48 protein-coding genes, 2 tRNA genes and 1 pseudogene (2 of these 51 cut by a window edge) are annotated in these 56,056 nt (G+C 71.1%); 21 read left to right on the forward strand and 30 right to left on the reverse strand.

What is annotated here, in order from left to right; genetic code table 11:
* The 7 genes in view from N1F89_RS01840 to glyA are tightly spaced (at most 60 nt apart) and all read right to left on the reverse strand, a layout consistent with a single transcriptional unit that may run on beyond the window.
* A protein-coding gene (locus N1F89_RS01840) for an MFS transporter (RefSeq protein WP_290081059.1) crosses the window boundary here: on the reverse strand, positions 1-1,069 show its 5' portion. It extends 155 nt beyond the left edge of the window; only the first 1,069 of its 1,224 coding nucleotides appear in the window; its start codon is at positions 1,067-1,069; its stop codon lies off the left edge, out of view.
* 26 nt (positions 1,070-1,095) lie between these two features.
* Positions 1,096-1,599: a transcription antitermination factor NusB gene (nusB, locus tag N1F89_RS01845; protein WP_290080920.1), complete on the reverse strand. Its 504-nt coding sequence runs from the start codon at positions 1,597-1,599 to the stop codon at positions 1,096-1,098.
* Between the two features lie 2 nt (positions 1,600-1,601).
* Entirely contained in the window at positions 1,602-2,057 is a 456-nt protein-coding gene (locus tag N1F89_RS01850) for a 6,7-dimethyl-8-ribityllumazine synthase (protein ID WP_290080922.1), read from the reverse strand.
* A gap of 44 nt (positions 2,058-2,101) precedes the next feature.
* A complete protein-coding gene (locus tag N1F89_RS01855; RefSeq protein ID WP_290080925.1) occupies positions 2,102-2,716 on the reverse strand; it encodes a riboflavin synthase in 615 nt (204 codons plus the stop codon).
* On the reverse strand, positions 2,716-3,792 hold the full coding sequence (gene ribD / locus N1F89_RS01860) for a bifunctional diaminohydroxyphosphoribosylaminopyrimidine deaminase/5-amino-6-(5-phosphoribosylamino)uracil reductase RibD (protein ID WP_290080926.1): 1,077 nt from the start codon (positions 3,790-3,792) through the stop codon (positions 2,716-2,718). The genes N1F89_RS01855 and ribD overlap by 1 nt, the downstream gene beginning before the upstream one ends.
* Before the next feature lie 60 nt (positions 3,793-3,852).
* Entirely contained in the window at positions 3,853-4,317 is a 465-nt protein-coding gene (nrdR, locus tag N1F89_RS01865) for a transcriptional regulator NrdR (RefSeq protein ID WP_290080928.1), read from the reverse strand.
* A 38-nt stretch (positions 4,318-4,355) separates the two neighbouring features.
* Positions 4,356-5,669 carry a serine hydroxymethyltransferase gene (glyA, locus tag N1F89_RS01870; RefSeq protein WP_290080929.1) on the reverse strand — a complete coding sequence of 438 codons (1,314 nt, stop codon included), beginning with the start codon at positions 5,667-5,669 and terminating at the stop codon, positions 4,356-4,358.
* A gap of 211 nt (positions 5,670-5,880) precedes the next feature.
* On the opposite strand from glyA, the gene asnB reads away from it, so the two are divergent.
* The gene (asnB, locus tag N1F89_RS01875) at positions 5,881-7,401 is read left to right on the forward strand and encodes an asparagine synthase (glutamine-hydrolyzing) (RefSeq protein WP_290080932.1); all 1,521 of its coding nucleotides are present in this window, start codon (positions 5,881-5,883) and stop codon (positions 7,399-7,401) included.
* 173 nt (positions 7,402-7,574) lie between these two features.
* Here the strand turns inward: asnB and N1F89_RS01880 are convergent, their stop codons facing one another.
* The 5 genes from N1F89_RS01880 to N1F89_RS01900 all read right to left on the reverse strand — a co-directional run bounded on the left by N1F89_RS01880 (position 7,575) and on the right by N1F89_RS01900 (position 12,100).
* Complete coding sequence (locus N1F89_RS01880) at positions 7,575-8,828, reverse strand: L,D-transpeptidase family protein (protein WP_290080933.1); 1,254 nt, start codon at positions 8,826-8,828, stop codon at positions 7,575-7,577.
* A gap of 131 nt (positions 8,829-8,959) precedes the next feature.
* Complete coding sequence (locus N1F89_RS01885; protein WP_290080935.1) at positions 8,960-9,757, reverse strand: DUF2189 domain-containing protein; 798 nt, start codon at positions 9,755-9,757, stop codon at positions 8,960-8,962.
* Positions 9,758-9,915: 158 nt separating this feature from the next.
* Positions 9,916-10,431: a MarR family winged helix-turn-helix transcriptional regulator gene (locus N1F89_RS01890; protein ID WP_290080936.1), complete on the reverse strand. Its 516-nt coding sequence runs from the start codon at positions 10,429-10,431 to the stop codon at positions 9,916-9,918.
* A gap of 197 nt (positions 10,432-10,628) precedes the next feature.
* The gene (locus tag N1F89_RS01895; RefSeq protein WP_290080938.1) at positions 10,629-11,051 is read right to left on the reverse strand and encodes a DUF6163 family protein; all 423 of its coding nucleotides are present in this window, start codon (positions 11,049-11,051) and stop codon (positions 10,629-10,631) included.
* On the reverse strand, positions 11,048-12,100 hold the full coding sequence (locus tag N1F89_RS01900) for an enoyl-CoA hydratase/isomerase family protein (RefSeq protein ID WP_290080940.1): 1,053 nt from the start codon (positions 12,098-12,100) through the stop codon (positions 11,048-11,050). The genes N1F89_RS01895 and N1F89_RS01900 overlap by 4 nt, the downstream gene beginning before the upstream one ends.
* A gap of 139 nt (positions 12,101-12,239) precedes the next feature.
* Here N1F89_RS01900 and hemB point away from each other — a divergent pair, with 139 nt between their 5' ends.
* The 5 genes from hemB (at position 12,240) to N1F89_RS01925 (ending at position 17,833) form a co-directional block, all read left to right on the forward strand.
* On the forward strand, positions 12,240-13,271 hold the full coding sequence (hemB, locus tag N1F89_RS01905; RefSeq protein ID WP_290080941.1) for a porphobilinogen synthase: 1,032 nt from the start codon (positions 12,240-12,242) through the stop codon (positions 13,269-13,271).
* Between the two features lie 104 nt (positions 13,272-13,375).
* A complete protein-coding gene (locus tag N1F89_RS01910) occupies positions 13,376-13,846 on the forward strand; it encodes an RDD family protein (protein WP_290081060.1) in 471 nt (156 codons plus the stop codon).
* A gap of 413 nt (positions 13,847-14,259) precedes the next feature.
* Positions 14,260-16,101 carry an SLC13 family permease gene (locus tag N1F89_RS01915; RefSeq protein ID WP_290080943.1) on the forward strand — a complete coding sequence of 614 codons (1,842 nt, stop codon included), beginning with the start codon at positions 14,260-14,262 and terminating at the stop codon, positions 16,099-16,101.
* A 21-nt stretch (positions 16,102-16,122) separates the two neighbouring features.
* Positions 16,123-16,869, forward strand: coding sequence for an arginyltransferase (locus N1F89_RS01920; protein WP_290080944.1), 747 nt, complete (start codon positions 16,123-16,125; stop codon positions 16,867-16,869).
* Positions 16,870-16,933: 64 nt separating this feature from the next.
* Positions 16,934-17,833 (forward strand): DMT family transporter, encoded by a 900-nt coding sequence (locus tag N1F89_RS01925; RefSeq protein WP_290080947.1) that lies wholly within the window; start codon positions 16,934-16,936, stop codon positions 17,831-17,833.
* 4 nt (positions 17,834-17,837) lie between these two features.
* On the opposite strand, the gene N1F89_RS01930 is transcribed toward N1F89_RS01925, so the two are convergent.
* Positions 17,838-18,779, reverse strand: coding sequence for a CHAD domain-containing protein (locus N1F89_RS01930; protein ID WP_290080949.1), 942 nt, complete (start codon positions 18,777-18,779; stop codon positions 17,838-17,840).
* Between the two features lie 204 nt (positions 18,780-18,983).
* Here N1F89_RS01930 and N1F89_RS01935 point away from each other — a divergent pair, with 204 nt between their 5' ends.
* Positions 18,984-20,000 carry a sodium:calcium antiporter gene (locus N1F89_RS01935; RefSeq protein ID WP_290080952.1) on the forward strand — a complete coding sequence of 339 codons (1,017 nt, stop codon included), beginning with the start codon at positions 18,984-18,986 and terminating at the stop codon, positions 19,998-20,000.
* 16 nt (positions 20,001-20,016) lie between these two features.
* Here the strand turns inward: N1F89_RS01935 and parC are convergent, their stop codons facing one another.
* Both parC and N1F89_RS01945 read right to left on the reverse strand, forming a co-directional pair.
* Positions 20,017-22,275 carry a DNA topoisomerase IV subunit A gene (gene parC / locus N1F89_RS01940; RefSeq protein WP_290080955.1) on the reverse strand — a complete coding sequence of 753 codons (2,259 nt, stop codon included), beginning with the start codon at positions 22,273-22,275 and terminating at the stop codon, positions 20,017-20,019.
* A 103-nt stretch (positions 22,276-22,378) separates the two neighbouring features.
* Positions 22,379-23,263, reverse strand: coding sequence for an alpha/beta hydrolase (locus N1F89_RS01945; RefSeq protein ID WP_290080957.1), 885 nt, complete (start codon positions 23,261-23,263; stop codon positions 22,379-22,381).
* 140 nt (positions 23,264-23,403) lie between these two features.
* On the opposite strand from N1F89_RS01945, the gene N1F89_RS01950 reads away from it, so the two are divergent.
* The gene (locus tag N1F89_RS01950; RefSeq protein ID WP_290080960.1) at positions 23,404-24,591 is read left to right on the forward strand and encodes a hypothetical protein; all 1,188 of its coding nucleotides are present in this window, start codon (positions 23,404-23,406) and stop codon (positions 24,589-24,591) included.
* 18 nt (positions 24,592-24,609) lie between these two features.
* Here the strand turns inward: N1F89_RS01950 and N1F89_RS01955 are convergent, their stop codons facing one another.
* Both N1F89_RS01955 and aspS read right to left on the reverse strand, forming a co-directional pair.
* On the reverse strand, positions 24,610-25,248 hold the full coding sequence (locus tag N1F89_RS01955) for a pyroglutamyl-peptidase I (RefSeq protein ID WP_290080962.1): 639 nt from the start codon (positions 25,246-25,248) through the stop codon (positions 24,610-24,612).
* Positions 25,249-25,256: 8 nt separating this feature from the next.
* Positions 25,257-27,041 carry an aspartate--tRNA ligase gene (gene aspS / locus N1F89_RS01960; protein WP_290080965.1) on the reverse strand — a complete coding sequence of 595 codons (1,785 nt, stop codon included), beginning with the start codon at positions 27,039-27,041 and terminating at the stop codon, positions 25,257-25,259.
* A 248-nt stretch (positions 27,042-27,289) separates the two neighbouring features.
* On the opposite strand from aspS, the pseudogene blh reads away from it, so the two are divergent.
* The 4 genes and pseudogenes from blh to rnd all read left to right on the forward strand — a co-directional run bounded on the left by blh (position 27,290) and on the right by rnd (position 31,505).
* A pseudogene (gene blh, locus N1F89_RS01965) lies at positions 27,290-28,614 on the forward strand (bifunctional sulfur transferase/dioxygenase Blh).
* Between the two features lie 10 nt (positions 28,615-28,624).
* Entirely contained in the window at positions 28,625-28,936 is a 312-nt protein-coding gene (locus N1F89_RS01970) for a metalloregulator ArsR/SmtB family transcription factor (protein ID WP_290080969.1), read from the forward strand.
* A gap of 108 nt (positions 28,937-29,044) precedes the next feature.
* Positions 29,045-30,277 carry an MFS transporter gene (locus N1F89_RS01975; protein ID WP_290080971.1) on the forward strand — a complete coding sequence of 411 codons (1,233 nt, stop codon included), beginning with the start codon at positions 29,045-29,047 and terminating at the stop codon, positions 30,275-30,277.
* 55 nt (positions 30,278-30,332) lie between these two features.
* Entirely contained in the window at positions 30,333-31,505 is a 1,173-nt protein-coding gene (gene rnd / locus N1F89_RS01980; protein WP_290080973.1) for a ribonuclease D, read from the forward strand.
* Between the two features lie 10 nt (positions 31,506-31,515).
* Here rnd and ppx read toward each other — a convergent pair whose 3' ends face one another.
* Together ppx and N1F89_RS01990 are read right to left on the reverse strand one after the other, a co-directional pair.
* Complete coding sequence (ppx, locus tag N1F89_RS01985; protein ID WP_290080975.1) at positions 31,516-33,030, reverse strand: exopolyphosphatase; 1,515 nt, start codon at positions 33,028-33,030, stop codon at positions 31,516-31,518.
* A 9-nt stretch (positions 33,031-33,039) separates the two neighbouring features.
* Positions 33,040-35,250, reverse strand: a complete 2,211-nt coding sequence (locus tag N1F89_RS01990; RefSeq protein WP_290080977.1) for an RNA degradosome polyphosphate kinase — start codon at positions 35,248-35,250, stop codon at positions 33,040-33,042.
* Between the two features lie 161 nt (positions 35,251-35,411).
* On the opposite strand from N1F89_RS01990, the gene N1F89_RS01995 reads away from it, so the two are divergent.
* Together N1F89_RS01995 and N1F89_RS02000 are read left to right on the forward strand one after the other, a co-directional pair.
* On the forward strand, positions 35,412-35,657 hold the full coding sequence (locus N1F89_RS01995; RefSeq protein ID WP_290080978.1) for a zinc-finger domain-containing protein: 246 nt from the start codon (positions 35,412-35,414) through the stop codon (positions 35,655-35,657).
* Between the two features lie 7 nt (positions 35,658-35,664).
* Entirely contained in the window at positions 35,665-36,909 is a 1,245-nt protein-coding gene (locus N1F89_RS02000) for an FAD-dependent monooxygenase (protein WP_290080979.1), read from the forward strand.
* A 28-nt stretch (positions 36,910-36,937) separates the two neighbouring features.
* Here N1F89_RS02000 and N1F89_RS02005 read toward each other — a convergent pair whose 3' ends face one another.
* The 4 genes from N1F89_RS02005 to N1F89_RS02020 form a co-directional block, all read right to left on the reverse strand.
* Positions 36,938-37,738 (reverse strand): amino acid ABC transporter ATP-binding protein, encoded by an 801-nt coding sequence (locus tag N1F89_RS02005; RefSeq protein ID WP_290080981.1) that lies wholly within the window; start codon positions 37,736-37,738, stop codon positions 36,938-36,940.
* 27 nt (positions 37,739-37,765) lie between these two features.
* Positions 37,766-39,277 (reverse strand): amino acid ABC transporter permease, encoded by a 1,512-nt coding sequence (locus tag N1F89_RS02010; protein ID WP_290080984.1) that lies wholly within the window; start codon positions 39,275-39,277, stop codon positions 37,766-37,768.
* Position 39,278: 1 nt separating this feature from the next.
* The gene (locus tag N1F89_RS02015; protein ID WP_290080986.1) at positions 39,279-40,475 is read right to left on the reverse strand and encodes an amino acid ABC transporter permease; all 1,197 of its coding nucleotides are present in this window, start codon (positions 40,473-40,475) and stop codon (positions 39,279-39,281) included.
* Positions 40,476-40,606: 131 nt separating this feature from the next.
* Positions 40,607-41,623, reverse strand: coding sequence for an amino acid ABC transporter substrate-binding protein (locus N1F89_RS02020; protein WP_290080988.1), 1,017 nt, complete (start codon positions 41,621-41,623; stop codon positions 40,607-40,609).
* 330 nt (positions 41,624-41,953) lie between these two features.
* Between N1F89_RS02020 and N1F89_RS02025 the strand changes: the two genes are divergently transcribed.
* The 4 genes from N1F89_RS02025 to N1F89_RS02040 all read left to right on the forward strand — a co-directional run bounded on the left by N1F89_RS02025 (position 41,954) and on the right by N1F89_RS02040 (position 47,038).
* A complete protein-coding gene (locus N1F89_RS02025) occupies positions 41,954-43,132 on the forward strand; it encodes a cystathionine beta-lyase (RefSeq protein ID WP_290080990.1) in 1,179 nt (392 codons plus the stop codon).
* Between the two features lie 97 nt (positions 43,133-43,229).
* Entirely contained in the window at positions 43,230-44,759 is a 1,530-nt protein-coding gene (locus N1F89_RS02030) for a cryptochrome/photolyase family protein (protein WP_290080992.1), read from the forward strand.
* Between the two features lie 183 nt (positions 44,760-44,942).
* Positions 44,943-45,713, forward strand: coding sequence for a GGDEF domain-containing protein (locus tag N1F89_RS02035; RefSeq protein ID WP_290080993.1), 771 nt, complete (start codon positions 44,943-44,945; stop codon positions 45,711-45,713).
* 269 nt (positions 45,714-45,982) lie between these two features.
* The gene (locus N1F89_RS02040; RefSeq protein ID WP_290080995.1) at positions 45,983-47,038 is read left to right on the forward strand and encodes an HWE histidine kinase domain-containing protein; all 1,056 of its coding nucleotides are present in this window, start codon (positions 45,983-45,985) and stop codon (positions 47,036-47,038) included.
* Positions 47,039-47,148: 110 nt separating this feature from the next.
* On the opposite strand, the gene N1F89_RS02045 is transcribed toward N1F89_RS02040, so the two are convergent.
* From N1F89_RS02045 to N1F89_RS02070, 6 genes are all read right to left on the reverse strand, one after another.
* Positions 47,149-47,225 (reverse strand) — tRNA-Arg (locus N1F89_RS02045).
* A gap of 609 nt (positions 47,226-47,834) precedes the next feature.
* Positions 47,835-48,140, reverse strand: coding sequence for an ETC complex I subunit (locus tag N1F89_RS02050; RefSeq protein WP_290080997.1), 306 nt, complete (start codon positions 48,138-48,140; stop codon positions 47,835-47,837).
* A 60-nt stretch (positions 48,141-48,200) separates the two neighbouring features.
* Positions 48,201-48,277: transfer RNA gene (locus N1F89_RS02055), tRNA-Pro, on the reverse strand.
* A 91-nt stretch (positions 48,278-48,368) separates the two neighbouring features.
* Entirely contained in the window at positions 48,369-49,064 is a 696-nt protein-coding gene (hdaA, locus tag N1F89_RS02060; protein WP_290080999.1) for a DnaA regulatory inactivator HdaA, read from the reverse strand.
* A 3-nt stretch (positions 49,065-49,067) separates the two neighbouring features.
* On the reverse strand, positions 49,068-50,204 hold the full coding sequence (locus N1F89_RS02065) for an AI-2E family transporter (RefSeq protein WP_290081001.1): 1,137 nt from the start codon (positions 50,202-50,204) through the stop codon (positions 49,068-49,070).
* Entirely contained in the window at positions 50,176-50,733 is a 558-nt protein-coding gene (locus N1F89_RS02070) for a CDP-alcohol phosphatidyltransferase family protein (RefSeq protein ID WP_290081003.1), read from the reverse strand. Before N1F89_RS02070 ends, N1F89_RS02065 begins: the two co-directional genes overlap by 29 nt.
* Before the next feature lie 201 nt (positions 50,734-50,934).
* Between N1F89_RS02070 and purM the strand changes: the two genes are divergently transcribed.
* Both purM and purN read left to right on the forward strand, forming a co-directional pair.
* On the forward strand, positions 50,935-51,999 hold the full coding sequence (purM, locus tag N1F89_RS02075; protein WP_290081005.1) for a phosphoribosylformylglycinamidine cyclo-ligase: 1,065 nt from the start codon (positions 50,935-50,937) through the stop codon (positions 51,997-51,999).
* Positions 51,996-52,664, forward strand: a complete 669-nt coding sequence (purN, locus tag N1F89_RS02080) for a phosphoribosylglycinamide formyltransferase (protein WP_290081009.1) — start codon at positions 51,996-51,998, stop codon at positions 52,662-52,664. The genes purM and purN overlap by 4 nt, the downstream gene beginning before the upstream one ends.
* A gap of 462 nt (positions 52,665-53,126) precedes the next feature.
* On the opposite strand, the gene N1F89_RS02085 is transcribed toward purN, so the two are convergent.
* Positions 53,127-55,232 (reverse strand): molybdopterin oxidoreductase family protein, encoded by a 2,106-nt coding sequence (locus N1F89_RS02085; protein WP_290081010.1) that lies wholly within the window; start codon positions 55,230-55,232, stop codon positions 53,127-53,129.
* A 92-nt stretch (positions 55,233-55,324) separates the two neighbouring features.
* Here N1F89_RS02085 and N1F89_RS02090 point away from each other — a divergent pair, with 92 nt between their 5' ends.
* On the forward strand, positions 55,325-56,056 hold the 5' portion of the coding sequence (locus N1F89_RS02090; protein WP_290081011.1) for a 23S rRNA (adenine(2030)-N(6))-methyltransferase RlmJ. It continues 129 nt past the right edge of the window; the window shows 732 of its 861 coding nt (coding positions 1-732); it begins with the start codon at positions 55,325-55,327; its stop codon lies off the right edge, out of view.

A 56,056-nucleotide genomic window follows, 5' to 3' on the forward strand; every position in this document is an offset into this window, starting at 1 on the left:
TCAGGTCGTGCACGCCCTGCACCTTGTTCTTCTCCGAGGCGCGGTAGCATTCGGCGACCATCGCCGTGGCGCCGATGAAGCCGAAGTTCCAGCCGACGCCGAGCAGGATCAGCGCCAGCCAGAACTGCCACAGCGCAACCCCCGACAGCGCGACCAGCGCGCAGCCGATCAGAAGCGCCAGGCCGAAGGCGACGATGCGCTCCTTGCCGAAGCGGGCGATCAGCGAGCCGGTGACGAAGCTCGGCGCATACATCGCCATCACGTGCCAGGAGATGCCGAGCGTCGCCTCGTCGGGCGTGAAGCCGCAGCCGACCATGGCGAGCGGCGCGCCGGTCATCACGAAGCTCATCAGCGCGAAGGCGCCGACGCCGCAGAAAAGCGCCACCAGAAAGCGCGGCTGCAGCAGGATCTCGCGCATCGGCCGGGCCGGCGCGTCGTCGTCGAGGACGGCCGACGGCGCGTCCTGGGGCAGGCGCAGGAAGGACAGGATGAGGGCGCCGATCGCCGACAGGCCGATGATGGCGGCAAACGAGCCCGCGAACATCACCGGCGCGAACAGCTCGCGGGTGTAGATGACGGTCTGCGGCCCGATGATCGCGGCGAAGACGCCGCCGCCGAGCACCCAGGAGATGGCGCGCGGCTTGAACGAGGCGGGCGCGTTGTCGACCGCGGCGAAACGGTACTGCTGGGTGAAGGCATGGCCGCAGCCGATCAGCAGCGCGCCGACGGCGAACAGCCAGAAGCCCATCTGGAACAGCGCCAGGGCGGCGATCAGGCCGCCCAGCGCCATGACGCCGGTGCCGGCGACGAAGCCGTGCCGCCGGCCGACATGGCGCATCAGAACGGCGGCCGGCAGGGCGCCGAGCGCCACGCCGATGTTGAAACCGGTGACCGGGGCCGTGGCGAGCGACTTGTCGGCGCCCAGCAGGTAGAAGCCGGCGAGCCCGCCCATCGAGATGGTGATCGGCGCCGAGGCGCCGACGACGGCCTGCGCGGCGGCGAGGATCAGCGCGGTGCGGCGCGCCTCGCGATGCAGGCCGGCGGTGTCGGACGCGCCGCCGGACGCCATGGGGCGCGACGGGGCGTCGAGCCGGCTCACGAGGCGTCCGTGCCGCGCCCCTCGCCGCGCAGGCGGCGGGCGGCGCGGTCGAGAACGGCGTTGACGAGCTTCGGCTCCTCGCCCTCGTAGAACGCCTTGGCGATGTCGACATACTCCGACACGATGACGGCGACCGGCACCTCGGCACGCTTGGCCAGCTCGTAGACGCCGGCGCGCAGGATGGCGCGCAGCGTGGAATCGAGCCGCGACAGCGGCCAGTCCTCGGTGAGCGAGCGGCGAATCAGCGGATCGAGCGTCTTCTGGTTCTCCACCACCCCGGCCAGGATGGCGCGGAACCACTGCGGGTCGGCCTCGCGGTAGACGGCGCCGTCGATCTCCTTGCCGAGCCGGAAGGCCTCGTATTCGGCGGTGATCTCCAAAAGGCCGCTGCCGGCGACGTCCATCTGGTAGAGCGCCTGCACCGCCGCCAGGCGGGCGGCGCCGCGCTTGTTGGCCGGGCGCGGCGCGCGCGGCGCGTCGCTCGATGCGGGAGCAGCCATCGTCAGGCTCCGAGCCGCTCGCGCAGGGCGATCATGGTCAACGCGGTGCGCGCGGCGAAGCCGCCCTTGTCGCCCTCGCTGCGGCGCGCCCGCGCCCAGGCCTGCTCGGCGTTCTCGACCGTCAGGATGCCGTTGCCGATGGCGAGCGATTCCTCGACCGCCAGGTCCATCAGCGCGCGCGCGGATTCATTGGCCACGATCTCGAAATGGTGCGTCTCGCCGCGAATCACGCAGCCGAGCGCGATGAAACCGTCATAGGCCTCGTCGTCGGAGACGTCGCTGTCGAGCGCATAGGCGATGGCGGCCGGGATCTCCAGCGCGCCCGGCACGGTGACCACGTCGGCGCTCGCGCCGGCCGCCTCGAGGGCGGCTTTCGCGCCCTCCAAAAGCGCGTCGGACAGCTCGTCGTAGTAGCGCGCTTCGACGATCAAAAGCTTCGGGGCTTCGGACTTTGCCATGACGGTCTCCGGGAGGCGGCGGCGCGCGAAGCGCCCGCGGTCACTTAGGCCGGTTTGCCGGCCTCCGCAAGCCGCGCCGCGTAGCGCGCCATCGTGTCGATTTCGAGATTGACGCGGTCGCCCGGCCGGCGTTCGCCCCAGGTGGTGACGGCGAGCGAATGGTCGATCAGCAAGACGTCGAAGCGGTCGCCGTCGACGCCGTTGACCGTCAGCGACGTACCGTCGAGCGCCACCGAGCCCTTGGGCGCGATGAAGCGGGCGAGCTCGGCCGGCGCGGCGAGCGTGAAGCGCACCGCCTCGCCCTCCGGCGCGCGCGCCAGGATCGTCGCCGTGCCGTCGACATGGCCGGACACGATGTGGCCGCCGAGCTCGTCGCCGACCCTGAGGGCGCGCTCCAGGTTGAGCCGCGTGCCCGGCCGCCAGTCGGCCGCCGTCGTCAGGCGCAGCGCCTCCTCCCAGGCCTCGGCCTCGAACCAGCGGCGGTTGTCGCCCGGCTCGGGCAGCGCGACGACGGTCAGGCACACCCCGGCGCAGGCGATCGAGGCGCCGATGGCGATGCCGGCGGGATCGTAGCCGGTCTCGATGCGCAGCCGCACGCCGCCGGCGCGCGGGGTGCGCTCGAGCACCGTGCCGACGTCGGTGACGATGCCTGTGAACATCAGTCCGCCCTCACCCATTCCCGGTAGCTGTCGTCGCCGAAGCGCGCCGCGCGCAGCGCGCGGAAGCCGGCCGGCGGCGCATCGAGCGACAGCGGCGCGGCGACGCCGTCCGCGCCGATGGCGCGCGGGCCGGCAAACAGCGCCAGCCGGTCGACCAGCCCCTCCTCGAGGAAGGCGCGCGCGGTGACCGCGCCGCCCTCGACCAGCAGGCTCGACACGCCGCGCGCGGCGAGATCCTCCATCAGCTCGGGCAGCGCGATGCGGCCGTCCTCGGTGTCGACGGCGAGAAACTCCGCCCCCGCGCCGGCCAGCGCGGCGCGCCGCCCGGCATCGGCGTCGACGGCGGCGGCGAGCCACAGCGGCACCGTGCCGGCCGAGCGCGCCAGCTTGCCGTCGGGCGGCAGGCGCAGCGTGCGGTCGAGCACGATGCGCGCCGGCGAGCGCGCCTCGAGGCCCGGCAGCCGGCATGTCAGCTCGGGGTCGTCGGCGATCGCGGTGCCGACGCCGATCAGGATGGCGTCGGCCTCCGCGCGCATGAGATGCACCTGGCGGCGCGCCACCTCGCCGGTCACCGCGACCTGGCCGCAGCCCGGCAGGCCGATCTTGCCGTCGGCCGAAACCGCAAGCTTGAGAGTCACTTCCGGGCGGCGCTTCACGGAGCGAGTCAGGTAGCCGGCCATCAGGTCGGCCGCCATGCCGGCGAGCACGCCCTCGACCACGGCGACGCCGGCGGCGCGCAGCATGGCGTAGCCGCGGCCCGACACGCGCGCATCGGGATCGCTGGCGCCGCCGACCACGCGGGCGACGCCGGCGGTCACCAGCGCCTCGGCGCAGGGCGGCGTGCGGCCGTGATGGGCGCAGGGCTCGAGCGTGACATAGGCGGTGGCGCCGTGCGCCAGCGGCCCCGCCTCGGCGAGCGCCGCGGCCTCGGCGTGCGGCCGGCCGCCGACGGCGGTGACGCCGCGGCCGACGACGCGCGGCCCGTCGCCGTCGTCACGCACGATCAGGGTGGCGACCGAGGGGTTGGTGCCGGTCAGGCCGAGATGGCGGCGCGAGAAGCGGATCGCCGCGGCCATGAAGCGACGGTCGAGGGCCTCCGCCCCGGCGGGGTCGGCAGCGGCGCCGGGCGGCACGGCTCAGCCCACCTCTTCCTGGCCGCGCAGCTCGCCGAGCACGTCGTGGAAGTCCTTGGCCTCGCGGAAGTTGCGGTAGACCGAGGCGTAGCGGACATAGGCGACGTCGTCGAGCGCCTTCAGCGCCTCCATGACGAGCCGGCCGACGTCGTCGGAGGCGATCTCCGCCTCGCCGGAGCTCTCGAGCTGGCGCACGATGCCGGTGACCGCACGCTCGACCCGCTCGGGCTCGACGTTGCGCTTCCGCAGCGCGATGTCGAAGGAGCGCATCAGCTTGTCGCGGTCGAACGGCACCTTGCGGCCGGACCGCTTGACCACGACCAGGTCGCGCAGCTGCACCCGCTCGAAGGTGGTGAAGCGGCCGCCGCAATCCGGGCACACGCGCCGGCGACGGATCGCCACGCCGTCCTCGGCGGGGCGCGAATCCTTCACCTGCGTGTCCTGCGACTGGCAGTAGGGACAGCGCATCGGCCGCTTACCTCGCGATTCGGAACGCCGCCTTCCGCCTACCCCAGATGGGGATAGATCGGGAAGCGGTCGGTGAGCGCGACGACGCGCTGCTTCACCGCTTCCTCGACGGCGCGGTTGTCATCGTCCCCGGCAGCATCGCGCAAGCCGTCGAGCACCTCGGCGATCATGCCGCCGATGTCGCGGAACTCGGCGACGCCGAAGCCGCGCGTGGTGCCGGCCGGGGTGCCGAGCCGGATGCCCGAGGTGACGAACGGCTTTTCCGGGTCGAAGGGGATGCCGTTCTTGTTGCAGGTGATGTTGGCGCGGCCGAGCGCGGCCTCGGCGCGCTTGCCGGTGGCCTGCTTGGGCCGCAGGTCGACCAGCATCAGGTGGTTGTCGGTGCCGCCCGACACGATGTCGAGGCCGGTCTCCTTGAGGCTTTCGGCGAGCGCCTTGGCGTTGGCCACCACGTCGGCGGCATAGCTGCGGAAGGACGGCTCGAGCGCCTCGCCGAGCGCCACCGCCTTGGCGGCGATGACGTGCATCAGCGGGCCGCCCTGCAGGCCGGGGAAGACGGCCGAGTTGACCTTCTTGGCGATCTGCTCGTCATTGGTCAGGATCAGGCCGCCGCGCGGGCCGCGCAGCGACTTGTGCGTGGTGGTCGTCACCACATGGGCGTGCGGCACCGGCGAGGGATGCGCGCCGCCGGCGACCAGGCCGGCGATGTGCGCCATGTCGACCATCAGCCAGGCGCCGACGGCGTCGGCGATGGCGCGGAAGCGCTCGAAGTCCCACAGCCGCGAATAGGCGGTGCCGCCGGCGATGATCAGCTTCGGCTTGTGCTCGTGCGCCAGCCGCTCGACCTCGTCCATGTCGAGCAGATGGTCGTCGCGGCGCACGCCGTAGGAGACCACGTTGAACCACTTGCCCGACATGTTGACCGGCGAGCCGTGCGTGAGATGGCCGCCGGAGTTCAGGTCGAGGCCCATGAAGGTGTCGCCGGGCTGCAGCAGCGCCAGGAACACCGCCTGGTTCATCTGGCTGCCGGAGTTGGGCTGCACGTTGGCGTAGTTGCAGCCGAACAGCGTCTTGGCGCGCGCGATCGCCAGCTCCTCGACGACGTCGACATACTGGCAGCCGCCATAGTAGCGCTTGCCCGGATAGCCCTCGGCATATTTGTTGGTGAGCACCGTGCCCTGCGCCTCCATGACGGCGCGCGAGACGATGTTCTCCGACGCGATCAGCTCGATCTCGTGGCGCTGCCGACCGAGCTCCGATCCGATCGCGCGGAACACCTCCGGATCGCGCTCGGCAAGCGGCGTGGAGAAAAAGCGATCGGACTGCGCCGGGGCGGCGGAAGCTGTCGCCATGGTGTCTTCCTTCTCGGTCTCGGGAAACGAACGCCCGCGCGCTTACCATGTTTCGCGGCACGGCACCACGCACCCGGCGGCAAATTTCGTTGCGGCGGGGTGACGCGACCGGCAATCGCCGTCGCATTCGTGGCAGCCGGCGCGCCGTCCGCGCGCTATCGACGGCGAGGCGCCGCAGCGGCGGCGGATGGAAGCGGGAGACGACGGAACGATGTGCGGATTCGTGTGCCTGTGGAACGTCGGCGACGAAGCGCTCGCCGAGCGCATGATCGGCAAGATCGCCCATCGCGGGCCGGACGCGGTGGCGGTGGCGCGGCTGGCCGGCCAGCCGATCGTCATGGCGCACTGCCGGCTGTCGATCATCGGTCCCGACAACGGCGCCCAGCCGATCTACCAGGGCGACGACATCCTGGTCGCCAACGGCGAAATCTACAACCACGCCGACCTGCGCGCCATCCTCGGGCCGAGCGCCTTCGCCACGGCGAGCGACAGCGAGACCATCCTGCACCTGTTCCGCTCCGGCGCGCTGCGCTGGATCGACCGGCTCGACGGCATGTTCGCCTTCGTGCTGGCGACGCGCGAACGGGTGATCGCCGCGCGCGACCCGCTCGGCATCAAGCCGCTCTACATGGCGCGCATCGGCGCGGGCTGCGGCTTCGCCTCCGAGCTCAAGGCGTTCGACGGCCTGGGCCTGAGCGACATCCGGACGGTGCCGCCGGGCACGCTCTACGACAGCCGCGACGGCTGGCGGCGCTGGTACCGCACACCGCAGGGCGCCGGCGCCTGCGAGCCGGGGCTCGACATCGACCAGACGGCGCGCGAGCTGCGCCTGGTGCTCGAAGAGGCGGTCGCCAAGTGGCTGACCGCCGATGTCGAGGTCGGCGCCTTCCTGTCGGGCGGGCTCGACAGCTCGATCATCGCCGCGATCGCCCAGAAGGTGCTGGCGGCGGCCGGCAAGGGTCCGCTCAAGACCTTCTCGGTCGGCACGGCCGGCTCGCCGGATCTCGACGCCGCGCGCCGCGTCGCCGCGCATATCGGCTCCGACCATCGCGAGCACGTCTTCACCGCCGCCGAGGTGGCGCAGGCCCTGCCGCACGTCGTCTATCACCTGGAGAGCGCCGACGTGGACCTGGTGCGCAGCGCGGTGCCGACGCTGTTCGCCGCGCGGCTGGCGCGGCGCTCGGTCAAGGCGGTGCTGACGGGCGAAGGCGCCGACGAGCTGTTCGCCGGCTATGCCTATCACCACGCCTATGTCGACAGCCCGCGCGCGCTGGCCGACGAGCTGACACGCAGTCTCGGCACGATGCACAACATCAACCTGCAGCGCGTCGACCGCATCACCATGTCGGAGAGCCTGGAGGCGCGCACGCCGTTCCTCGACCGCGACCTGATCGATTTCGCCCAGTCGGTGCCGGCCGCCCTCAAGCTGCGGCGCACCGACCCGGCGGACGCCGAGGCGACCGGCGCGACGACCGAGAAGTGGATCCTGCGCAAGGCCTGCGCCGACCTGCTGCCGGCGGCGCTGGTGTGGCGCAAGAAGGCGCAGTTCGACGAGGGATCGGGCACGGTGGCGGCGTTGCGCGAGGCGCTGGCGCTGACGTCCGGCGAGAGCGAGGTCGGCCGGGCGCGCGAGCGCGCGCTCTACGAGCGGCTCTTGCGCGCGCGCTTCGTCGATGCCGATCTGGTGCTCGCCAATGCCGGCACCTGGGAGGCCGGCCGGGTGGCGGTGTAGCGGGCGGCGCTGCGGCGCCGGAGCCGCTCCGCTTGTCGCGGAACCGCAGATCGGCGCCAGCTTATCGTCTTGACGCGTTTGCGAACGGCGAACCGGTTTCCACCTCGCCTGGAAACGCTATAGGCCGCGCCACCTTCCGTCGGGGCCGGCGGCCGGCCTGCGCCGGACGCGCCTCACAGCGCGGTCGAGATCTGCAGCTCGTCGACCCCGTCGCGGCCGTAGATGTCGTCGCGGAAATGCACCACGCCGTCCTCGTTCGACCAGGCCGAGATGTAGGTGAAGTAGACCGGGACCGGGTTGCCGAGCGGCACGGAGATGTCCTCCTCGGTCTGGATGGTGCGCTCGAAGCGCTGGCGGTCCCAGCCCTCGGTGTCGCGCAACAGCCAGGTGACGAGGTCGCGCACGTTCTGCACGCGCACGCAGCCCGAAGAGTGGAAGCGGGCCTGGTCGCGGAACAGGCTCTGCTGCGGCGTGTCGTGCATGTAGACGGCGTGCGGGTTCGGGAAGTTGATCTTCACCGAGGCCATGGCGTTGATCTTGCCGGGGTCCTGCCGGAAGCGCAGGTTCGCCGCCTCGTCCGTCGACCAGTCGATGGTCATCGGATCGATCTCGTCGCCGTTCGGTGCCAGGATGCGGATGTTGTTGTCGCGCAGATAGTCGGGGTTCTCGCGCATCAGCGGGATGATGTCCTTGCGGACGATCGACTGCGGCGCGTTCCAGTACGGATTGATGATGACTTCGTTGATCTTGGAATTGAGGATCGGCGTCTGGCGGTCGACCTTGCCGACGATGGCGGTGTGGCGCAGCGCGACGCGGCCGTTCTCCACCGCCTCGATCTGGGCGGCCGGAATGTTGACCATCACGTAGCGGTCGCCGAGGAAGCCCGACATCGAGCGCAGCCGCACCAGGTTGGTCTCGAGCTGGCCGAGGCGGATCGGCGCCGAGACGTTGAGCGCGGCGAAGGTGTGCGCCCCCGACACGCCGTCGGCCGGCAAACCGTGACGCACCTGGAAGCGCTTCAGCGCGGAATCGACATAGGTGTCGAAGGCCGGCGACATGCCGGCGCGCTGCGACAGGTCGCCCGAGATCATCAGCCGGCGGCGCAGCACCTCGACGTCCGGGTCGATGACGCCGAGCTCGAGCCGCTTGCGCGCCGGCACCACCGGCCAGCCGCCGCGTGCCACGATGTCGGCGTACTGCATGATCGAGCGCTCGACATGCGAGGCCGTCGCGGCGCTCAGCGTCGGCATGGTCGACAGCACCTGGCTGGTGCGGCCGGCGCCGGCGTCGAACTGGTCGTTCCATGCGCCGCGGCGCGGCGAGTTGATGATCTCGTCGATCACGCTCTGCGCCAGCGCGGGAGCTGCGGCCGCCGTCGCGGCCATCGCCGCCGAGCCGCGGAGAAACAGGCGTCGGGTCGTCTTCATCGTGCTGCCGGAACCCCCTTGCAAGCGCGCAGCCGCCCGGACGGCGGCCCGCGCGGGACGCAGTGTCTGACGTGTCAGTTGAATATGGCCTTAACGTGGCCGGCGCCAAGGGCGGCGCCGCGTTAAGGCGCTCAGGCCGGCGCGACGGCGCGCCGGTAGAGGTGCCAGGTGGCGTGGCCGAGCACCGGCAGGACGATGAACAGGCCGACGAAGAACGGCACGCAGGCCGCCAGCACCGCGAGCGTGACGACGACGCCCCAGCCGAGCATGACGACGGGGCTGGCGAAGACCGCGCGCACGCTGGTGATCATGGCGGTGACGAAGTCGGTCTCGCGCTCGAGCAGCAGCGGCATCGAGATCACGGTCAGCGAGAACAGCGCCAGCGCCAGCGCCGCGCCGACCACGTGGCCGACCGCCAGGAAGGTCCAGCCCTGCGTGGTCGTCAGCACCACCTCGGCGAAACGGTCGAGCGTGGAAAACGACATGCGGCCCAGAAACAGCGCGATCAGCAGCCGCACCTGATACATCCACACCCAGAACACGAACAGCATGACGAAGGCCATCCACGACAGCTCGCGGGCGCGCTGCGCCCACACCACGGTCAGCACCTCGCCCCAGCGCGGCGTGCGGCCGCGTTCGAGCTGGCGGCTGACCTCGTAGAGGCCGACGGCGGCGAACGGACCGACGAGCGGAAAGCCGATGGCGAAGGGGTAGATCATCCACGGCATGTCCCACACCGTCAGCGCCAGCGCGATGACGACGCCGACGACCGCGAAGACGCCGCCGAAGAACAGGCCGAACAAGGGCTGGCGCACGAAGTCGGCGATGCCGGCGGAGAGGCTGGCGGCGACGTCGTCGATGCCGATCGCCCGCACCTCGGGCATGCCGGCCGGCTGCCGGCTGCCGCGCTCGGCTCCCGCGTTATGCATGATCTCCTCCCTGCCCTGGCGGGCACCGGCCTCCTCCGGCACCCGGGCGCATCCTGCCCGACTTCCTGCCCAAGGCCTTGACGGAGATCAAGAGGCGCGCGCGGAGCGGCCGCCGGCCCTGCCGGCGGCCCGCCCTGGCGCCGCGCGAGAGACGCGGCCTACATGCGGTAGGCGATGGTGTCGTTCCAGAAGCGGTCGAGCCGCTGCAGCGCCCGGTTCATCTGCTGGAACTCGTCGGCATTGATGCCGCCGACCTGCTCGATCGAGCCGATGTGGCGCTCGTACAGCCCCTCGACGATGCGCGCGACCTCCTGGCCCTTGGGCGTCAGGCTGACGCGCACCGAGCGCCGATCGACCCGCGAGCGCTGGTGGTTGATGAAACCGAGATCGACCAGCTTCTTGAGGTTGTAGGAGACGTTCGAGCCGAGATAGTAGCCGCGCGAGCGCAGCTCGCCCGCCGTCAGCTCGGCGCTGCCGATGTTGAACAGCAGCAGCGCCTGGATGGCGTTGATGTCGCTGCGTCCGTTGCGCTCGAACTCGTCCTTGATGACGTCGAGCAGCCGGCGGTGCAGCCGCTCGACGAGCTGCAGGGACTCCAGATAGAGCGAGCGGATCGCTTCCTTGCGATCGCCCTGATACGGGGCGGAACTATCCGCGGGTCGCGAATTCATCATGGCTCTTGCCTCTCGTTTGACGCCCGGTGATTTTTTTCTTGCTCACCTTGGCCCGACCCTATCGAATGCCCCTAAAATTCGACTTAAACGTCAGGCTTAACAAGAGCTTATTGGCGAAAGGCTGATGCCAGCACTAATGAAAGGTTAGACGGACCGGGCAAATGCCGACGATCGCGCCGGCGCGGCCGGGCGCCGTCTCAGGCCTCGCGGGCGCGGCGCTCGCGGTAGAGAAGGACCTGCAGCACCGCATAGGCGAGCGCGATGGCGCCGTGCAGCGCGAGACGCAGCGGCTCGGCGCCGTAGAGATCGGCAAAGCCGGCATACATCGTCGTCTCGGCCGCCGCGCAGACCGCCCAGATCACCACGCCCCAGGACGACAGCGACCACAGGCCGACGGCGGCGAAGGGCAGCATCACCGCCAGCGAGACCGCGGCCACCTGCCAGTGCAGCGGCATCAGGTCGAAGCGCCACAGCGCCCCGTCGTAGAGGCCGACCAGGCGCACCCAGTAGAGCACGCCCAGCACGAGGCAGTAGGCGGCGGCGAGCCGGTGCAGGAGCGCGAACAGGTTCTCCGCGGGCGAGCCGTGCGCGGGCACGCCGTCGACCGGCTCCACCGTCACAGCTCCAGGTCCCCGCCCGGCAGCGGCGCGAAATAGGCCTCGATGTCGGCCGCATCGACGGCCTCGAGCGTGGCCGGGCGCCACGCGGGCTGCGAGCCCTTGTCGATGATGGCGGCGCGGATGCCCTCGTAGAAGTCGTGCCCGGCGAGCATGCGGTTGAGGATGCGGAACTCCATGCGCATGCACTCGTCCATGCTCAGCATGGCGCCGGCGCCGATCTGCCGGAAGGCGACGTTGAGGCTGGTCGGCGAGCGCGCGGCGAGCGTGTCGAGCGTGGCGCGGGCGAAATCGTCGCCGTCGTCGGCGAGCAGCCGCAGGCTGGCCACCACATCCTCCAGACGGTCGCGCGAGAAGCAGTGGGCGATGGCGTGCAGCGCCGCCTCGTCGATGCCGCGCGGCTCGTCGACGCAGAAGTCGCGCAGCGGGGCGGCCGGATCGCCGCTCTCGCAGAGCGCAGCGAGCAGCGCCGGCAGGTTGCCGGCGTCGACCGCGTGCGTGGCCAGCCCCGCCCACAGCGCGTCGCCGCGGCGGATGCGCTGGCCGGTGAGGCCGAGATACATGCCGAAGCTGCGCGGCAGTTCCGCCAGCAGCCGGCTGCCGCCGACGTCGGGAAAGAAGCCGATGCCGACCTCGGGCATGGCGAACACCGCGTTCTCCGTCATCACCCGGTGCGAGCCGTGGAACGAGACGCCGACGCCGCCGCCCATGACGATGCCGTCGACGAGCGCCACATAGGGCTTGGGGAAGCGGGCGATCGCGGCGTTGAGCCGGTACTCGTCGGCGAAGAAGCCGACCGGCGGATTGCCGGCCCGGCCGGCCTCGTAGATGTCGAGGATGTCGCCGCCGGCGGAAAAGGCACGGCCCTCGGCGCGGATGACGACCAGCGCCACCTCGGCATCCGCGGCCCAGGCGTCGAGCGCGCGATGCAGCGCAAGCACCATGCGGTGGTTGACGGCGTTGAGCGCCTTCGGCCGGGTCAGGGTGACGATGCCCGCCCTGCCCGCGATCTCGAAGCGAATGTCGTCGCCGCCGCCGAAGTCGCGCTCCAACGCTACCTCCCTGCCCCTTCCCCCACCGGTGCTTATTGGCGCGCCGCGCCGGCGTCAATGGCGCCCGCGCCGCGGCACGGCGGGCTTGGTGCGCGGGTCCGGCGCGTGATAAAAGCGCCGTGACAAGCGAGGGTGTGCGATGAACGAGATGAGGCAGACGCGGGCCGCCCAGCGGCGCGGCGTCGACGAGATCACCGGCAGCCGGCGGCTGAGGCGCATGCGCAAGGCCGACTGGTCGCGCAGGATGGTGCGCGAATCGACGCTGACGGCCGACGATCTGATCCTGCCGATCTTCCTGATCGAGGGCGAGGACGCGGAAGAGCCGATCGGCGCCATGCCGGGCGTCGTGCGCCACACGGTGGACCGCGCGGTGCGCGTCGCCGAACGGGCGGCGCGGCTCGGCATTCCCGCCATCGCCACCTTTCCCAACGTGCCGGTCGCGCGGCGCGACGAGACCGGCTCGGCGATCCTCGACCCCGACAACCTGATCAACCGGGCCACGCGCGCCATCAAGGCGGCGGTGCCGGAGATCGGCGTCGTCACCGACGTGGCGCTCGACCCCTTCACCAGCCACGGCCATGACGGCATCCTGCGCGACGGGATCATCGTCAACGACGAGACGGTGGCGCACATCGCCCAGGCGGCCGTGCTGCAGGCGGCGGCCGGCACCGACATCGTCGCCCCGTCGGACATGATGGACGGGCGCATCGGCGCCATCCGCGACGCGCTCGACGCGGCCGGCTTCGCCGACGTGGCGATCATGTCCTACGCCACCAAGTTCGCCTCCGCCTTCTACGGCCCGTACCGCGAGGCGATCGGCACCAGCGGGCTCCTGAAGGGCGACAAGAAGACCTACTACATCGATCCGGCCAACACCGACGAGGCGCTGCGCGAGACCGAGCAGGACCTCGCCGAGGGCGCCGACATGGTGATGGTGAAGCCGGGCCTGCCCTATCTCGACATCGTGTGGCGGCTGAAGGAGAGCTTCGCCGTGCCGACCTTCGCCTACCAGGTGTCGGGCGAGTACGCGATGATCAAGGCGGCGGCGGCGAACGGCTGGATCGACGGCGAACGGGCGATGATGGAAAGCCTGCTGGCCTTCAAGCGGGCCGGCTGCGACGGGATCCTGAGCTATTTCGCGCTCGAGGTGGCCGAGCGGCTGGCCGAGTGAGGCGGCCCGGCAAGCGGCCGGCGGCCCGGAGCCGCGCCTTGAATCGCGCCGCCGCGTCCCCATCTGCACGGTAACGCAAGATGACCGACGAGGACCGCGCGCAGATGACGGCACGCACCGCCGAAGGCGAGGTGATCGCCACCCGACACGACGACCGCAGGCTCTACGAGGGCGTGCGCACGCGGCGCGTCCTGGCGTTCCTCATCGACTACGTGACGATCGGCATCCTGTTCATCCCGTTCGCCATCCTGGTCTTCCTGCTCGGCCTTCTCACGCTCGGCCTCGGCTGGTTCCTGTACGGCGTGCTCGGTCCGGCGGTGGCGCTGATCTACGTCGCCATGACGCTCGGCAGCCCGCGCCAGGCCACGCTCGGCATGCGCATGACCGGCGTGCGGCTGGAGCGGCTCGACGGCGGCCGCGTCGATTCCCTGCTCGCCGTCGTGCACACGGTGCTGTTCTGGGCCGGCAACGTCATCCTGACGCCGCTCATCCTGCTCGCCGCGCTGGTGCTCGACCGCAAGCGCACCGTGCACGACCTGCTGCTCGGCACCGTTGTCACCCGCGCCGACCGCTAGCGCCGCTCTGCGTTTCACGGAATCGCAGATCGGCTCTAACGCGTTGTTTTCACGCGTTTTCCGAACGGCGAAACGGTTTCCACTTCGCCTGGAAACGCTATAGCGCCGCTCTGCCTATCGCGGAAGCGCAGACCGGCACCAAGCTATTGTCTTGACGCGTTTGCGGACGGCGAGCCGGCGTCCACTTCGCCCGGAAACGCCATAGACGGCAGCGGCGCGACGCCGTTTGCCGTCTCGCGGCCCCGCGCCGCCCATGCTGCGCCTCGGCGCGCCGGCGGAACGGTTTTCCGCCGCCGCCGCGCCAGGCGCAAGCGCCCTGCCCCGCACGCCCCATCCTCGGCCAAGAACGGTCTTGCGGCCGCTCCGCCCGGCAGTATGCTCGCGGCCAATCGAGGGGCGGCGGCAGCACCGGCATGGCGGACATCCACCTGTGGGCGACCTATCTGATCATCGTCGGCACGATGGTCGGCTATGCCAGCGAGCGCCTGTCGCTCGAGATGGTGGCGCTCGGCGGGCTGGTCGCTTTCCTCGCCCTGTTCACCCTGGTGCCCTATGACGGGGCGGCCTACGGCCCGCTCGGACCGGCGGAGCTGCTCGCCGGTTTCGCCAACCCGGCGCTGGCCACCGTTCTGGCGCTGCTGATCGTCGGCCAGGGGCTGTTCGCCACCGACGCGATGGACGGCCCGGCGCGCATGATCGCGCGGCTGGCCGGCGGCTCGACGGCGCGCACCATGGTGATCACGCTCCTGGCGGCGGCGGCGCTGAGCGCGGTGCTCAACAACACGCCCGTGGTGGTGATCTTCATCCCCGTCCTGACCGTGCTCGCCGCGCAGCGCAACTTCGCCCTGTCGAAGGCGCTGATGCCGCTGTCCTTCCTGTCGATCCTCGGCGGCATGACGACGCTGATCGGCTCGTCGACCAACCTGCTGGTCGCCGGCGTGGCGGCGGGCGCGGGCATCGAGATCGGCTTCTTCGACATCACCGTGCCGGGGCTCATCCTGGCGGCGGCCGGCGCGGCCTACGTCATCGGCCTGATGCCGCGCATCCTGCGCGACCGCGGCAGCACGCAGGCCTTCCGCCGGCTGCAGTCGGGCACCCAGTTCATCGGCGAGATCCGGCTCGGGCCGCGCCATCCCTTCCTCAACATCGAATCGCGCGCCGGCCTGTTTCCCGGCCTCGGCGAGATGACGCCGCGGCTCATCGTGCGGCGCGGCATCCGCTTCTATCCGCCGTTCGAGAACCTCGTCCTGTCGGAGGGCGACCGGCTGGTGTTCAGCGCCACGCGGCAGGCGGTGATGCAGGCGCTGTCGCGCGGGGCGGCGCGCGCCGGCGGCAGCGAGGCGGCCGAGCCGGAGCAAGCGGTGGAGGCGCAGGCCGCCGCCGCGGGTCCGCCGGGAGCCGACTACAACGTGGCCGAGGCGGTCATCCCGCCCGGCTCGCGCCACGCCGGCCGCACCATCCGCAACGCCGGCGTCGAGACGCTGCACGGCGTCGACATGCTGGGCGTGCAGCGCAAGAGCCGCATGGGCCGCCAGCCGCTGTCGGAAATCCGCCTCGAGCCGGGCGACACCATCCTGATCGGCGGCACGGACAAGGCCTTCCAGGACCTGCGCGAAAGCCACGACCTGCTGGTGCTGGAGTGGTCGGCCGAGCCGGTGCGGCAGTGGCGCAAGGCATGGATCGCGTCGGCCATCTTCGTGGCCATCGTGGCGCTGGCCGCCTTCGAGGTGGTGCCGATCGCGGCGGCGGCGATCGCCGGCGCCTTCGCCATGATCGCGACCGGTTGCCTGACGCTGCCGCAGGCCAGCCGCGCCTTCGACCAGCAGATCTTCCTGCTGGTCGGCTCGGCGATCGCCATGGCGACGGCGCTCGAGCACACCGGCGGCGCGGCGCTGATCGCCGACACCGCCGTGCGGCTGCTCGACGGCCAGAGCGCGGCGGTGATGCTGTCGGGCTACTTCCTCGTCGTCGCGGTGCTGACCAACATCCTGTCGAACAACGCGACCGCCGTCCTGTTCACGCCGATCGGGCTCGGCATCGCGGCGGCGGCCGGCGCGCCGGGCGAGGCCTTCGTCGCGGCGACGATCTTCGCCGCCAACGCCTCCTTCGCCACGCCGATCGGCTACCAGACCAACCTCCTGGTGATGGGGCCCGGTCACTACGCGTTCGGCGATTTCGTCAAGGCGGGGGTGCCGCTGGTGGCGATAATGTGGTTGACGTTTTCGCTCGTCGGGCCATGGTATTATGGGCTTTGACGCAAGACGCAGCCGCCGCCGATGACCCAGCATCCGACCCAGTCGCCACAGTTCTTCCTCACCGCGCCCTCGCCCTGCCCCTATCTGGAGGGGCAGTACGAGCGCAAGGTGTTCACGCATCTGGTGGGCGACAAGGCGCCGGAGCTCAACGACCTGCTGACCCAGGGCGGCTTCCGCCGGTCGCAGAACATCGCCTACCGGCCGGCCTGCGAGACCTGCCGGGCCTGCGTGTCGGTGCGCATCCTGGCCGACCGGTTCGAGCCGACGCGCAACATGAAGCGGGTGATGAGCCGCAACGCCGACCTGATCGGCACGGTCTACGACGCAGAGCCGTCCACCGAGCAGTATTCGCTGTTCCGCAGCTATCTCGACAACCGCCACCGGCGCGGCGGCATGTCGGACATGACCGTGCTCGACTACGCGATGATGGTCGAGGACACGCATGTCGAGACGAAGGTCATCGAGTACCGGCGCCGCGGGCCCGACTCCTTCGTCACCGGCAAGGGCAGCGGCGAGCTCGTCGCCGTGGCGCTCACCGACATGATGGCCGACGGCCTGTCGATGGTCTATTCCTTCTTCGATCCGGAGGCCGAGGACCGCTCGCTCGGCACCTACATGATCCTCGACCACATCGAGCGGGCGCGCCAGGCCGGGCTGCCCCATGTCTATCTCGGCTACTGGGTCAACGGCTCGCGCAAGATGGCCTATAAGGTCCGCTTCAAGCCGCAGGAGCATCTCGGCCCGCGCGGCTGGGAACGCGTCGACTGACCGCCCGGCGACACCCTCCACACCCCGCCGCCCGTGCCGGCGCCGCGCGCGGAGCCCGATCGCCGTGTCCAGCCTCGACAGAAACCATGCCAAGGGCCTGGCGCTGACCGCCATCGGCGGCCTGACGCTGACCATCGACATCCCGCTGATCCGGCTGGCCGACGGCGACAAGTGGTCGATCCTGATGGTGCGCAGCGGCCTGACGGTGACGGTGGCGCTGATGGCGTGGTTCGTCATGCGCCGGCTCGCCGGCCGCGCGCCGCCGCTGGTGCCGGGCCGCGCGGGCCTGGCGGTGGCGGCGCTCTACGCGCTGTCGGCGCTGACCTTCATCACCGCCGTCTACAACACCTCGACGGCCAACCTCGTCTTCATGCTCGCCTTCAACTCGATGTTCGCCGCGCTGCTGTCGTGGATCTTCCTGAAGGAGCAGCCGCGGCCGGCCACGCTGATGGCGATGGCGGCGATGCTCGTCGGCGTCACCATCATCGTCGGCGACAGCATCGGCACCGGCAACCTGTTCGGCGACGTGATGGCGCTGGCCGCCGCCTTCATGCTGGCGGCCGCGATCACCATCACGCGCGGCAGCGGCAAGGAGATGGGCTTCGCCTCGCTGGTGGCGGTGGCGCTGCCCTTTCTGGTCGCGGCGGTCATGGTCGGCCAGAGCGGCTTCCGCATCGACGCGCCGCTGTGGATCGTGCTCAACGGCGCCGTCATCATACCGGTGTCCTTCTTCTGCCTGGCGACGGGGCCGCGCTACATCTCCGCCCCCGAGGTGGCGATGTTCTACCTGCTGGAGACAGTGCTGGCGCCGGTCTGGGTGTGGCTGATCTTCCGCGAGATGCCGAGCACGCAGAGCCTGATCGGCGGCACCATCCTGGTGTCGGCGCTGGTCAGCCATTCGTTGTGGCAGCTTAACGCCGGGCGCCGGCGGCGCGCCGCCGGCGCGCCGCGCCATCCGCCGTGACGGCTCAGGCGGCAAGGCCGTGCACGGCGCGCCCGTGGTGGCGGCGCCAGGCGGCCCAGTAGCCGGCCCAGCGGGCGACCAGCGCGTCGGTCTCCTCGGCCAGCAGCATGTCGCCGAGGGCGAAGGCATCGGCAGCGAGACCCGCCTGGCGGCGCGCCAGAAGCCCGGCGAACGCCTCGCGCCGGGCGCGGTCGTCGAGGCCCGTCTCGGGCGGCGGCGAAGCGGCGAGGCCGAGCGTCTCGGCGAGCACGGCGAGGTCGTGATGGTCGCCGAGACGGTCCGACAACGCATGCGCGGCGCGGGCATGCGCCTTCATCGCCTTCGGCCAGCAGCCGTTGAGCAGGCGGGCGTGGTACCAGTGATACTTCACGCGCTTGCGCCACGCATGCATGCGCGCCGCGTCGCCGTCCTTGCGGGCCCGCTTCATCGCCTTGACGGCGCGGCGGTGCGTCTTGGCCAGGCCGCCGGCCGCCGCGTCGAAGCCGCCGGTGTCGAGCGCCCAGCCACCGGCGCGCTCGCGCACGGCCGCAAGCCGCGCGCGCGTGTCGGCCAGCGCGCCGGCCGCATCGATCTCCGCCCGGCCGAGCCGATGGCGCTCGACAAGCCATGCGCGCAACTCGGCAAACGCCGCCTCGTCGACCTCGTCGGCGAAATGCGCCATCAGCCCGTCGAAGGTCTCGATCGCGGCGGCCGCATCGCGCACCGGCGCCAGCAGCCGGGCCGCATCGCGCAGCGCGGCGTTCTCGCGCCGGTAGCCGGCGAAGGCGGGCCGCACGAGGCGCACGAGACCACGCAGCTTCTTGCATCGCTTGCGCACGGCATGCACGGTCTCGTCGAAGCTGGACGCGTCGTCCGCCTCGGCCAGCGCCCGGTCGAGCTGGTCGCACGCCACGCGGCGCAGCCCCGCCTCGAGCGAGGCGTCTTCACGGGTGAAGCGATAGCTCATGGGTTCTCACTCCTGCCTGGCCTCTGGAACGGAACGCCGCCCCGCGAGTTCCCGCCCCATGGATGATGATGCTGAAACGCCGCCGGCGGCGGCCGGCGCGAGGGGGGCGGCCGGGCCGTGCGGCCGGGCCGGACCGGGACGTGCCGTCTCCACCCCTCCCCGCGCGCCGAAAGGAACCGCCGCGGCGCGGGCCGGGAGCGGCGGGTGAACGACCTGTCGCTCGGGCTTTCCATCGGTCTGTTCGCGCTCGCCGCCCTGGTGATCGCGATCGCCGGCGTGCGCATGACGGGCATCGCCGACCGGATCGCCGACCAGACGCGGCTCGGCGAGGCGGTGGTGGGCGGCATGCTGCTGGGCGCCAGCACATCGCTGTCGGGCATCGTCACCTCCGTGTCGGCGGCGCGCGACGGGCTGGCCTCGCTGGCGATGTCGAACGCGGTGGGCGGCATCGCCGCCCAGACGGCCTTCCTGGTGGTCGCCGATCTCACCTACCGGCGGGTCAATCTCGAGCACGCCGCCGCCGATTCCAAGAACATGCTGCAGGCCTCGCTTCTGATCCTGCTGCTCGGCGCCGCGCTCAGCGCCTATCTCACGCCGGACGTGCACGTGTGGTCGATCCATCCGGCCACGCCGGTGCTGTTCGCCATCTACCTGTTCGGCGCCTATTCGACGGTGGAGCTGAAGCGACGGCCGATGTGGCGGCCGGAAAAGACGGCGGACACGCGCACCGACGAGCCGGAAGAGGAGCCGCAGAAGGGCGCGCTGGGGCCGCTCGCCATGCAGTTCACGCTGCTCGCGCTGGTGCTCGGCGCCTCGGGCTACGTCGTGGCCAAGACCGGCGCGCGCATCTCCGCCGAGCTCGGCGTGTCGGAGACGGTGGTCGGAACGCTGCTGACCTCGACGGCCACGTCGCTGCCCGAGCTCGTCACCACGCTGGCGGCGGTGCGCCAGGGGGCGCTGCAGCTCGCCGTCGGCGGCATCATCGGCGGCAACACCTTCGACGTGCTGTTCCTCAGCGTCGCCGACATCGCCTATCGCGACGGCTCGCTGTTCCACGCCGTCGCGCAGCGCGACGCGCTGATGCTGGTGGCGGCGATCGTCATGACGGCGATCCTGCTGATGGGACTGATCCTGCGCGACCGGCGCGGCATCGGCTTCGAGGGCTTCGCCATTCTCGGCGTCTATGCCGGCGTGCTCGGGCTGCAGGTGGCGCTCGGCTGAGCCGCGGCGCCGGCGGTCAGCCGAACTTGCCGGTGCGCGGGAAGCCCTTGGGCGCCATGCGCCCGGCGGTGGCGCGCGTGGCGCGCCACTCGGCGAGCTCGGCGGCGCTGCGCGAATGGGTGCGCTCGGCCGAATCCTGCCAGGTGAGGCCCTCCTCGAGGGCGAAGGTCTTGACGTCCGACACGCCGCCGTCGCGGTAGCGCTGCAGCCGCACCCCCTTGCCGCGCGTCATCTCCGGCACCTCGGAGAGCGGGAAGACCAGCAGCTTGCGGTTCTGGCCGACGATCGCCACGTGGTCGCCCGACACCGGCACGCAGAACGCCGCCTCGTCGGGCGCGCGCACGTTCATCACCTGCTTGCCCTTGCGGGTGTTGGCGACGACGTCCTTCTCGGCCACCACGAAGCCGTTGCCGGCATGCGAGACGACCAGCCGGCGGCGCTCCGGATCATGCGCGAAGGCGGTGACGATCGCCTGGTCGTTGTCCATGTCGACCATCAGGCGCACCGGCTCGCCGTGGCCGCGGCCGCCCGGCAGCCGGTCGGCGCCCAGCGTGTAGACCTTGCCGCCGGTGGTGAACAGCAGCACCTTGTCGGTGGTCTGGGCGTGGAAAGCGCATTTCAGCGCGTCGCCCTCCTTGAAGGCGAGCGTGGAAAAGTCGCCGAGATGGCCCTTGAGGGCGCGCAGCCAGCCCTTCTGCGACACGACCACGGTGATCGGCTCGCGCTCGACCAGCGCCTGCTGCACGTCCTCGATGTCGTGCGCGGGGGCGGCGCCGAAGGTGGTGCGGCGCGGCCCGAGCAGCGGGTCGCCCTCGGCCGAGAAGCGATCGCCGACCTTGGCGATCTCCCAGCGCACCGTCTTCCACTGCCGCGCCTCGGAGCCGAGCAGGCCCTCGATCTGCGTCTTCTCCTCGCTGAGCGCGTCGAACTCCTTGCGGATCTCGAACTCCTCGAGCTTGCGCAGCGCGCGCAGGCGCATGTTGAGGATCGCCTCGGCCTGGGTGTCGGTGAGCGAGAAGCGCGCCATCATCACCGGCTTGGGCTCGTCCTCCTCGCGGATGATGCGGATCACCTCGTCGATGTTGAGATAGGCGATCAGGTAGCCCGACAGGATCTCGAGCCGCCGCTCGATCTCGGCCAGCCGGTGGCGCGAGCGGCGCAGCAGCACCTCGCGGCGGTGGTCGAGCCACTCGCGCAGCACGCCCTTGAGCGACTGCACGCCGGGCACCCGGCCGTGCGACAGCACGTTCATGTTGAGCGGGAAGCGCGTCTCCAGCTCGGTCAGCCGGAACAGCGATTCCATCATCAGGTCGGGATCGACGGCGCGGCTCTTGGGCACCAGCACGATGCGCACGTCCTCCGCGCTCTCGTCGCGGATGTCGTCGACCAGCGGCAGCCGGCGGGCGAGGATCAGCTCGGCGATCTTCTCGATCAGCCGCGCCTTCTGCACGCCGTAGGGGATCTCGGTGACCACCGCGTTCCAGGTGCCGCGGCCCTGATCCTCGCGGTTCCAGCGCGCGCGCAGGCGGAAGCCGCCGCGGCCGGTCTCGTAGGCCTCGCGCATGGAGGCGGCGCTCTCGACCAGGATGCCGCCGGTCGGGAAGTCCGGCCCCTTGACGAAGTCGAGCAGGCGGGCGACCGGCGCCTCGGGATCGTCGATCAGCGCGACGGCCGCCGCGCACAGCTCGGCCACGTTGTGCGGCGGGATCGAGGTCGCCATGCCGACGGCGATGCCCGACGAGCCGTTGGCCAAAAGGTTGGGGAAGGCGCCGGGCAGCACGGCCGGCTCCCGGTCCTCGTCGTTATAGGTCGGGCGGAAATCGACCGCGTCCTCGGTAATGCCCTCCAGCAGCAGGGTCGCCACCTCGGTCATGCGCGCCTCGGTGTAGCGCATGGCCGCGGCGTTATCGCCGTCGATGTTGCCGAAATTGCCCTGGCCGTCGACCAGCGGGTAGCGCATGGCGAAGGGCTGCGCCAGACGCACCAGCGCGTCGTAGATCGACTGGTCGCCGTGCGGATGGAACTTGCCCATCACCTCGCCGACGATGCGCGCGCATTTGGCGAAGCCCTGGTCCGGGTTGAGGCGCAGCAGCCGCATGGCGTGCATGATGCGCCGGTGGACCGGCTTCAGGCCGTCGCGCACGTCGGGCAGCGCGCGGTGCATGATGGTCGACAGCGCGTAGGCGAGGTAGCGCTCCTCGAGCGCCTTCTTCAGATCGACCGGCTCGACGCCGTCGTCATCCCCCTCGCCGGGCGGCAGCAGGCTCTTTCCCATGGCTTCCGGTTAGCGGAGCGGGCGATTCGCGGCAAGGCCCGGCGGCCGTCGCCGGGCAGTCGGCGGTGGATGACGGCGGCCGCGGCCGCTTCCGGTCGCCGCCTCAGCGGGTGACGGCGGCCAGAAAGCGCTCGACGGCGCGCGTCGCCGCGTCGCCGGAGCGGCCGAGATGGCGGGCGATGGTGCCGTGCGTGTAGCGCCGGCCGTCGAACACGGAGACGCGCGCGCCGCGACTCTTCAGAAGGTTGGCATAGCCCTGGGTGAGCGCCCGGCGGCGCTCGCCGTTGGAGCCCGAATGCAGGAACAGGTGCGGCGGATAGCCGGAGCCCTGCCGCGCATAGGTGACCGGCGACCAGCGCACCCAGTCGCTGGGGTCGGAGCCGAAGGCATTGGCATAGGGATAGCCGAGCGAGCCGCGCATGCCGGCATAGGCGACCATGTCGTAGGCCTGCACGTCGTTGGGAATGACGCCGCGCAGGTTGCCGCCCTTCTTCTTGGCCGCCACCATGGCCACCAGATGGGCGCCGGCCGAATGGCCCATCAGCACGATGCGCTCGGGATCGCCGCCATAGCGGCGGATGTTGGCGCGCACCCAGCGCACCGCCGCCGCGACGTCCTCGACCTGGCCGTCGATGGTGGTGGCCGGCACCTTGCGGTAGTCGATCGCCACCAGCATGTAGCCGCGCGCCGTCAGCCAATCGGGCAGCGCGTAGACCTTCTTGCGGCTGCCCTTCAGCCAGCCGCCGCCATGCACGTAGATGACGACGGGCGCGCGGCGGCTGCCGAAGCTGAACAGGTTGAGGCCCGGCAGCCCGGCCTGCACGGCGCCCTTGCCGGGGGCGTGGATGTCGAGCTTGAGCCCGCGTCCGTAGCCGACGCCGTCGTGAAGCTGGGCGGCGGTCGCCGGAACGGCGAGGGCGGCGACGAGGACGAGGGCTTGCAGGATGCGGCGCAGCAGCGCGGCCGGCACGAGGCTTGCGGTCGTCATGGGCGGCGAAGGGTCCTCCCCGGAACGCCGGTCCGGCGGCATTTGACAGCCCCGGGACCTGCGGTCATCTTGGCGTCTCTTTCTCGTCCGATAGCGGATGCATACTCGCAAATCCATCGGTCTACGACAAGGATCACCCCATGCCCCGTCTTCGCCCGCTTTCCGCCGCGCTCGCGCTCGGCGGTCTTCTCGCCGCCCTGCCGTCCGTCGCCGGCGCGTGGGAAGCCGACGCCGTGCTCGAGAGCATGCAGGGCGTGTTCGAGGAGCAGGGCTTCGACATCACCTGGGGCGATGCGGCCGTCGACGGCACGACGATCCGCCTGTCCGACGCCCAGGTCGCGCTGGCCGGCGAGGCCGAGCGCCTGCCGATCGGCAGCCTGACCCTCAACGGCGTGAGCGAGCAGGACGACAGCTACCGCGTCGACCAGCTCTCGCTGCCCTACTATTCGACCTCCGCGCCGGACGGCTCGCTGACGGCGACCGGCGTGTCGATCTCGGGCCTGGTGCTGCCGAAGCAAGGCACCGAGGCGCCCTATGGCGGCATGATGGTTTATGACAGCATCGAGCTCGGCGAGGTCGTCGCCAGCATGCAGGGGACGCAGATCTTCCGCCTCACCGACCTGCATGCCGAGATGATGGTGCCGGAAGGCGACGACGGCATGCTGGAGTTCACCGGCGCGGCGGAAGGCTTCGCCCTCAATCTCGACGCGCTCGTCGAGGAGGACGCGCAGCGCCAGGTGCTGCAGCGCTTCGGCTATTCCGAGCTCAAGGGCTATCTCGAGATGGCGGGAAGCTGGCGCCCGTCGGACGGCCGGCTGATCGTCTCGCAGTACGACCTGACGGTGGTCGACGCCGGCACGATCGGCCTGATGCTCGACCTCAGCGGCTACACGCCGGCCTTCATCGATTCGATGCGCCGGGTGCAGGAGCAGATGGCGGCCAATCCCGAGGGCGAGTCCGCCCAGGGGCTCGCTATGCTCGGCCTGCTGCAGCAGCTCAACTTCCACGGCGCCGTGGTGCGGTTCTCCGACGACACGCTGACCAACAAGGTGCTCGAGTTCGTCGCCGCGCAGCAGGGCGCCGAGCCGTCCGACGTCGCCAACCAGGTCAAGGCGATCGTGCCGATGCAGCTGATGAGCTATCTCGGCCCCGAGCTGACGACCGAGGTGAGCGAGGCGGTGACGCGCTTCCTCGACAACCCGGAGAGCCTGGAGATCCGCGCCGAGCCGGACAAGCCCGTGCCCTTCGCGCTGCTGATGGGCGCGGCGATGGCCTCGCCGCAGTCGCTGCCCGGCCAGATCGGTCTCGCGGTCAACGCCAACGAGTAGCGCCGGCGGCCGGCCGGCTCAGCCCGGCCGCTGCGCGCCGCCGCGCCAGGACTGCGCGCACACCCGCACGATCTCCAGCGCGCCGGCCACCAGCGCCGGACGCGGCAGGGCGTTGGGCGCGGCGGCATGCTCGTCGAGCGGCGGCACGTGCACGAAGCCCGCCATCGGCGGCCGGAAGCCGGCGCAGGCGCCGGCGCGCGACAGATAGAAGAGATAGTTGCACAGATAGCCGCCGGCGTCCTGCGACCAGGAGACCGGCAGGCCGCGCGCGGCCAGCGCCGCGTGCAGCGCGTCGAGCGGCAGCGCCGACGGCAGGTCCGGCATGCCCGGCGCGATCGCCGCCGCCGGCGGCCGGCGCCCGGCATTGTCGGCGCGCGGGGCGAGCGCGTTGCGCGCCAGGCGCTCCAGCCGGAAGCCGTGCGCGTCGGCGGCGAGGCCGAAATGGATGGCGATGTCGGGCGCGAAGGCGGCCAGCGCGGCGAGCCGCGCGGGCACCGCGTCGTACTCGACGGCCAGCACCTCGGTGCGCAGCGCGCCGAGATGCGCCAGCAGCGGCCGGCGCGCCTCGAGCTCGGCCATCAGCGCCTCGGTCGGATTGACCGGCGCGCCGGGAAAGACGGAAAAGCCGGTGACCAGGATGCGCGGACGGCCGGCCATCGCCTCGCCTAGTCCTTCGGCGGCACGGCGCGCAGGTGCAGTTCGCGGAGCTGCTGGGCCGACGGCTTGGACGGCGCGCCCATCAGAAGGTCGACGCCCTGCTGGTTCATCGGGAACAGCGCCACGTCGCGCAGGTTCTTCGCGCCGCAGATCAGCATGACGATGCGGTCGATGCCGGCGGCCAGCCCGCCATGCGGCGGCGCGCCGTACTGGAAGGCGCGGTAGAGGCCGCCGAAGCGCTCCTCCACGTCGGCCTGCGACAGGCCGACGATGCCGAACGCCTTGACCATCAGGTCGGGCAGATGGTTGCGGATGCCGCCCGAGACGATCTCGAAGCCGTTGCACACCAGGTCGTACTGGAAGGCCTTGATGGTCAGCGGGTCCTGCGTCTCGAGCGCCTGCATGCCGCCCTGCGGCATGGAGAACGGGTTGTGGCCGAAATCGATGCGCTTCTCGTCCTCGTCCCATTCGTAGAACGGGAAGTCGACGATCCAGCACAGCGCGAAGCGGCTCTCGTCGACCAGGCCGAGCTCCTCGGCCGCGCGCACGCGCGCCGCGCCAGCGAAGGGCGCGAACTTCCTCGGGTCGCCGGCGACGAAGAAGCAGGCGTCGCCGTCGGCCAGGCCGAGCTGCTGGCGGATCGCCTCGGTGCGCTCGGCGCCGATGTTCTTGGCGATCGGGCCGGCGCCCTCGAGCGCCTCGCCCTCGCGGCGCCAGAAGATGTAGCCGAGGCCCGGCTGGCCCTCGCCCTGCGCCCAAGAATTCATGCGGTCGCAGAAGGCGCGGCTGCCGCCGGTGCGCGCCGGCACGGCCCACACCTCGGCCTTGTCGTCATTGGCCAGGATGTTGGCGAAGACCTTGAAGCCGGAGCCGCGGAAGTGCTCGGAGACCTCCTGCATCTCGATCGGGTTGCGCAGGTCGGGCTTGTCGGTGCCGTAGCGGCGCACCGCCTCGTCGTAGGGGATGCGCGGCCATTCGGCATCGACGGCGCGGGCGCCGGCGAACTCCTCGAACACGCCGCGGAAGACCGGCTCCATGGTCGACAGGATCTCGTCCTGCTCGACGAAGCTCATCTCGACGTCGAGCTGGTAGAACTCGCCGTAGAAGCGGTCGGCGCGCGGGTCCTCGTCGCGGAAGCACGGCGCGATCTGGAAATAGCGGTCGAAGCCGGAGACCATCAGGAGCTGCTTGTAGATCTGCGGCGCCTGCGGCAGCGCGTAGAACTCGCCCGGATGCAGCCGCGAGGGCACCAGGAAGTCGCGCGCGCCCTCCGGCGAGGAGGCGGTGAGGATCGGCGTCTGGAACTCGCTGAAGCCGGCCTCCACCATGCGCCGGCGCATCGAGGCGACCACCCGGGTGCGGGTCATGATGTTGCGGTGCAGCGTCTCGCGCCGTAGGTCGAGGAAGCGGTACTTGAGGCGGATGTCCTCGGGATAGTCGGGCTCGCCGAAGACCGGCAGCGGCAGCTCCTTCGCCTGGCTCAGCACCTCCATCTCGCGGGCGAACACCTCGACCTCGCCGGTCGGCAGGTTGGGGTTGACCGTCTCGGGCGTGCGCGCCTTGACCGTGCCGTCGACGCGGACCAGCCACTCGCCGCGCACCCGCTCGGCCACCGCGAAGCACGGCGAATCGGGATCGGCGACGATCTGCGTGATGCCGTAGTGGTCGCGCAGGTCGATGAACAGGAGGCCGCCATGGTCGCGAACCCGGTGCACCCAGCCCGACAGGCGGACGGTGGTGCCGACGTCGGCGGTTCTCAACTGGGCGCAGTTGTGGCTGCGGTAGCGGTGCATGAAGGCGTTCCGTTCGTTGGAGCGTCGCTGGAAACGGGCCGGCGGCCGCGCCGGGCCGGGAAAAATCCGCGCGAAAAGCGCATGCGCACCCGCTTTTGTCAAGGCGAGCGCGGCGCCGCGCCCGGCGGCTGCCGGCGGCGGCGGCCGCGGCGGGGCACGGCCGGCCGCCCCTTGAATTCTCAATATACATTCTATGTAAGTATAAACTGATCGTTCCCGATCGACCCACGACCGAATGGAGTGCGTGCATGTATGAAAAGATCGACGAGCGGCTGGCGGTCGCCAGGCAGCCGGCGCTCGACGCCTTTCCCGCGATCGCGGAGGCAGGCTTCGCCAAGGTGATCAACAACCGCCGCGAGGGCGAGGATCCCGACCAGCCGACCTCCGAGGCCGAGGCACAGGCCGCCGCGGCGGCCGGGCTCGGCTACGCGCATGTGCCGGTGGCCGGCGGGGCGATCGACGAGCCGACCGTGCGGCGCTTCCAGAAGGAGCTCGCCGAGGCCGACGGACCGGTCTTCGCGCACTGCCAGTCGGGCAAGCGCTCGCTGGTGCTGTGGGCGATCGGCGAGGTGCTCGACGGGCGCATGCGCACCGGCGAGGTGGCCGATTTCGGCGCGCGACACGGCTTCGACCTGTCGAACGCGGTGACCTGGCTTGAAAACAACGGACACGCAGGAGACCAGCAATGAGCGGCAAACCCGACGTGAAGGCGTTCTACGACCCGCGCACCTTCAGCGTGCAGTACGTCGTGTGGGACCCGGCGACGATGAAGGGCGCGGTGATCGACCCCGTGCTCGACTTCGAGCCGAAGTCGGGCGCCACCAAGACCGAGTGCGCCGACGCCATCCTCGATTTCGTGCGCGACAGGGGCATTGCGGTCGAGTGGATCCTCGACACCCACCCGCACGCCGACCACTTCTCGGCCGCGCGCTACCTCAAGGACAAGCTCGGCGCGCCGACGGCGATCGGCGAGAAGGTCGTCGAGGTGCAGAAGCTGTGGAAGGACATCTACAACTTCCCCGACTTCCCGGCCGACGGCTCGCAGTGGGACCGGCTGTTCGCCGACGGCGAGCGCTTCAAGGTCGGCGACATCGACGCGCAGGTCATGTTCTCGCCCGGCCACACGCTGGCCTCGATCACCTACGTGATCGGCGACGCGGCCTTCGTGCACGACACGCTGTTCATGCCCGACGGCGGCACGGCGCGGGCCGACTTTCCCGGCGGCAGCGCCAAGCGGCTGTGGGATTCCATCCAGGCGATCCTGGCGCTGCCCGACGAGACGCGCATCTTCACCGGCCACGACTACCAGCCGGGCGGCCGCGAGCCGCGCTGGGAAAGCACGGTGGCCGAGCAGAAGCGCGACAACAAGCACCTCGCCGGCGGCGTGACGGAGGCCGAGTTCATCAAGCTGCGCGACGAGCGCGACCAGACGCTGCCGATGCCCAAGCTGATCCTGCACGCGCTGCAGGTCAACATGAACGGCGGCCGGCTGCCGGAGGCCGAGGCGAACGGGCGGCGCTACCTGAAGTTCCCGCTCGACGCCCTCGGCCAGGCCGCCTGGGGCGACGACTGAGGCTGCCGCCATGGCACGCGCCGAGCTGACGGAACGGGCCGACGAGGCGTGCCGGCTGCTCAGGAGCCTGGCCAACCGCAACCGGCTCGCCATCGTGTGCACGCTTGCCGAAGGCGAGCGCTCGGTGGGCGAGCTGGAGACGGAGCTCGGCATCCGCCAGCCGACACTGTCGCAACAGCTCGCCGCGTTGCGCGAGGACGGGCTGGTCAAGACGCGGCGCGACGCCAAGCGCGTGTTCTACAGCCTGACGGACGACCGCGCGGCCGAGCTCGTCGAGGCGCTCTACGCGATCTTCTGCGGCGAGCGCCCGGCCCGCGGCTGACCGCCCGGCCGACGACGGCCGCCCTGCCCTCGCGCAAGGCGGCCGTCTGGCACATGCCGTGCGCGCCCGCGCGGGCTATGCCAGGGATGTCGCCCGCGCCCGGATTCCATGGCCAGCCTTCGCCCGCTCATCCCGCTCCTCCTCGCCGCCGGCATCCTGCTTGCGGGCAACGGGATGCAGGGCACGCTGATCGCGCTGCGCGGCGCCGACGAGGGCTTTTCGCCGGCCGCCATCGGCCTGATGGGCACCGCCTATTTCGCCGGCTTCCTGATCGGCTGCTTCTCGGTGCCGCGGCTCCTGCGCCGCGTCGGCCACATCCGCACCTTCGCCTCGCTCGCCGCGCTCGCCTCGGCCGGCACGCTGCTGCTGGTGCTGGCCATCGATCCGCTGGTGTGGGTCGCGGTGCGGCTTCTGACGGGCATCTGCTTCGCCGGCCTGTTCACGGTGATGGAAAGCTGGATCAACGCGGCCGCCTCGAACACCGACCGCGCCCGCGTGCTGGCCGTCTACCGCATCGTCGACATCGTCGCCGTCACCGGCTCGCAATACCTGATCCCGGTGTTCGGCGTCGACGGCTTCACCGTCTTCGCGGTGATGGCGATCATGATCACGCTGTCGCTGGTGCCGGTGTCGGCCGGCGACCGCTCCAACCCGCAGCCGCCCGAGGCCTTCCGCCTCGACCTTGCCGCAGTGTGGCGCATCTCGCCGCTGGCGGCGATGGGCTGCGTGGCGATCGGCATGACCAACGGCGCCTTCCGCCTGATCGGCCCGGTCTACGCCCAGGAGATCGGCCTGACGACGGCCGAGATCGCCACCTTCATCTCGGCCGGCATCATCGGCGGCGCGGTGATGCAGTATCCGCTCGGCGCCTGGTCCGACCGGCACGGCCGGCGCGGCGTGCTGCTCGTGTCGACCACGCTCGCCATGGCGGCGGCGCTGGCGATCCTGTTCCTGGCCGGCGACCGGCCGTGGTCGAACTTCCTCGCCGTCTTCTTCTTCGGCGCCTTCGCCATGCCGCTCTACTCGCTGTCGGCCGCGCACGCCAACGACCATGCCGGCAAGGGCGAGTTCGTGCAGGTCGCCGCCGGGCTGATGTTCTTCTATTCGATCGGCGCCATCGTCGGCCCGACCGCCGCCTCCTGGCTGATGGAGCGCTTCGGCCCGTCGGCGCTGTTCGCCTTCTCGGCCGCCGTCTATGCCGGCTTCATCGCGCTGACGCTCTACCGCATGGGGGTGCGCCCGTCGGTGCCGGCCGAGCGCCGGCGGCGCTTCATCGCGCTGTTGCGCACCTCGCCGGTGTTCGCCCGGCTGGCCCGCCGCGGCGCGCGCGAGCGGCCGTGAGGCGGCCGATGCCAATCCCCTTCCATCGCCGCGACGAAATCCCTAAAGAGGACGCATGGAACTGATCACATCGCAAGCGGCCCTGGAAGAGGCCGTCGCCGCCCTCGAGCAATCCGATTTCGTCACGGTCGACACCGAGTTCATCCGCGAGACGACCTTCTGGCCGGAGCTGTGCCTGATCCAGATGGCGGCGCCGGGCGTCACCGCGCTGGTCGACCCGCTGGCCGACGGCATCGATCTCGCGCCCTTCTTCCGGCTGATGGGCGACGAACGCGTCACCAAGGTCTTCCACGCCGCGCGCCAGGACATCGAGATCGTCTTCCACCGCGGCGGGCTGATCCCGCACCCGGTGTTCGACACCCAGGTGGCGGCGATGGTGTGCGGCTTCGGCGACAGCGTGTCCTACGACCAGCTCGTGCAGAAGGTGACCGGCCAGCGCATCGACAAGTCGTCGCGCTTCACCGACTGGCGGCGCCGGCCGCTGACCGACAAGCAGCTCGAATACGCGCTGGCCGACGTCACCCACCTGATCGAGGTCTACCGCCACCTCAAGGCCGAGCTGGAGCGCGAGGACCGCGCCCACTGGCTGAACGAGGAGATGGAGGTGCTGACGGCGCGCTCGACCTACGACCAGCACCCCGAGGACGCCTGGAAGCGGCTCAAGCTGCGCGTGCGCAAGCCGCAGGAGCTCGCCGTCATGCAGGCGGTGGCGGCCTGGCGCGACCGCGAGGCGCGCGAGCGCAACGTGCCGCGCGGCCGCATCGTCAAGGACGACGCGATCTACGAGATCGCCGCCCAGCAGCCGCGCGACCAGGCCGCGCTCGGCCGGCTGCGCGCCATTCCGCGCGGCTGGGAGCGCTCGGCGGCGGCCGGCGGCCTGCTCGAGGCGGTCAACGCCGCGCTCGACCTGCCGCGCGAGGAGCTGCCGCGCATCCCGCGGCCGCAGCAGATGCCCGAGGGCACCGGCGCGGCGGCCGAGCTGCTCAAGGTGCTGCTCAAGCTGGTCGCCGAGCGCGAGGGCGTGGCGGCCAAGATGCTCGCCTCCAGCGACGACATCGACCGCATCGCGGCGGAGGGCGAGGAGGCCGACGTGCCGGCGCTGAGCGGCTGGCGGCGCGACGTGTTCGGCGACAAGGCTCTGGCGCTGGTGCGCGGTGACACGGCGATCAAGTTCGAGAAGCGGCGCATCCGGCTGATCGACCTGCCGCGCAGCGAGGCGGCCGAGTAGAACGCGACGCTCAGGCGTCGGCCACGGCGAGCGCCAGCTCGACGCCGACGACGCGGGCGAGCTGCGCCATGCGGCCCTGCGGCCGCTCGCCCATCAGCGCGGCGTGCGAGCGCGGGACGAGCAGCGTCAGCGTGCCGTTGCGGCGCTGCCAGACGAGCTTCGGGATGACGCCGGGCATCGAGGCGGTCAACAGATAGACCACCCGCAGCAGCCCGCCGAGGATGCGGGCGCGCTCGACATAGCGCGGCGTCGCCAGCGCGCGCATCTCCGGCGACAGCGCGTCGTCGAACAGGCCCTCGTGGCGGAACAGGTTGGCAAGCGCGATGAAGGCGCGGCCGGGATGGTCGATGCCGATCAGCGAGGCATGCGCGATGATGTTGAGCGACTGGGTGCCGCGATACTCCGGATGGGCGCGCCAGCCGATGTCGGCGAGCAGGCAGGCGGCGCGGCGGTAGCGCGCCTCCTCCTCGGTCTCCTCGATGCCGAGCGCGGCGAAGGCGCCGCCGGTCCACTCGGTCAGCTCGCGCGCATGGGTGACCGAGCGCGAGCGCAGCAGCGCCAGTTCCTCGGCCGCCGAGATCAGCGGATCGTCGCGCCGGGCCGCCTCCGGCAGCAGCGAATAGAGATAGCCCTCGCGCACGCCGAGCGCGGAGACGACGATGCGCGCCGGCTTCATGGCGCGCATGATCTCCTGCAGCACCACCGCGCCGTAGGGCAGCAGCGCGCGGCGGTTCTTCGACACCCGGCCGATGCCCTTCATCTTGTCGAGGTCGCCCTTGGCGACGCGCTTGAGAAAGCGCTCGGCGCCGTCCTGGCCGATCTCGTAGTGGTGCATGACATCGAGCGGATAGCCCGTGACGCTCATGTGCAGCCGGCCGAGATTGCGCCAGGTGCCGCCGACGCAATAGAAGGTGCGGCCCTCGCCGGCGGAAAGCCACGGCGCGCGCGCGATCTCGCGGCGCGCGATCTTGGCGGCGGCCGCGATCGAGCCCCTGGCCATGTCCTGCAGGCGCAGGCCGCCGAGCGGCAGGGTGATGCCCTCGCCGATCGCCTGACCGGCGACGTCGACCAGCTCGAGGCTGCCGCCGCCGAGATCGCCGACGATGCCGTCGGCGCGGTGGAAGCCGGAGATCACCCCGAGGGCGGAGTAGCCCGCCTCCTCGCGGCCCGACAGCACGCGGATCTCGGTGCCCAGGATGTCCTCGGCGCGGCGGATGAAGTCCGGCCCGTTCTCGGCGTCGCGCGCGGCGGCGGTGGCCAGCACGTGCAGCGATTCGGCGCGCGCCTGCTCCGACAGGGCGCGGAAGCGGCCGAACTCGGCCACCGCGCGGCGCACGCCGTCGGGGTCGAGCTGGCCGGTCGTCACCAGGCCGCGGCCGAGGCCGGCCAGCATCTTCTCGTTGAACAGCGCCGTCGGCGAGCGCGCCACGCCCTCGTAGATCACCAGGCGGATCGAGTTCGAGCCGATGTCGATGACCGACACCGGGTGCCGGTCCTGCAGCCTGCCTTGCGTGACGGAGGGCACGGGGGCGGCTTAGGCCTTGCCCTCGCCCCGGGCCTTGCGCGGCCGCTTGTAGGCGGCGATGCGCCGCGGCGCATGGGATTTCAAGGCGTTGCCGCGACCGGAAAGGCTCGGATTCGTCATGAAGTATTCCTGCGCGTTGAACGGCTCCTCACCGTCCTGCGGCGCCATGCGCCGGGCGGTGCCGTCGGGCAATACCTCGAAACTCTGCTGGTTGTCCATCAGGTTGCCGAGCATGATCTGGTCGAGAATCTGCTCGTGCACGGTGGCGTTGGTGATCGGCACCAGCGTCTCGACGCGGCGGTCGAGATTGCGCGGCATCAGGTCGGCCGAGCTGATATAGACCAGCGCCTCGTCGGCCGGCAGGCCGTGGCCGTTGCCGAAGCAGTAGATGCGGCTGTGCTCGAGGAAGCGGCCGACGATCGACTTGACGCGGATGGTCTCCGACAGGCCCGGCACCTGCGGCCGGAGGCAGCAGATGCCGCGCACGACGAGCTCGATCTCGACGCCGGCGCGGCTCGCCTCGTAGAGCGCGTCGATCACCTGCGGGTCGACGATCGAGTTCATCTTCATCCAGATCTGCGCCGGCCGGCCGGCATGCGCATGCGCGATCTCGCCGCGGATGTGGCCGATCAGCCGATCGCGCAGCGTGAAGGGCGAGATGGCCAGCCGCATCTCGCCGTCCGGCTCGGCGTAGCCGGTGATGAAATTGAACACCTGGGCGACGTTGCGCGCGATCTCCGGGTCGACGGTGAAGTAGGACAGGTCGGTGTAGATGCGCGCGGTGATCGGGTGGTAGTTGCCGGTGCCCAGATGCACGTAGTTGCGCAGCCGCCCCTCCTCGCGGCGCACCACCAGCGACATCTTGGCGTGCGTCTTCAGCTCGATGAAGCCGAACACCACCTGCACGCCGGCGCGCTCGAGGTCGCGCGCCCAGCGGATGTTGGCCTCCTCGTCGAACCGCGCCTTGAGCTCGACCAGCGCGGTGACCGACTTGCCCGCCTCTGCCGCCTCGATCAGCGCGCGCACGATGGGGCTGTCGTTCGACGTGCGGTAGAGCGTCTGCTTGATGGCCACGACCTCGGGATCGCTCGAGGCCTGGCGCAGGAACTGCACCACCACGTCGAAGGATTCGTAGGGGTGGTGGACGACGATGTCCTTCTCGCGGATCGCCGCGAAGCAGTCGCCGCCGTGCTCGCGGATGCGCTCGGGAAAACGCGGGTTGTAGGGCGGGAACTTCAGGTCGTCGCGCGGCAGCCGCACGATCTCGGAAATCTGGTTGATGGCGAGCGGGCGCTCGAGCACCGAGACGCGGCCGCCGCTGACCCCGAGCTCGGTGGCGACGAAGTCGCGCAGCGATTCGGGCATCTCGCTGTCGAACTCGATGCGGATGACCGAGCCGCGGCGGCGCCGCTTCAGCGCACTCTCGAACAGCCGCACCAGGTCCTCCGCCTCCTCCTCGACCTCGATGTCGCTGTCGCGGATGATGCGGAAGGTGCCCGACCCCTTGACCTCGTAGCCGGGGAACAGCCGGCCGATGAACAGGCCGACGACGTCCTCCAGCGCGATGTAGCGCACCGCACCGCGCCGCTCGGGCAGCTGCATGAAGCGGCTGAGCGCGACCGGCAGGCGCAGCAGCGCCGTCATGGTGCGGCCGTCGCGCGGGTTGCGCAGCTGCAGCGCGATGGAAAAGCCGAGATTGGGAATGAAGGGAAACGGATGCGCCGGGTCGATCGACAAGGGCGTGAGCACCGGGAAGATCGTCTCGAGGAACTGGTCCTCCAGCCACTTGCGGTCGTCGCGCACCAGCGCGTCGGCACGCACCAGCTCGATGCCCTGCTTGCGCAGCAGCTCCATCAGCCGGGTCAGGCTGGCGTGCTGCTCGGCCTGCAGCCGGCCGACCTCGAGCAGCACCTGGTCGAGCTGCTCTTCCGGCGTGCGCCCGTCGGCGCTCTTGGTGACGATGCCCTCGCGCACCTGGCCGGCCAGCCCGGCCACGCGCACCATGAAGAACTCGTCGAGATTGTCGGCCGAGATCGACAGGAAGCGCACGCGCTCGAGCAGCGGGTGGTTGGCGTTCTCCGATTCCTCGAGCACGCGCCGGTTGAACTGAAGCCAGGAGAACTCGCGATTGACGAAGCGGTCGGGGCCGGCGTCGGCGGCTTCGGCCATCGCGAATTCGGCAACGCCGAACTCGGTCTTGACGGGCTTGAGCTCGTTCATGTCCCTGCGCAATCTCCTGGCTTGCGGCCGCGCTGCGGCACGTCACACTCTATCTGGTGACAGCCATTTGCGACAGTTTCATATCGTCGCCTTGAAAAGCGCGGCCCGATGCGGCAAAGGCTGGGCGGCCCCGGCGCGGGCCGACACTGCGGGAGACGGACATGGCGGGCGAGACGATACCGCACTACCACAACACCGAGGGCCACCGGGCCATCGAGATCAGCGCCCGCGAGTTCATGTGCGTCGGCGCGCTGCCGCCCGACGACCACCCGCACGTCTTCCTCGACATGGGCGACGAGACCGAGAAGGTCTGCCCCTACTGCTCGACCCTCTACCGCTACAACCCGAAGCTCGCGCGCGGCGAGACCGACCCGGCCGACTGCCTGTTCGCCGAGCGGGCCGCCTGACGGCGCGATGAGCGCAGCCCCCGGCGGCGGCGCGCCGTCGCGTCAGGTGGTGGTCGCCGGCGCCGGCATCGCCGGGCTGACGGCCGCCCTCGCCTTCGCGGCGCGCGGCTTCTCCGTCCAGCTCTACGAACGCGCGCCGGCGCTCGAGGAGGTCGGTGCCGGGCTGCAGCTGTCGCCCAACGCGACGCGCATCCTGCGCCGGCTCGGCGTGCTCGACGCGCTGGTGCCGGCCGCCGTCGAGCCCGAGGCGATCCTGCTCAAGCGCGCCTCCAGCCTGGCCACGCTCGCCCGCGTGCCGCTCGGCCCGGCGGCCGAACGGCGCTGGGGCGCGCCCTATCTGGTGGCGCACCGCGCCGACCTGCAGAGCGCGCTGCTCGCCCGCGTGGCGCGCGATCCCGACATCCGCCTGGTGCTCGGCGCCGCCGTGCGCGACGTCGCCTGCCACGCGCGCGGCGTCACCGTGTCGCTCGACCATGGCGGCGCGGTGAAGGAGGTCGGCTGCCGGCTGCTCGTCGCCGCCGACGGGGTGTGGTCGGAGCTGGCGCGCCGCATCCGCCCGCCGGTCGCCTGCCGCTTCACCGGCTACACGGCCTGGCGCGCCATGCTGCCGGCCGGCGGCGCGGCCGACCGGGCGCTGGCCGGCATCCGCCCGGCCGACGCGGTCGCCGCCTTCCTGCATCGCGACTTCCACCTCGTCGCCTATCCGGTGCGCGCCGGCGCGGCGACCAACCTGGTCGCCGTCACGCGCGGCGCGCAGCTTTCCAGCCAGTGGGCGAACCGGATGGAGACGGCGCCGCTGCTGGCCGCGCTCGCCGGCGCGGCCGAGCCGCTGCGCCGCGCCGTCGCGGCGGCCGGTCCGTGGACCGCCTGGCCGCTGTTCGAGAGCGACTGGCGCCAGCCGTGGACGGAGCCCGGCGGGCTGGCGCTGATCGGCGACGCCGCACACGCCATGACGCCGTTTGCCGCGCAGGGCGCGGCGATGGCGATCGAGGATGCCGCGCTGCTGGCCGCCCTGGTGGCCGAAAGCCCCGACGCGGTGGCGCCGGCGCTTGCCCGCTTCGAGGCGCTGCGCCGGCCGCGGCTGCGCCGCGTGGTCGGCCGCGGCGCCTTCAACCGCTTCACCTGGCATGCCGCCGGGCCGATCGCCCTCGGCCGCGACCTGGTGCTGCGGGCGATGCCGGCAGCGCGCCTGGCCGCCGATCTCGACTGGCTCTACGGCGACGACGCGACGGCGCCGGCGGACCGGCGCTGAGGCCGGCCGGCGCGGCGAGCCGCCCGCCTCAGTGCAGGATCTGGCTGAGGAACAGCTTGGTGCGCTCGTGCTGCGGGTTGGCGAAGAACTCCTCCGGCACGTTCTGCTCGACGATCTGGCCCTGGTCCATGAAGATCACCCGGTTGGCGACCTGACGGGCGAAGCCCATCTCGTGGGTGACGCAGATCATCGTCATGCCCTCCTGGGCGAGGTCGACCATGGTGTCGAGAACCTCCTTGATCATCTCGGGATCGAGCGCCGAGGTCGGCTCGTCGAACAGCATGATGCGCGGGTTCATGCACAGCGCGCGGGCGATCGCCACGCGCTGCTGCTGGCCGCCGGAGAGCTGGCCGGGATATTTGTGCGCCTGCTCGGGGATCTTGACGCGCTCGAGGAAGTGCATGGCCGTCTTCTCGGCCTCGCGCTTGGGCGTCTTGCGCACCCAGATCGGCGCCAGCGTGCAGTTTTCCAGGATCGTCAGGTGCGGGAACAGGTTGAAGTGCTGGAACACCATGCCGACCTCGCGGCGCACCTCGTCGATCTTCTTCAGGTCGTTGGTCAGCTCGATGCCGTCGACGACGATCTTGCCCCGCTGGTGGTCCTCCAGCCGGTTGATGCAGCGGATCATGGTCGACTTGCCCGAGCCGGACGGGCCGCACACGACGATGCGCTCGCCGCGCATCACCTTCAGGTTTATGTCCTTGAGGACGTGGAACTCGCCGAACCATTTGTGCATGCCGGCGATCTCGATGGCCACGTCGGTGTCGGAGACCTGCATCTTCGAGCGATCGACGTGGCGGTCCTCTGCGGTTGCGGCTTGGTCGGTCATGGCGTTTCCCCTTGGCCGTTCGGCCCGTTATCTGTGGCCGGTGTCGAGCCGGCGTTCCATGAAGATCGAGTAGCGCGACATGCCGAAGCAGAAGACCCAGTAGACGACCGCCGCGAAGAGATAGGCGGACATCGACTGGACCGGGCTCGCCCATGTCGGATCGGTGAAGGACGACTGGATCTGGCCGAGGAAGTCGAACAGGCCGATGATCAGCACCAGCGTCGTGTCCTTGAACAGGCCGATGAAGGTGTTGACGATGCCGGGGATGACCAGCTTCAGCGCCTGCGGCATGATGATCATGCGCATCATCTGCCAGTAGCCGAGGCCGAGCGCCTGGGCGCCCTCGAACTGCCCCTTGGGAATGGCCTGCAGGCCGCCGCGCACCACCTCGGCCATGTAGGCGGAGGCGAACATCGCCACGCCGACCAGCGCGCGCAGCAGCTTGTCGAAGGTGACGCCCTCCGGCAGGAACAGCGGCAGCATCACCGACGACATGAACAGCACGGTGATCAGCGGCACGCCGCGCCAGAACTCGATGAAGATCACCGAGAACAAGCGCACGATCGGCATGTGCGAGCGCCGGCCGAGCGCCAGCGCGATGCCGATCGGCAGCGAGGCGGCGATGCCGGTCACCGCGATCACCATGGTGACGAGCAGCCCGCCCCAGCGGTCGGTCGGCACCGGGGCGAGGCCGAAATCGGTCGCCAGCAGCGCCATCACCACGCCGATGCCGGCCATCACCAGAAGCGCGCCGCGCACACCGGGCAGCGGGTCGCTGTCCGAGGCACGCGCGATCGCATAGGCGATGCCGGCCACGACCGCGGTGAGCACGACGAAGTCGAGCCAGAACTTGGCGAGGCCCGGATCGAGCAGCCAGCCGGTCGGCAGGAAGCCGTCGAGGTCGAGATCGCCGCCGGTCAGAAGCAGGAAGGCGGCGATCGGGAAGACCAAGGCGACGAAGATGGCATTGGCCCGCTTGAAGGGCGCCGAGGGGATGAGCAGCGGCACCAGGCCGCCGACGAACAGCAGCGCGACGATGTCGACGCGCCACTGCGCCTCGTCGGGATAGCGGCCGTACACGAACTGGTTGAAGTAGTCGCCGACATAGGCCCAGCAGGCGCCGAACCAGTCGTTCGGCCGGATGCCGCCCTGCGCCTCGGTGGCGCACACCGCGCGGTCGTCGCCCGTCCACACGCTCTCCAGGAAGGCGAAGCTGACGAGCGGCGGGACGATCAGGTAGAGAATGTAGAGCGAGAACAGCGTCATCAGCGTGTTGGCGACGCCGGAGAACAGGTTCTCGCGGGCCCAGGCGAGCGGGCCGCTGACATTGATCGGCGGCGGCTCGCTGTGCACCATCTCCGTGCGCACATAGATCAGCCCGCCGCTGTCGTGCGGCACCGGCGCCAGGGCGTCGGCAGTGTGCGGATAGGCGACGGGCGTGCCCTCCGGCGCCGCCACGTCGGCGCCGCGACGCGGCTTGCCGCTTCCGGTGTCGGGGACGCCGGAGGCGGGGCGGCGGTCTTTCGGTCCCTGCGCCATGCTACCGCTCCACCAGCGCCATCTTGGCGTTGTACCAGTTCATGAAGGCCGAGATCAGCAGCGACAGCGCCAGATAGGTCAGCATCGTCATCATCAGGATCTCGACGGCCTGGCCGGTCTGGTTGAGCGCGGTGCCGGCGAACACCGAGACGAGATCGGGATAGGCGATGGCGACGGCCAGCGACGAGTTCTTCGTCAGGTTGAGATACTGGCTGGTGAGCGGCGGGATGATGATGCGCAGCGCCTGCGGCACGATGACCAGGCGCAGCGTCTGGCCGGGCCGCAGCCCGAGCGCGTAGGATGCCTCGGTCTGGCCGCGGTTGACCGCCAGGATGCCGGCCCGCACGATCTCGGCGATGAAGGCGGCGGTGTAGAAGGACAGCGCCAGCAGCAGGCCGATGAACTCGGGATAGACGCGGGTGCCGCCGCGCGGCCCGAAATTGCCCTGCTCGGGATACTCGAAGGCGAGCGGCATGCCGGCGGCCAGATAGGCGACCAGCGGCAGCCCGACGATCAGGCCGATCGCCGGCCACAGCACCGGCAGGCGCTCGCCCGTCGCCTCCTGGCGTCTGCGCGCCCAGCGCGCCAGCGCCACCACGGCGACGACGGCGATCAGCAGCGCCCAGCCGATCAGGCCGCTGCCCTCGCCGAGCACCGGGCGCGGCGCATACCAGCCGGAGATGTTGATCTGGCCGAGAAAGCCGAGGTCGAGCGCTTCGCGGCGGCTCGGCAGCAGCCGCAGCACCGAGAAGTACCAGACGAAGATCTGCAGCAGCAGCGGGATGTTGCGCAGCGTCTCGATGTAGGCGGCGGCGAGCCGCGCCAGCACCCAGTTGGGCGACAGCCGGGCGATGCCGACGATGAAGCCGAGGATGGTGGCGATGACGATGCCGACGGCCGACACGAGCAGCGTGTTGAGCAGCCCGACCATGAAGACGCGGCCGTAGGTCGAGGAGGCCTGCTCGTACTCGATCAGCGACTGGCTGATGGCGAAGCCGGCGTTGCGGCCGAGAAAGCCGAAGCCCGACGAGATGTTCGCCGCCCGCAGGTTGGCGAACATGTTCTGGATGCCGACCCAGACGAGCCAGGCCAGCACCACCAGAAGGACGGCCTGGAAGATCCAGGCGCGGATTTTCGGATCGTTGAGCAGCGCGACCTTCGGCGCCGGCTCATCGGCAGCATGCGTATGCGCGGCCATGCCCGTTCCCCTGTGCGCCGCATCTGCCGCGCCGGCCCTCGAGGGGCGGCGTCCGGCGGCGCGTTCTTGTTATCGGCATGTCTTATGGTGAAAAGCCGCCCGGTCGCCCGGGCGGCTTTCGTCTTGGCGTCCTAGCGGATCGGCGGGGCGTACTGCAGCCCGCCCTTGGTCCACAGCGCGTTGATGCCGCGCGAGATGGACAGCGGCGTCTCGGGGCCGACGTTGCGGGCGAAGGACTCGCCGTAGTTGCCGACATGGCTGATGACGCGCGCGGCCCAGTCGTTCTCCAGGCCGATCGCCGGGCCGAACTCGCCCTCGGTGCCGAGCAGGCGCTTGATCGTCGGGTTGTCGGAGTTCTTCATCTCCTCGACATTGTCCTGCGTGACGCCGGACTCCTCGGCCTGCAGCATCGCGAAGTGCACCCACTTCATGACGTTCAGCCACTGGTCGTCGCCCTGGCGCACGGCCGGGCCGAGCGGCTCCTTCGAGATGATCTCCGGCAGCACCATGTGCTCGTCGGGGTTGGTCAGCTTGAGGCGCTGCGCATAGAGGCCCGACTGGTCGGTGGTGTAGACGTCGCAGCGGCCCGCGTCGTAGGCGGCGACGACCTCGTCGGCCTTCTCGAAGGCGACCAGCTCGTAGTCCATGTTGTTCGCGCGGAAGTAGTCGGCGACGTTGAGCTCGGTCGTCGTGCCGGTGTTGGTGCACACCGCGGCGCCGGAAAGCTGCAGCGCCGAGTTGATGTTCATGTCCTTGCGCACCATGAAGCCCTGGCCGTCATAGTAGTTGACGACGGCGAAGTTGAGCCCGAGCTGGGTGTCGCGGCTCATCGTCCAGGTGGTGTTGCGCGACAGAAGGTCGACCTCGCCGGACTGCAGCGCGGTGAAGCGCTCCTTGGCCGACAGCGGCACGTACTCGACCTTCGACGGGTCGTCGAAGACCGCCGCGGCCACCGCCTTGCAGAAGTCGACGTCCAGACCCGACCAGTTGCCGTCGGCGTCCGGGTTGGAGAAGCCGGGCAGCCCCTGGCTCACGCCGCATTTCAGCGTGCCGCGCTCCTTCACGTCGTCGAGCGTGGCCGCGGACGCGGCCGTCGCGGTCATGGCGACGACGGCCGACCCGAGCAGGACCTTGATAGCGTGTTTCATACCCAATGAACCCCTTGTTCTGTTTTGAACGCCCCGGCCCTCGTGCGGGCCAGGACAACCTTCGGTTCCGTGCGGAAGCGGGAACTCGCCGTAGCAAGCCGCCACGGCAACGCGCCTTGGCACGTGTCTTCTCCCATTCACGAATTGCATCGAATGCGATAATTTTCCGCGGGTCAAGGGCAACCGGAAGATGACGGGCGACGCCTCGCCCGCCGTTCCGCAACGGCCGCCGCGGCGCAGCTTGCAGCCGCGTTGCATCGGCGTCGGCTCTCGCCTAGGTAGCCATGGGACCGGAACCACGGGCAGGGCGAAACGAGGCGGCAGGCGGGCATGACGAACGACGACACGACGGGCCGCGAGGCCGGCATCAACACGCGGCTGGCGCATCTCGGGCACGACCCGGCGAGCTACCACGGCTTCGTCAACCCGCCGGTCGTGCACGCCTCGACGGTGCTGTTTCCCGACGCCGGCACGATGGCCGCACGCAACCAGAAATACACCTACGGCCTGCGCGGCACGCCGACCGTCGACGCGCTCGCCGCGGCGACCGACGCGCTGGAAGGCGCGGCCGGCACGGTGGTCGTGCCGTCGGGCCTGGCCGCGGTCACCGTGCCGCTGCTCGCCTTCCTGTCGGCCGGCGACCACGCGCTGATCGTCGATTCGGTCTACACGCCGACGCGCCGCTTCGCCGACACGGTGCTCGCGCGGCTGGGCGTCGCGGTGGACTACTACGACCCGCATGCCGGCGCCGGGATCGCGGCGCTGATGAAGCCGAACACGCGCGTCGTGTTCACCGAATCGCCGGGCTCCAACACCTTCGAGATGCAGGACATCCCGGCCATCGCGGCGGCCGCGCACGACGGCGGCGCGGTGGTGATGATGGACAACACCTGGGCAACACCGCTGTTCTTCCGGCCGCTCGACCACGGCGTCGACATCTCCATCCACGCCGCCACGAAATACCCCGCCGGCCATTCCGACGTGCTGCTCGGCACGGTGTCGGCGACCCGCGCCTGCTTTCCCCGGCTCCAGGACACCACCATGACGCTCGGCATCTGCGCCGGCCCGGACGACGTCTACCAGGTGCTGCGCGGCCTGCGCACGATGGGCGTGCGGCTGGAGCGCCACGCGGCGAGCGCGCTGGCGATCGCCGAATGGCTCGAGGGGCAGGCCGGCGTGGCGCGGGTGCTGCATCCCGCCCTGCCCTCGCATCCCGGCCACGCCATCTGGAAGCGCGACTTCTGCGGCGCCAGCGGCATCTTCTCGATCGTGCTCGACGGCGGCGACACGAGGGCCGCGCACGGCTTCCTCGACGCGCTGCGGATCTTCGGCCTCGGCTATTCCTGGGGCGGCTACGAAAGCCTCGCCGTGCACGTCCAGCTCGACGACCGGACCGTCGCCACGGCGCCGGCCGAAGGGCCGGTCATCCGCCTGCAGATCGGGCTCGAGGACGTCGCCGACCTGATCGCCGACCTGGAGCGCGGGCTGGCGGCGGCCGCCCGCGCCTGACGCCGGCCCGGCGAAACCGGACGCCGGGACTGGACGGCCGGCGCGCGCGCCCCACCCTTATGCGCCGGCGACAGCGGCAAAGGGGCTTCCGGCGGACATGGTGCACAGCCTGCGATTGGTGCTCGGCGACCAGCTTTCGCGCGGGCTTTCCGCCCTCGCCGACCTCGACCCCGCCGACGATGTGGTGCTGATGGCCGAGGTCGCCGAGGAAGCCGGCTACGTGCCGCACCACAAGAAGAAGCTCGCCTTCGTCTTTTCCGCCATGCGCCACTTCGCCGAGGCGCTGCGTGCCGAGGGCATCGCCGTCGACTACCGCCGGCTCGACGGCGACCAGGCGCACGGCTCGCTCGGCGAGGCGCTGGCCGCCGCGGTGGCGCACCATCGCCCGCAGCGCATCGTGATGACCGAGCCGGGCGAATGGCGCGTGCTGGCCATGATGCGCGACTGGCGCGAGCGGTTCGACGCCGACGTCGAGATCCGCGCCGACAACCGCTTCCTGGCCAGCCACGAGGACTTCCGCGACTTCGCCGAGGACGGCCGCAAGACCCTGCGCATGGAGCATTTCTACCGGCTGATGCGCCGGCGCACCGGCTATCTGATGCATGGCGAGGCGCCGGAAGGGGGCCGCTGGAACCTCGACGCCGACAACCGCAGACCGCTGCCGGCCGACATCGCCCTGCCCGAGCGCCCCGCCTTCGCGCCCGACCGCATCACACGCGCGGTGCTGGCCATGGTGGAGGCGCGCTTCGGCGACAATTTCGGCCGCCTCACGCCGTTCGCGCATCCGGTGACGCGCGCCGACGCGCTCGCCAGCCTCGACTGGTTCGTCGCCAACGCGCTGCCGTTCTTCGGCGACTACCAGGACGCCATGCGCCAGGGCGCGCCGCTGCTGTTCCACTCGCAGCTTTCCGCGCTTCTCAACTGCGGCCTGCTCGACCCGCGCGAGTGCTGCCGGCGGGCCGAGGACGCCTACCACGCCGGCGCGGCGCCGCTCAACGCCGTGGAGGGCTTCATCCGGCAGATCGTCGGCTGGCGCGAGTTCGTCCGCGGCATCTACTGGCTGAAGATGCCGGACTACGCGCAGGCGAACGCGCTCGACGCGCGGCGGCCGCTGCCGGACTTCTTCTGGACGGCCGAGACGGAGATGAACTGCCTGGCGCAGGCGATCGGCGAGACGCGCGACAACGCCTACGCCCACCACATCCAGCGGCTGATGGTGATCGGCAATTTCTGCCTGCTCGCCGGGCTCGATCCCGTCGCGGTGCAGCAGTGGTACCTTTTGGTCTACCACGACGCCTACGAATGGGTGGAGATGCCCAACGTGGTCGGCATGATCCTTTATGCCGACGGCGGCCTGTTCGCCTCCAAGCCCTATGCCGCCTCGGGCAGCTACATCGACCGCATGTCGGACTATTGCGGCCGCTGCCGCTACGACGTGAAGCGCCGGACGGGCCCCGACGCCTGTCCCTTCAATCATCTCTACTGGGACTTCCTGGCGCGCAACCGCGACCGGCTGAAGGACAACCGCCGGCTGGCGGTGGTCTACCGCACGCTCGAGCGCATGGATCCGGCACGCCGCGAGGCCATGCGGCGCGACGCGGCCCGCTTTCTGGAGGCGCTCGCCTAACGCGTTTCCAGGCGACGCGGAAACCGGTTCGCCGCCCGCAAACGCGTTGAAACGACACCTTGGAGCCGATCCGCGATTCCGCGAAAGGCAGAACGGCTCCGGGCCGCCGGGCGTCCGCCGATCGGCGGCATTTGAACGATCTGCGAAACGGCGGATTCACCCCTTCCCGCCTAGGGTGCGGGCATGGGCTCTTCGCGCATCGCCATCCGCACCGCCATCGTCACCGCCACCGCGGTGGCGGCTTCGGCGACCCTGACCTTTCTCACGCGCACCGTGCTCGACCAGCCGCTCGATTGGCTCGGCTGGATCGAGGTGTTCGTCGTCCCGGTGCTGATCGCCGCCCCCGTCGCCTGGCACATCTTCGCCAACCGCGCGCGGCTGGAGGCGGCGCTGGTCGGCCTGGAGGAGGCGCACCGGGCGCTCAAGCAGTCGCATGCCCGCCTGGCGCACGCCGCCTCGCACGACCGGCTGACCGGCGTGCTCAACCGCGAGGGCTTCACGACGGAGATGACGCGCCGGCTGCTGGAATCGGATGGCGGCGTGCTGCTGATCATCGACGTCGACCGCTTCAAGGCGATCAACGACACCTACGGCCATGCGACGGGCGACCGGGCGCTGCAGGCGGTCGCCGGCGCGCTGCGGAGCGCTGCCGGCCTGCATGAGACGGTCGGCCGGATCGGCGGCGAGGAGTTCGCCATCTTCCTGGCCGGCATCGGCGCCGAGGCCGCCCGCGCGGCGGCCGAGCGCGTGCGGCACGCCGTCGCGGCGACGCCGCTGCCGCTCGACGGGCGCGGCCAGCGCACCGTGACCGTCAGCGTCGGCGGCGCGGCGGTCGAGGGCCGTTCCGCCTCGCTCGACGCCGCCTTCCGCACCGCCGACCGCTGCCTCTACCGGGCCAAGAACCGCGGCCGAAACCGCGTCGAATTCGGCCGGGTGCCGCGGCTGGCGGCATAGGCCGCCAGGCCGCGGGCGGTGGCGCGGGCTGGCGGCAAGAAGGCCGTTCGACCCGTCGATCCGGCGGCCCGGCGCCGCTCGCCGGGCGCGCGACCCGACCGCACGGCAGCGCGCCCGAGCGGGCCGCAGAAGGGCGGGCGGACGCTGCGTAAGCGCATGATTGCCTGTAGGAATCGCTTCTTCCCCGCTGTTTTTGGACATATAGTGGTTGGCGCAGTGCAGCCGCGGGCAGCGGGATCCGGGACCCTTGCGCCCGCAGAGGGGACATCATGGCGAAAGGACGCATCGCGCGTGGTTTGAAGGCCCGTCGGGCGGGTTTCAAGCAGCGCATCGGCCGTCCGGCCGTCGGCTCGCCGGCGGCCTGGCTCGTCGCCGGCGCGGTGATCCTGGCGGCGAGCGCGGCGATGCCGCTGCTGACCGCGATCGCCGGCGAGCCGCTGCCGGCCTTCATCACGCTCTACCCGGCGGTCGTCGCGGCCGCGCTGGCGGGCGGCCCGCGCACCGGCCTTGCCGCGGCGGTGGCGGCGCTGTCGATCGCGTGGTGGTTCTTCCTGCCGCAGCACGGCAGCCTGTCCTTCGCGGGCCGCGGCGAGGCGGTCTCGCTGGCGACCTTTCTCGCCACCTCCCTGCTGCTCGGCTGGACCGTCGGCCGGGCCCGGCTGGTGATCGACGCCGCAAGGGCGAGCGAGGCGCGGCGCGGCGAGGCGGCGCGCGAATCCGTGCACCGCATCAAGAACCTGCTGGCGGTGGTCCAGGCCATCTCCTCCAAGGTCTACCGCGAGGCCGACACCAAGGAGCGCTACCGCGAGCTGCTGACGCACCGCCTCGCGGCGCTGAGCGTGGCGCAGGACGTGCTGGTGCGCGAGGACTGGCAGGACGCCTCGCTCGACGCCGTGGTGGAATCGGCGCTGGCGCCGTTCCTGCCCAATCCCGGCCTGACGGTGCAGCGCGGACCCGAGGCCGTGGTGCCGGCCGACCACGTGCGCGAGCTGTGCATGGCCCTCTACGAGCTGTCGACCAACGCGATGAAGTACGGCGCGCTGGCCGAGGGCCGCGGCCCGGTGGTGCTGTCGTGGCGCGTCGAGGGCGGCGAGGTGGTGCTCGACTGGGACGAGGAGACGACCGTCGGGGCGCAGGCCGACGACAGCTTCGGCACGCACCTCATCCGCGCCGCGTTCGCCGGCGACCCGAAGGCGAGCGTGCGCTACGAGCTCGGCAGCACCGGCGTGCGCGCCCGCTTCCGCTGGCCGGCCGGAACGCCGCAGGCGCACCGCGCGGCGGCCTGCCCGACCCGCGGCAACGGCCAGAGGGAACCGGCCGTCTGAGCGCCGGCGCGCCGGTCGCCGCGCGGCCGGCCATTCGCCCCGCAGAATGTGTAAACGATCTCTCCGGTATCAGCTGTAAACCATGTCCCCGGTATGGACCCATTGAGAGATGGCGACCCCGGCAGGACTCGAACCTGCGACCATCGGCTTAGAAGGCCGGTGCTCTATCCGGCTGAGCTACGGGGCCGTCTTGAGGGTGAGCCTGTATGGCACTAGCTTGGTTAGCTTTCAACAGCGTGGGAGATCTCGAAAATGGCGACCGACTGGGAGCATTTGCGAGCCACAAAGTTTTCTAATGATCGACCAGCGGAGTGGCCGGATGGGGTCTTCGCAGTTTCGATGAATGGGATCTCCCTTCTTGGCATTCATGAGACTAGCGGAAAATTGTTTTGGGACGGCAAGGAGATAGTCACCAGGCGAATCGTTCGCCTTAGATGGTTTGAGCAGATGTTAGCTGTATTAGTTGCGGTTGGTACGTTTGGATACTTCTCTATCGAATTGGGTCGCTCTATTGGCTTGTGGAACTAGATAAAAAACCAATAACTACCACAAAAATATGATTAAATCATTTCTGAAATCTTAGATTTATATTTCGTTAGGTGATAATCAACATTGCAGAAGGCCGGTGCTCTATCCGGCTGAGCTACGGGGCCGTCGCGCCTCGACGACGGTGCGGCCGGGTGGCCTCGCATCGCGTCGCAGACATGCGGCGTGATCGCTTATACAGACCATCGCGGCGTCGGAAAACCGCTTGCCGCCCTTCCGGCGGCCGCGCGGCCGGCCCCGGCCGCGCCGGTCAATGCGTCCAGGGGACCTTGCGGTCGTAGCGGAAGTTCTCGGCATAGGAGATCTGCCGGCGCTTGGGCGGCTTGGCCTCCTCGAGACGGAAGGCGATGCCGTTGCGCCGGGCATAGGCGACCGCCTCCTCCTTCGTCTCGAAGGTGAGCCGCACCTGGCGCCGCATGTCGCGCGAGGAGGTGTAGCCCATCAGCGGATCGATGGTGCGCGGCGTCTCGGGCTCGAACTCCAGCACCCAGTGCCCGGTCTTGGCGGAGCCCGACTGCATCGCCGTCCTCGACGGGCTGTAGATGCGCGCGGCCATGTCTCGTCCTCCTGGCTCGTTCGTCGGCCAACGGTGCCTTGCCTCGGTCCGCCGCACGGCTGGTCGGAGCGGCAGGATTCGAACCTGCGACCCCCTGATCCCAAATCAGGTGCGCTACCAGGCTGCGCTACGCTCCGGCGCGGTCCGCGGACCGGCCCGTTGCGTAGAGTCTCGCACCGTTTTCCGCAAGCGGAAACTGCGGCACGCGGCCGCGCGTTCCCGCCGCCCTCAGCGGTCGTGGGCCGGCGCGTCCGCCTCCTGCGGACCGATCACCGCGGCCGCGAGCGCGCGGGTGATCGGCGCCTTGCGCTCCAGCGCGGCGCGGTCGAGCCGATCGACCACCGCGTTGGCGGCCGACAGCGAGCGCTCGATGCGGCGCACGAGATACTGCACGACGCGCGGCTCGACGGCGACCTGGCGGTCGGCGAACAGCTTGGTGATGACGGCGGCGAGCGTGGCCTCGTCGGGCGGGCCGATCTCCACCGCGGCGGCCGCGCGCAGCCGCGAGGCGAGGTCGGGCAGCGCCACGTCCCAGGCCGCCGGCAGCCGGCGGGCGGTCAGCATCAGGTGGTGGCCGGCGGCGCGCACGGCGTTGACGAGGTGGAACAGCCCCGCCTCGTCGCGGCCCGGCGCGTCGGCGTCGTCGATGCACACCGGGCCCAACGCCGCCGCGGCGATCGCCGCCGGGCCGATGTCGTGCGCGGCGAAGGCCGCCGCCCCCGAGCGGGCCCGCCAGATCGCCGCCAGATGCGACTTGCCGGCGCCCGGCGGGCCGGCCAGCACGGCGACCGGCGCCGGCCAGTCCGGCCAGGCCTCGATCAGCGCCACGGCCTCGCGGTTGGCGGCGCTGACGACGAGATCGTCGCGCGTGAAGCCGGCATGGTGATCGAGCGCCAGGGGAAGCTGGCGGGCGCGCGAGACCATCGCCTAGTCCTCGTCCGGCGGCGGCTCGCCCTGGCCGGCATAGAGCGGCGAGGCGAGATAGCGCTCGATGGCGAAGCGCACCAGCACGCCGACGGCGGCGGCGGCCGGCACGGCGATCAACAGCCCGACGAAGCCGAACAGGAAGCCGAAGGCGAACAGCGCGAACATCAGCCACACCGGGTGCAGGCCGACGCTCTTGCCGACCAGGTTGGGCTGCAGGATGTTGCCCTCGATGAACTGGCCGCCGAAGAAGATCGCCGCCACCGCGGCCACCCAGTACCACTCCGGCCAGAACTGCACGAGCGCGACGCCGACCGACAGGATCAGGCCGATCAGCGAGCCGACATAGGGGATGAAGCTGATGAGGCCGGCGAACAGGCCGATCAGCAGGCCGAAATTGAGCCCGACCAGGGTCAGCCCGAGCGCGTAGATGGCGCCGAGGATGAGACAGACGGTGCCCTGGCCGCGCACGAAGCCGGCGACCGCCGTGTCGACCTCGCGCGCCAGCCGGCGCACCGTCTCGACGTTGTCGCGCGGCACCCAGCCGTCGACGCGGGCGATCATGCGGTCCCAGTCGAGCAGCATGTAGAAGGCGACGACCGGGGTGACGACGAACAGGCTGACCAGGTTGACCAGCGCCACGCCGGAGCTCCACACCGACTGGAAGAGCGCCGCCAGGAAGGCCGTGCCCTCGGCGAGAAGCGTGCTCAGCCCGCCGCGCAGGTCGTCGGTGTCGACGCCGATCGTGTCGGTGAACCAGCCCGGATCGAACTGCATGGCGAGCGCCTGCAGGCGGGCGAGATAGTCCGGCAGGCGGCCGAGGAAGTCCTCGAGCTGGCCGGCCAGGACCGGGATGATGAGCATCAGCGCCAGCACGAAGACGATGACGAAGCCGACCAGGATGGTCACCGTGGCGGCGAGCCGCGACAGGCCCATCGCCTCGAGGCGGTCGGCGATCGGATCGAGGAAATAGGCCAGCACCAGCCCGGCCAGGAACGGCAGCAGGATGGAGCTGAACAGGTAGAGAAAGCCGGCGAACAGCGCCGCCGCGACCAGCCAGAACGCGATCTGGCGGCGCAGCCGGGCGGCGATGCGACCCTGCGCCCCCGCGTCACTCGCTTGGCGTGTCGCTCTCGACATAGCCGCCCATGTGCTTGATCCAGGCCATGAGATAGGCCGCCGCCGAAGCCGCGGTCAAGAGGCCGGACAGATAGACCAGCCCCGGCCGCAGCGGGCCGAGCGCCTGGTCGAAGGCGAGCTCGCCGAGGACGGCGGCGGCCAGCACGATCTGCACCAGCGTGTTGGCCTTGGACACGAAGATCGGCTTCATCGCCATCGGGTGGCCGAGCATGTAGGCCATGACGACGCCGCCGACGATCAGCGCGTCGCGCGACACCGCGGCGACGACCAGCCACAGCGGCAGCTCGCCCATGTAGCCGAGCACGACGAAGACGCACACCAGAAGCAGCTTGTCGGCGACGGGATCGAGATAGGCGCCGAGCTCGGAGCGCTGGTCGAACTGGCGCGCGATGAAGCCGTCGACGCCGTCGGAGATGCCGGCGACGAGAAAGCCGACGAAGGCCCAGCCGACATGCTCGGTGAGCAGCGCGAAGACGACCGCCGGCACAAGGAAAAAGCGCCCGAGCGTGATCAGGTTGGCAACCGTCACGGCCCATCCCTCCAGCCACCGCCCGCGCGCCGCCGATGCGGGCATGCGGGCGCCGGCTGTTACATGGCCGGCGGCGGGCGCACGTTCAAGATGCCAGCGCGCCGCGCGGCGACCGGCCAGCCGCCGCGCGCGGCCGCTTGCGGCGCCGCGCGCTTCGTGCCAAGGAGCCAGCGACAGCCCCAGCCGACGGACCCGCCGCCCATGCCCGAGCGCAAGCACGGCCTGACCTACGCCGACTCCGGCGTCGACATCGACGCCGGCAACGCGCTCGTCGAGCGCATCAAGCCCGCCGTGCGCGCGACCCGCCGGCCCGGCGCCGACGGCGAGATCGGCGGCTTCGGCGGCCTGTTCGACCTCAAGGCGGCCGGTTTCGCCGATCCGGTGCTGGTCGCCGCCAACGACGGCGTCGGCACCAAGCTCAAGGTGGCGATCGAGGCCGGCCGGCACGACACCGTCGGCATCGACCTGGTGGCGATGTGCGTCAACGACCTCGTGGTGCAGGGGGCGGAGCCGCTGTTCTTCCTCGACTATCTGGCGACCGGCCGGCTCGACACCGAGCAGGCGGCGGCGGTGATCGGCGGCATCGCCGAGGGTTGTCGGATGGCCGGCTGCGCGCTGATCGGCGGCGAGACGGCGGAGATGCCGGGGCTCTATGCGGGCGGCGACTACGACCTGGCGGGCTTCGCCGTCGGCGCGGCCGAGCGCGGCACGCTCTTGCCCAGCGACGACGTGGCCGAGGGCGACGTGCTGCTCGGCCTCGCCTCGTCCGGCGTGCATTCGAACGGCTTCTCGCTGGTGCGCCGCATCGTCGCCGATGCCGGCCTCGGCTACGACGATGCCGCCCCCTTCGCCGCCGGCGAGAGCCTCGGCGCCGCGCTGCTCGCGCCGACGCGCATCTATGTGCGCCCGGTGCTCGAGGCGATCCGCGGCACGCACGGCATCAAGGCGCTGGCGCACATCACCGGCGGCGGCTTTCCCGACAACCTACCGCGCGCGCTGCCCGCGGCGTTCGCCGCCGAGGTGGAGCTCGACGCGATCGCCGTTCCGCCGGTGTTCGGCTGGCTGGCCGAGGCGGGCGGCGTGGCGGAGGCGGAGATGCTGCGCACCTTCAACTGCGGCATCGGCATGGTGCTGGTGGTCGCCGCCGGCCAGGCCGCGCAGGTCGCCGCCGTGCTGCAGAAGGCCGGCGAGACCGTCACCACGCTCGGCCGGGTGGTGCCGCGCCGCGATGCGGGCGTCGTTTCGCGCGGCCGGCTCGCCCTATGAGCCGCGCGCGGCGCAAGCGCGTCGCCGTGCTGATTTCGGGCCGCGGCTCGAACCTCGCGGCGCTGATCGCGGCGGCCATGGATCCCGCCTACCCGGCCGAGATCGCCACCGTTATCGCCAACCGCGCCGAGGCGCCCGGCCTCGCGGTGGCGCGCGACCACGGCCTCGCGACGGTCGCCCTGCCCGGCCGCGACTTCGCCGACCGCGCCGCGCACGAGCAGGCCGTCGAGGCCGCGCTCGCCGAGGCGCGCGCCGACATCGTCTGCCTGGCCGGCTACATGCGGCTTCTCGGCGCCGCCTTCGTCGAGCGCTGGCAGGGCCGCATGATCAACATCCACCCCTCGCTGCTGCCGCTCTTCGCCGGCCTCGACACGCACGCCCGGGCGCTCGCCGCCGGCGTGCGCGTGCATGGCTGCACGGTGCATTTCGTCACCGCCGAGATGGATGCCGGGCCGATCGTCGCGCAGGCCGCGGTGCCGGTCCTGGCCGGCGACGACGAGCCGGCGCTCGCCGCGCGGGTGCTCGCCGCCGAGCACCGGCTCTACCCGGCGGCGCTGCGGCTGGTCGCCGAGGGCAAGGTGCGCATGTCGGGCGCCAGGGCGGTGTTCTCAGGCCTTGCCGAGGACGACGCGACGGCGATGCTCGTGTCGCCGGGCGCCGGCTGAGCGCCCGAGGGACGCCCCGCTTCGGCACTCCCCCTCTGCCCTGCCGGGCACCTCTCCCTCGAGGGGGAGATGGGGCTGGCGCTGCCGGGAAAGCGTCGCCGCTTCCCTCTCCCCGCCTGCGGGGAGAGGGCAGGGTGAGGGGCAGCGCCGCGGTGGCGGCGGCGCGCGGTTTTCTCAGGGATGGCGGCGCCCGTGCGGCGAACGTCCGCGCCGCCCCTCATCCGCCCCTTCGGGGCACCTTCTCCCCGCGTGCGGGGAGAAGGGACGGTTGGCGTGTCGCCCTCATGCCGGCGGGCGACGACGCGTCGGCGAAGACGCGCGCTGCCTCACCCTCTCCCCGCCTGCGGGGTGTGCGCCGGCGCCGCCCCCCTCTGCCCTGCCGGGCATCTCCCCCGCCTTGAGGGGGAGATGGGCGGCAGCCCAGAGGGGGCACGTGGCGCCGAGACGAAACCGGCCTGCCGCTCAGGCGGGGCGCAGCCACACGCGCGTGTCGTGGAAGGCGGCACCGCCGTAGGGCGCGATGGCGTCGGCGCCGACCAGCACGTTGATGCCCTCGCCGCGCTCGTGCGCGGCGTTCGGCCAGATGCCTTCGGCGACGACGACGCCGGGCCGGCCGCCGCCCGACAGCCGGGCGTGCAGCACGACCGCGCCGCGCGCATTGCCGATCTCCACGCGGTCGCCCTCGGCGATGCCCAGCCGGGCCGCGTCGTCGGCGTGGAGGCGCAGCTCCGGGCGGCCCTCGCGGCGCGCCGAGCCGGGCGTCTCGGTGAAGGTCGAGTTGAGGAAGTTGCGCGCCGGCGAGGTGGCCAGCCGGAAGGGATGCGCCGCGTCGGCCTCCTCGATCAGCGCGACGTGGTCGGGAAAGGCCGGCAGCCCGTCATGCGGCCCGAGCGGGCCCATCGAATCGGGCGGCCGGTTGGGCGCCGCGGTGCCGGTCCAGTCGGGCCGGAAGCGGAAGCGCCCGTCGGCGTGGCCGAAGCCGGTGAGAAAGTGCGCCGTCTCGAAGTCCGGCTGCAGGTCGGCCCAGCGCGCCGCGCACAGCTGGTCGAAGCCGCCGAGGCCGCGCTTTTCCAGCATGCCGTCGATCAGCGCGCGCGCGGTCTTGCCGAAGCCCGGCAGATGAGCGACGCCGAGCCGGCTGGCGAGCGCCTCGACGACGAACAGGTTGGGCCGCGCCTCGCCCGGCGGCTCGACCAGCTTGGGCCCCGGCAGAACGTGCTGGTGGCCGCCGCCGCGGTAGATGTCGTCGTGCTCGAGGAACATCGTCGCCGGCAGCACGACGTCGGCCAGTTCGGCCGTCTCGGTCATGAACTGCTCGTGCACGCACACGAACAGGTCGTCGCGCAGCAAGCCGCGCCGCACCAGGCGCTGCTCGGGCGCCACGTTGGCCGGGTTGGTGTTCTGGATCAGCATGGCGGCGACCGGCGGCCCGCCCCGCAGCGCGGCGGCATCGCCGGTCAGCACGCGGCCGATCTGCGACTGGTCGAGCCAGCGCACCGACGGATCGCGCAGCGCGTGGCCCTCGAGCTCCGACTTGTCGAGCCCGAAGATGCCGGAATTGGAGTGGAAGGCGCCGCCGCCCTCGTGCTGCCAGGCGCCGGTGACGGCGGCGATGGAGGCGGCGGCGTGCATGTTGGCGGCGCCGTTGCGGCCGCGCGTGAAGCCGTAGCCGAGCCGGAAATAGGTGCGCGGCGTGGTGCCGACGAGCCGGGCGAAGGCCTCGATCTCGGCCACCGGCAGGCCGGTGATGGCGGCCGCCCATTCGGGCGTGCGCGTCGCCAGATGCGCCTCGAGGCCGGCCGGGTCGTCGGTGTAGCGGGCGAGATAGGCGCGGTCGGCCAGGCCGTCGCGGAAGATGACGTGCATGACCGCGCAGGCGAGCGCGCCGTCGGTGCCCGGCCGCAGCATCAGCGCTGTGTCGGCCTGCTTCATGGTCGGGTTGTCGTAGACGTCGACGACGACGATCCGGGCGCCGCGCTCCTTGCGGGCGCGCACCGCATGGGTCATCACGTTGACCTGGGTGACGACCGCGTTGGTGCCCCAGATCACCACGCAGTCCGCGCGCGCCATCTCGCGCGGGTCCGGCCCGCGCAGCGCGCCGGCGCCGGCGACGAAGCCGGTCCAGGCCGGGTTGGTGCAGATCGTGTCGAACTGGTTGGAATAGCGCTTGGCGTGGCGCAGCCGGTGGATGCTGTCGCGCTGCACCAGGCCCATGGTGCCGGCATACTGGTAGGGCCACACCGCCTCGCTGCCATGCCGCGCCTCGGCGGCGAGGAAGGCCTCGGCGACGCGGTCGAGCGCCGCCTCCCAGCTCGCCTCCTTCCAGGCGCCCGCCCCCTTGGCCCCGGAGCGCACCAGCGGCCTGAGCAGCCGGTCGGGATGGTGCAGCCGCTCGGCGTAACGCGCCACCTTGGCGCAGATCACCCCGGCGGTGTAGCTGTTGTCGCGCGCGCCGTGCAGCCGGCCGATGCGGCCGTCGGCGCCGATCTCGACGTCCAGCGCGCAGGTGGAGGGACAGTCATGCGGACAGGCCGAATGGCCGATGCGGAGGCGCGGATGGGTGTTCATGACAGACAGGCTAGCGCGTTTGGCCCGCCGGCTACAGGGGGCAGGTTTCCGCCGCCGTTCGGCCAGCCGGGCGCGGCGCGCGCGGCGACGCGATGAACTACCGTCACGCCTTCCACGCCGGCAACTTCGCCGACGTCGTCAAGCACGCGGTGATCGCGCGAATCGTCAGCTATCTGAAGCGCAAGGACAAGGCCTTCCGCGTCGTCGACACGCATGCCGGCGCCGGCCTCTACGACCTGTCGTCGCAGGCGGCCGAGCGCACCGGCGAATGGCGCGGCGGCATCGGCCGCCTGATGGCGGCCACGCCCGAGCCGGAAATCGCGAATCTTCTCAGGCCGTTGCTCGACGCGGTTGAGGCGGTGAATCCGGCAGGCGGGCTCGCCGCCTATCCCGGCTCGCCGGTGCTCGTGCGGCATCTGCTGCGGCGTCAGGACCGGCTGTCGGCCATCGAGCTGCACCCGCAGGACGTCGACGCGCTCAAGGCACGTTTCGCCGGCGACGTGCAGACGCGGGTCATCGCGCTCGACGGCTGGCTGGCGCTCAAGGCGCACTTGCCGCCGAAGGAGCGGCGCGGCCTGGTGCTGGTCGACCCGCCGTTCGAGGCGCCCGGCGAGTTCGACCGGCTGGTCGCCGGGCTGACGGCGGCGCACCGGCGCTGGCCGGGCGGCATCTACGCGCTGTGGTACCCGATCAAGGACCGCGCGGCGGTCGCCCGCTTCCGCCAATCGCTGGCGGCTGGCGGGATTCCGCGCATCCTCGACGTGGCGCTCACCATCCGCGCCGCCTCGCCCGAGCCGCGGCTCGACGGCAGCGGTCTGGTCGTC

Origin of the sequence: Aquibium sp. A9E412 (genome assembly GCF_030398335.1) — a bacterium.
Lineage (GTDB): Bacteria > Pseudomonadota > Alphaproteobacteria > Rhizobiales > Rhizobiaceae > A9E412.

Coding starts and splice junctions, on each gene's coding strand:
- N1F89_RS01955 (WP_290080962.1), bottom strand. CDS start 25,248: ATGGCCGGCCGTCCGCGCATCCTGGTCACCGGCTTTTCCGTCTTTCCC.
- purN (WP_290081009.1), top strand. CDS start 51,996: ATGAGCCGCGCGCGGCGCAAGCGCGTCGCCGTGCTGATTTCGGGCCGC.
- N1F89_RS01850 (WP_290080922.1), bottom strand. CDS start 2,057: ATGGCAAAGTCCGAAGCCCCGAAGCTTTTGATCGTCGAAGCGCGCTAC.
- N1F89_RS02025 (WP_290080990.1), top strand. CDS start 41,954: ATGACGAACGACGACACGACGGGCCGCGAGGCCGGCATCAACACGCGG.
- hdaA (WP_290080999.1), bottom strand. CDS start 49,064: ATGGTCTCGCGCGCCCGCCAGCTTCCCCTGGCGCTCGATCACCATGCC.
- N1F89_RS01990 (WP_290080977.1), bottom strand. CDS start 35,250: ATGAACGAGCTCAAGCCCGTCAAGACCGAGTTCGGCGTTGCCGAATTC.
- N1F89_RS01920 (WP_290080944.1), top strand. CDS start 16,123: ATGACCCAGCATCCGACCCAGTCGCCACAGTTCTTCCTCACCGCGCCC.
- N1F89_RS02030 (WP_290080992.1), top strand. CDS start 43,230: ATGGTGCACAGCCTGCGATTGGTGCTCGGCGACCAGCTTTCGCGCGGG.
- N1F89_RS01930 (WP_290080949.1), bottom strand. CDS start 18,779: ATGAGCTATCGCTTCACCCGTGAAGACGCCTCGCTCGAGGCGGGGCTG.
- N1F89_RS02010 (WP_290080984.1), bottom strand. CDS start 39,277: ATGGCGCAGGGACCGAAAGACCGCCGCCCCGCCTCCGGCGTCCCCGAC.
- N1F89_RS01880 (WP_290080933.1), bottom strand. CDS start 8,828: ATGAAGACGACCCGACGCCTGTTTCTCCGCGGCTCGGCGGCGATGGCC.
- N1F89_RS02085 (WP_290081010.1), bottom strand. CDS start 55,232: ATGAACACCCATCCGCGCCTCCGCATCGGCCATTCGGCCTGTCCGCAT.
- N1F89_RS02050 (WP_290080997.1), bottom strand. CDS start 48,140: ATGGCCGCGCGCATCTACAGCCCGTCGAGGACGGCGATGCAGTCGGGC.
- N1F89_RS01890 (WP_290080936.1), bottom strand. CDS start 10,431: ATGATGAATTCGCGACCCGCGGATAGTTCCGCCCCGTATCAGGGCGAT.
- hemB (WP_290080941.1), top strand. CDS start 12,240: ATGAACGAGATGAGGCAGACGCGGGCCGCCCAGCGGCGCGGCGTCGAC.
- N1F89_RS02005 (WP_290080981.1), bottom strand. CDS start 37,738: ATGACCGACCAAGCCGCAACCGCAGAGGACCGCCACGTCGATCGCTCG.
- ribD (WP_290080926.1), bottom strand. CDS start 3,792: ATGGCCGCGGCGATCCGCTTCTCGCGCCGCCATCTCGGCCTGACCGGC.
- N1F89_RS01945 (WP_290080957.1), bottom strand. CDS start 23,263: ATGACGACCGCAAGCCTCGTGCCGGCCGCGCTGCTGCGCCGCATCCTG.
- N1F89_RS01975 (WP_290080971.1), top strand. CDS start 29,045: ATGGCCAGCCTTCGCCCGCTCATCCCGCTCCTCCTCGCCGCCGGCATC.
- N1F89_RS01885 (WP_290080935.1), bottom strand. CDS start 9,757: ATGCATAACGCGGGAGCCGAGCGCGGCAGCCGGCAGCCGGCCGGCATG.
- N1F89_RS01855 (WP_290080925.1), bottom strand. CDS start 2,716: ATGTTCACAGGCATCGTCACCGACGTCGGCACGGTGCTCGAGCGCACC.
- N1F89_RS01915 (WP_290080943.1), top strand. CDS start 14,260: ATGGCGGACATCCACCTGTGGGCGACCTATCTGATCATCGTCGGCACG.
- N1F89_RS02000 (WP_290080979.1), top strand. CDS start 35,665: ATGAGCGCAGCCCCCGGCGGCGGCGCGCCGTCGCGTCAGGTGGTGGTC.
- N1F89_RS01950 (WP_290080960.1), top strand. CDS start 23,404: ATGCCCCGTCTTCGCCCGCTTTCCGCCGCGCTCGCGCTCGGCGGTCTT.
- N1F89_RS02035 (WP_290080993.1), top strand. CDS start 44,943: ATGGGCTCTTCGCGCATCGCCATCCGCACCGCCATCGTCACCGCCACC.
- N1F89_RS02015 (WP_290080986.1), bottom strand. CDS start 40,475: ATGGCCGCGCATACGCATGCTGCCGATGAGCCGGCGCCGAAGGTCGCG.
- N1F89_RS02065 (WP_290081001.1), bottom strand. CDS start 50,204: ATGTCGAGAGCGACACGCCAAGCGAGTGACGCGGGGGCGCAGGGTCGC.
- N1F89_RS02040 (WP_290080995.1), top strand. CDS start 45,983: ATGGCGAAAGGACGCATCGCGCGTGGTTTGAAGGCCCGTCGGGCGGGT.
- parC (WP_290080955.1), bottom strand. CDS start 22,275: ATGGGAAAGAGCCTGCTGCCGCCCGGCGAGGGGGATGACGACGGCGTC.
- nusB (WP_290080920.1), bottom strand. CDS start 1,599: ATGGCTGCTCCCGCATCGAGCGACGCGCCGCGCGCGCCGCGCCCGGCC.
- purM (WP_290081005.1), top strand. CDS start 50,935: ATGCCCGAGCGCAAGCACGGCCTGACCTACGCCGACTCCGGCGTCGAC.
- aspS (WP_290080965.1), bottom strand. CDS start 27,041: ATGCACCGCTACCGCAGCCACAACTGCGCCCAGTTGAGAACCGCCGAC.
- N1F89_RS01910 (WP_290081060.1), top strand. CDS start 13,376: ATGACGGCACGCACCGCCGAAGGCGAGGTGATCGCCACCCGACACGAC.
- glyA (WP_290080929.1), bottom strand. CDS start 5,669: ATGGCGACAGCTTCCGCCGCCCCGGCGCAGTCCGATCGCTTTTTCTCC.
- rnd (WP_290080973.1), top strand. CDS start 30,333: ATGGAACTGATCACATCGCAAGCGGCCCTGGAAGAGGCCGTCGCCGCC.
- N1F89_RS02020 (WP_290080988.1), bottom strand. CDS start 41,623: ATGAAACACGCTATCAAGGTCCTGCTCGGGTCGGCCGTCGTCGCCATG.
- N1F89_RS01995 (WP_290080978.1), top strand. CDS start 35,412: ATGGCGGGCGAGACGATACCGCACTACCACAACACCGAGGGCCACCGG.
- asnB (WP_290080932.1), top strand. CDS start 5,881: ATGTGCGGATTCGTGTGCCTGTGGAACGTCGGCGACGAAGCGCTCGCC.
- nrdR (WP_290080928.1), bottom strand. CDS start 4,317: ATGCGCTGTCCCTACTGCCAGTCGCAGGACACGCAGGTGAAGGATTCG.
- N1F89_RS01970 (WP_290080969.1), top strand. CDS start 28,625: ATGGCACGCGCCGAGCTGACGGAACGGGCCGACGAGGCGTGCCGGCTG.